49 protein-coding genes and 1 tRNA gene are annotated in these 56,932 nt (G+C 62.2%); 22 read left to right on the top strand and 28 right to left on the bottom strand.

Translation table 11 applies throughout. From position 1 onward, the window contains the following. The 3 genes from ACIQ2A_RS09760 to ACIQ2A_RS09750 all read right to left on the bottom strand — a co-directional run. A partial coding sequence (locus ACIQ2A_RS09760) for an FAD-dependent monooxygenase (RefSeq protein WP_398478348.1) occupies positions 1-684 on the bottom strand: 684 nt, incomplete at its 3' end. Positions 685-713: 29 nt separating this feature from the next. Then, the gene (locus ACIQ2A_RS09755) at positions 714-1,667 is read right to left on the bottom strand and encodes a PDR/VanB family oxidoreductase (RefSeq protein ID WP_398478346.1); all 954 of its coding nucleotides are present in this window, start codon (positions 1,665-1,667) and stop codon (positions 714-716) included. Next, positions 1,654-2,712 carry a Rieske 2Fe-2S domain-containing protein gene (locus tag ACIQ2A_RS09750; protein ID WP_398478344.1) on the bottom strand — a complete coding sequence of 353 codons (1,059 nt, stop codon included), beginning with the start codon at positions 2,710-2,712 and terminating at the stop codon, positions 1,654-1,656. Before ACIQ2A_RS09750 ends, ACIQ2A_RS09755 begins: the two co-directional genes overlap by 14 nt. Before the next feature lie 246 nt (positions 2,713-2,958). Here ACIQ2A_RS09750 and ACIQ2A_RS09745 point away from each other — a divergent pair, with 246 nt between their 5' ends. After that, positions 2,959-3,705, top strand: a complete 747-nt coding sequence (locus ACIQ2A_RS09745) for a TetR/AcrR family transcriptional regulator (RefSeq protein WP_398478342.1) — start codon at positions 2,959-2,961, stop codon at positions 3,703-3,705. A gap of 116 nt (positions 3,706-3,821) precedes the next feature. Here ACIQ2A_RS09745 and ACIQ2A_RS09740 read toward each other — a convergent pair whose 3' ends face one another. From ACIQ2A_RS09740 to ACIQ2A_RS09710, 7 genes are all read right to left on the bottom strand, one after another. After that, positions 3,822-5,138, bottom strand: coding sequence for an MFS transporter (locus ACIQ2A_RS09740; RefSeq protein WP_398478340.1), 1,317 nt, complete (start codon positions 5,136-5,138; stop codon positions 3,822-3,824). 166 nt (positions 5,139-5,304) lie between these two features. After that, entirely contained in the window at positions 5,305-6,333 is a 1,029-nt protein-coding gene (locus ACIQ2A_RS09735; RefSeq protein WP_398478338.1) for a leucyl aminopeptidase, read from the bottom strand. A gap of 44 nt (positions 6,334-6,377) precedes the next feature. After that, on the bottom strand, positions 6,378-7,016 hold the full coding sequence (locus ACIQ2A_RS09730; protein ID WP_398478336.1) for an N-carbamoylsarcosine amidohydrolase: 639 nt from the start codon (positions 7,014-7,016) through the stop codon (positions 6,378-6,380). A gap of 7 nt (positions 7,017-7,023) precedes the next feature. Next, complete coding sequence (locus ACIQ2A_RS09725; protein ID WP_398478358.1) at positions 7,024-7,725, bottom strand: Asp/Glu racemase; 702 nt, start codon at positions 7,723-7,725, stop codon at positions 7,024-7,026. Between the two features lie 50 nt (positions 7,726-7,775). Further along, the gene (locus tag ACIQ2A_RS09720; protein ID WP_398478356.1) at positions 7,776-8,588 is read right to left on the bottom strand and encodes an alpha/beta fold hydrolase; all 813 of its coding nucleotides are present in this window, start codon (positions 8,586-8,588) and stop codon (positions 7,776-7,778) included. Between the two features lie 5 nt (positions 8,589-8,593). Next, positions 8,594-9,742: an FAD-dependent monooxygenase gene (locus tag ACIQ2A_RS09715; protein ID WP_398478334.1), complete on the bottom strand. Its 1,149-nt coding sequence runs from the start codon at positions 9,740-9,742 to the stop codon at positions 8,594-8,596. A 102-nt stretch (positions 9,743-9,844) separates the two neighbouring features. Then, the gene (locus ACIQ2A_RS09710) at positions 9,845-10,039 is read right to left on the bottom strand and encodes a hypothetical protein (RefSeq protein WP_398478332.1); all 195 of its coding nucleotides are present in this window, start codon (positions 10,037-10,039) and stop codon (positions 9,845-9,847) included. A gap of 123 nt (positions 10,040-10,162) precedes the next feature. Here ACIQ2A_RS09710 and ACIQ2A_RS09705 point away from each other — a divergent pair, with 123 nt between their 5' ends. From ACIQ2A_RS09705 to hspQ, 5 genes are all read left to right on the top strand, one after another. Then, a complete protein-coding gene (locus tag ACIQ2A_RS09705) occupies positions 10,163-10,624 on the top strand; it encodes a MarR family winged helix-turn-helix transcriptional regulator (RefSeq protein WP_398478330.1) in 462 nt (153 codons plus the stop codon). A gap of 52 nt (positions 10,625-10,676) precedes the next feature. After that, positions 10,677-11,183 carry a (2Fe-2S)-binding protein gene (locus tag ACIQ2A_RS09700; protein WP_398478354.1) on the top strand — a complete coding sequence of 169 codons (507 nt, stop codon included), beginning with the start codon at positions 10,677-10,679 and terminating at the stop codon, positions 11,181-11,183. Then, positions 11,180-14,737 (top strand): molybdopterin cofactor-binding domain-containing protein, encoded by a 3,558-nt coding sequence (locus ACIQ2A_RS09695; protein WP_398478328.1) that lies wholly within the window; start codon positions 11,180-11,182, stop codon positions 14,735-14,737. Before ACIQ2A_RS09700 ends, ACIQ2A_RS09695 begins: the two co-directional genes overlap by 4 nt. A gap of 678 nt (positions 14,738-15,415) precedes the next feature. Continuing rightward, positions 15,416-16,393, top strand: coding sequence for a tripartite tricarboxylate transporter substrate binding protein (locus tag ACIQ2A_RS09690; RefSeq protein ID WP_398478326.1), 978 nt, complete (start codon positions 15,416-15,418; stop codon positions 16,391-16,393). Positions 16,394-16,608: 215 nt separating this feature from the next. Further along, entirely contained in the window at positions 16,609-16,941 is a 333-nt protein-coding gene (gene hspQ, locus ACIQ2A_RS09685) for a heat shock protein HspQ (protein ID WP_398478324.1), read from the top strand. Positions 16,942-17,155: 214 nt separating this feature from the next. Here the strand turns inward: hspQ and ACIQ2A_RS09680 are convergent, their stop codons facing one another. Continuing rightward, a complete protein-coding gene (locus tag ACIQ2A_RS09680) occupies positions 17,156-17,962 on the bottom strand; it encodes an invasion associated locus B family protein (RefSeq protein WP_398478321.1) in 807 nt (268 codons plus the stop codon). A 285-nt stretch (positions 17,963-18,247) separates the two neighbouring features. On the opposite strand from ACIQ2A_RS09680, the gene ACIQ2A_RS09675 reads away from it, so the two are divergent. The 4 genes from ACIQ2A_RS09675 (at position 18,248) to ACIQ2A_RS09660 (ending at position 23,395) form a co-directional block, all read left to right on the top strand. Beyond that, positions 18,248-20,050 (top strand): extracellular solute-binding protein, encoded by a 1,803-nt coding sequence (locus ACIQ2A_RS09675; protein ID WP_398478319.1) that lies wholly within the window; start codon positions 18,248-18,250, stop codon positions 20,048-20,050. A 4-nt stretch (positions 20,051-20,054) separates the two neighbouring features. Next, complete coding sequence (locus ACIQ2A_RS09670) at positions 20,055-21,557, top strand: AMP-binding protein (RefSeq protein WP_398478317.1); 1,503 nt, start codon at positions 20,055-20,057, stop codon at positions 21,555-21,557. Between the two features lie 123 nt (positions 21,558-21,680). Then, positions 21,681-22,919 (top strand): GGDEF domain-containing protein, encoded by a 1,239-nt coding sequence (locus ACIQ2A_RS09665; protein WP_398478315.1) that lies wholly within the window; start codon positions 21,681-21,683, stop codon positions 22,917-22,919. Between the two features lie 71 nt (positions 22,920-22,990). Continuing rightward, entirely contained in the window at positions 22,991-23,395 is a 405-nt protein-coding gene (locus ACIQ2A_RS09660; protein ID WP_398478313.1) for a PRC-barrel domain-containing protein, read from the top strand. 164 nt (positions 23,396-23,559) lie between these two features. Here the strand turns inward: ACIQ2A_RS09660 and mfd are convergent, their stop codons facing one another. Together mfd and ACIQ2A_RS09650 are read right to left on the bottom strand one after the other, a co-directional pair. After that, entirely contained in the window at positions 23,560-27,081 is a 3,522-nt protein-coding gene (mfd, locus tag ACIQ2A_RS09655; protein ID WP_398478311.1) for a transcription-repair coupling factor, read from the bottom strand. Further along, on the bottom strand, positions 27,078-27,368 hold the full coding sequence (locus ACIQ2A_RS09650; protein ID WP_398478309.1) for a succinate dehydrogenase assembly factor 2: 291 nt from the start codon (positions 27,366-27,368) through the stop codon (positions 27,078-27,080). Before ACIQ2A_RS09650 ends, mfd begins: the two co-directional genes overlap by 4 nt. 191 nt (positions 27,369-27,559) lie before the next feature. Here ACIQ2A_RS09650 and recG point away from each other — a divergent pair, with 191 nt between their 5' ends. After that, positions 27,560-29,665, top strand: coding sequence for an ATP-dependent DNA helicase RecG (gene recG, locus ACIQ2A_RS09645; RefSeq protein ID WP_398478307.1), 2,106 nt, complete (start codon positions 27,560-27,562; stop codon positions 29,663-29,665). Between the two features lie 2 nt (positions 29,666-29,667). Here recG and ACIQ2A_RS09640 read toward each other — a convergent pair whose 3' ends face one another. From ACIQ2A_RS09640 to glmU, 5 genes are all read right to left on the bottom strand, one after another. Then, a complete protein-coding gene (locus ACIQ2A_RS09640) occupies positions 29,668-29,970 on the bottom strand; it encodes a hypothetical protein (RefSeq protein WP_398478305.1) in 303 nt (100 codons plus the stop codon). A 9-nt stretch (positions 29,971-29,979) separates the two neighbouring features. Next, positions 29,980-30,768, bottom strand: a complete 789-nt coding sequence (locus tag ACIQ2A_RS09635) for a DUF502 domain-containing protein (RefSeq protein WP_398478303.1) — start codon at positions 30,766-30,768, stop codon at positions 29,980-29,982. Between the two features lie 172 nt (positions 30,769-30,940). Beyond that, positions 30,941-32,767, bottom strand: a complete 1,827-nt coding sequence (gene glmS, locus ACIQ2A_RS09630) for a glutamine--fructose-6-phosphate transaminase (isomerizing) (RefSeq protein ID WP_398478352.1) — start codon at positions 32,765-32,767, stop codon at positions 30,941-30,943. 95 nt (positions 32,768-32,862) lie between these two features. Continuing rightward, on the bottom strand, positions 32,863-33,222 hold the full coding sequence (locus ACIQ2A_RS09625; protein ID WP_398478301.1) for a hypothetical protein: 360 nt from the start codon (positions 33,220-33,222) through the stop codon (positions 32,863-32,865). Beyond that, positions 33,219-34,571, bottom strand: a complete 1,353-nt coding sequence (glmU, locus tag ACIQ2A_RS09620; RefSeq protein WP_398478299.1) for a bifunctional UDP-N-acetylglucosamine diphosphorylase/glucosamine-1-phosphate N-acetyltransferase GlmU — start codon at positions 34,569-34,571, stop codon at positions 33,219-33,221. The genes ACIQ2A_RS09625 and glmU overlap by 4 nt, the downstream gene beginning before the upstream one ends. Before the next feature lie 159 nt (positions 34,572-34,730). Between glmU and ACIQ2A_RS09615 the strand changes: the two genes are divergently transcribed. Both ACIQ2A_RS09615 and ACIQ2A_RS09610 read left to right on the top strand, forming a co-directional pair. Continuing rightward, entirely contained in the window at positions 34,731-35,987 is a 1,257-nt protein-coding gene (locus tag ACIQ2A_RS09615; protein ID WP_398478297.1) for a hypothetical protein, read from the top strand. 118 nt (positions 35,988-36,105) lie between these two features. Next, complete coding sequence (locus ACIQ2A_RS09610) at positions 36,106-36,486, top strand: hypothetical protein (protein ID WP_398478295.1); 381 nt, start codon at positions 36,106-36,108, stop codon at positions 36,484-36,486. On the opposite strand, the gene ACIQ2A_RS09605 is transcribed toward ACIQ2A_RS09610, so the two are convergent. After that, positions 36,446-38,008, bottom strand: coding sequence for a beta-(1-6) glucans synthase (locus tag ACIQ2A_RS09605; protein ID WP_398478293.1), 1,563 nt, complete (start codon positions 38,006-38,008; stop codon positions 36,446-36,448). The two genes, ACIQ2A_RS09610 and ACIQ2A_RS09605, sit on opposite strands and share 41 nt — an antisense overlap. A 306-nt stretch (positions 38,009-38,314) precedes the next feature. On the opposite strand from ACIQ2A_RS09605, the gene ACIQ2A_RS09600 reads away from it, so the two are divergent. The 3 genes from ACIQ2A_RS09600 (at position 38,315) to ACIQ2A_RS09590 (ending at position 42,019) form a co-directional block, all read left to right on the top strand. Further along, the gene (locus ACIQ2A_RS09600; RefSeq protein WP_398478291.1) at positions 38,315-38,890 is read left to right on the top strand and encodes a beta-1-3, beta-1-6-glucan biosynthesis protein; all 576 of its coding nucleotides are present in this window, start codon (positions 38,315-38,317) and stop codon (positions 38,888-38,890) included. A gap of 195 nt (positions 38,891-39,085) precedes the next feature. Beyond that, on the top strand, positions 39,086-41,755 hold the full coding sequence (locus tag ACIQ2A_RS09595) for a glycosyltransferase (protein WP_398478289.1): 2,670 nt from the start codon (positions 39,086-39,088) through the stop codon (positions 41,753-41,755). Between the two features lie 189 nt (positions 41,756-41,944). Then, positions 41,945-42,019, top strand: a tRNA-Lys gene (locus ACIQ2A_RS09590). 38 nt (positions 42,020-42,057) lie between these two features. On the opposite strand, the gene ACIQ2A_RS09585 is transcribed toward ACIQ2A_RS09590, so the two are convergent. From ACIQ2A_RS09585 to ACIQ2A_RS09565, 5 genes are all read right to left on the bottom strand, one after another. Beyond that, the gene (locus ACIQ2A_RS09585) at positions 42,058-42,354 is read right to left on the bottom strand and encodes a DUF3325 domain-containing protein (RefSeq protein WP_398478287.1); all 297 of its coding nucleotides are present in this window, start codon (positions 42,352-42,354) and stop codon (positions 42,058-42,060) included. Further along, positions 42,351-43,979, bottom strand: coding sequence for a PepSY-associated TM helix domain-containing protein (locus ACIQ2A_RS09580; protein WP_398478285.1), 1,629 nt, complete (start codon positions 43,977-43,979; stop codon positions 42,351-42,353). Before ACIQ2A_RS09580 ends, ACIQ2A_RS09585 begins: the two co-directional genes overlap by 4 nt. A gap of 13 nt (positions 43,980-43,992) precedes the next feature. Beyond that, on the bottom strand, positions 43,993-44,274 hold the full coding sequence (locus tag ACIQ2A_RS09575) for a DUF3649 domain-containing protein (protein WP_398478283.1): 282 nt from the start codon (positions 44,272-44,274) through the stop codon (positions 43,993-43,995). Continuing rightward, the gene (locus tag ACIQ2A_RS09570; RefSeq protein ID WP_398478281.1) at positions 44,271-45,005 is read right to left on the bottom strand and encodes a cobalt ABC transporter substrate-binding protein; all 735 of its coding nucleotides are present in this window, start codon (positions 45,003-45,005) and stop codon (positions 44,271-44,273) included. Before ACIQ2A_RS09570 ends, ACIQ2A_RS09575 begins: the two co-directional genes overlap by 4 nt. A gap of 106 nt (positions 45,006-45,111) precedes the next feature. Further along, on the bottom strand, positions 45,112-47,421 hold the full coding sequence (locus ACIQ2A_RS09565; protein WP_398478279.1) for a TonB-dependent receptor: 2,310 nt from the start codon (positions 47,419-47,421) through the stop codon (positions 45,112-45,114). Positions 47,422-47,783: 362 nt separating this feature from the next. On the opposite strand from ACIQ2A_RS09565, the gene ACIQ2A_RS09560 reads away from it, so the two are divergent. From ACIQ2A_RS09560 to ACIQ2A_RS09550, 3 genes are all read left to right on the top strand, one after another. Continuing rightward, positions 47,784-48,371, top strand: coding sequence for a formyltransferase family protein (locus ACIQ2A_RS09560; RefSeq protein WP_398478350.1), 588 nt, complete (start codon positions 47,784-47,786; stop codon positions 48,369-48,371). A 161-nt stretch (positions 48,372-48,532) separates the two neighbouring features. After that, complete coding sequence (locus ACIQ2A_RS09555; RefSeq protein ID WP_398478277.1) at positions 48,533-48,892, top strand: hypothetical protein; 360 nt, start codon at positions 48,533-48,535, stop codon at positions 48,890-48,892. Positions 48,893-48,914: 22 nt separating this feature from the next. Then, positions 48,915-49,412: a hypothetical protein gene (locus tag ACIQ2A_RS09550; protein ID WP_398478275.1), complete on the top strand. Its 498-nt coding sequence runs from the start codon at positions 48,915-48,917 to the stop codon at positions 49,410-49,412. 5 nt (positions 49,413-49,417) lie between these two features. On the opposite strand, the gene ACIQ2A_RS09545 is transcribed toward ACIQ2A_RS09550, so the two are convergent. Then, positions 49,418-49,627: a hypothetical protein gene (locus ACIQ2A_RS09545; RefSeq protein WP_398478273.1), complete on the bottom strand. Its 210-nt coding sequence runs from the start codon at positions 49,625-49,627 to the stop codon at positions 49,418-49,420. Here ACIQ2A_RS09545 and ACIQ2A_RS09540 point away from each other — a divergent pair. Both ACIQ2A_RS09540 and ACIQ2A_RS09535 read left to right on the top strand, forming a co-directional pair. Then, positions 49,626-50,507, top strand: coding sequence for a DMT family transporter (locus ACIQ2A_RS09540; protein ID WP_398478271.1), 882 nt, complete (start codon positions 49,626-49,628; stop codon positions 50,505-50,507). The two genes, ACIQ2A_RS09545 and ACIQ2A_RS09540, sit on opposite strands and share 2 nt — an antisense overlap. 118 nt (positions 50,508-50,625) lie before the next feature. After that, a complete protein-coding gene (locus ACIQ2A_RS09535; protein ID WP_398478269.1) occupies positions 50,626-52,053 on the top strand; it encodes a caspase family protein in 1,428 nt (475 codons plus the stop codon). Between the two features lie 18 nt (positions 52,054-52,071). Here ACIQ2A_RS09535 and ACIQ2A_RS09530 read toward each other — a convergent pair whose 3' ends face one another. After that, complete coding sequence (locus ACIQ2A_RS09530) at positions 52,072-52,302, bottom strand: BrnA antitoxin family protein (protein ID WP_398478267.1); 231 nt, start codon at positions 52,300-52,302, stop codon at positions 52,072-52,074. A gap of 354 nt (positions 52,303-52,656) precedes the next feature. Here ACIQ2A_RS09530 and ACIQ2A_RS09525 point away from each other — a divergent pair, with 354 nt between their 5' ends. After that, positions 52,657-52,884 (top strand): hypothetical protein, encoded by a 228-nt coding sequence (locus ACIQ2A_RS09525; protein WP_398478265.1) that lies wholly within the window; start codon positions 52,657-52,659, stop codon positions 52,882-52,884. 28 nt (positions 52,885-52,912) lie between these two features. Here ACIQ2A_RS09525 and ACIQ2A_RS09520 read toward each other — a convergent pair whose 3' ends face one another. Both ACIQ2A_RS09520 and ACIQ2A_RS09515 read right to left on the bottom strand, forming a co-directional pair. Beyond that, the gene (locus ACIQ2A_RS09520) at positions 52,913-54,196 is read right to left on the bottom strand and encodes a CaiB/BaiF CoA transferase family protein (protein WP_398478263.1); all 1,284 of its coding nucleotides are present in this window, start codon (positions 54,194-54,196) and stop codon (positions 52,913-52,915) included. Between the two features lie 45 nt (positions 54,197-54,241). Next, a partial coding sequence (locus tag ACIQ2A_RS09515; protein WP_398478260.1) for a translocation/assembly module TamB domain-containing protein occupies positions 54,242-56,932 on the bottom strand: 2,691 nt, incomplete at its 5' end.

The following is a 56,932-nucleotide window of genomic DNA, read 5'->3' as shown; positions in this document are numbered from 1 at the left end:
GTTGACCGCGACGATGTTCACCATGTCGCCGCCCTTGACGTAATAGGTCACCACATGACCCTTCGGCCCCATCCAGAATGAGGATGTCGGCGTCACAAAAGGCAGCGGGAATTTCTCGACCGGCACCAGCGCGCGCCAGCACATATGGCCGGTATAGCTCGCTGGCTCCTGGCCCCACAGAGCCGCGCGAATGGGCGAGCGAACGCCATCAGCGCCGACGACCAGATCAGCGGTGTATTCGCTGCCATCCTCAAAGGTGACGACCGTGCGCCCGGCCTTCTGCTGCAACCCTGTGCAAGTGGCGCCAAATGTAACGCGTTCCGGCGCGATATCCTTTGCCAGCATCGCGTGCAGATCGGCGCGGTGGACGTGATAAAACTCGGCGCCGAACACGCGCGGGCAGACCTCGCGCAGCGGCGTGCGGAACAGCTCCTCGCCGCTCTGCCAATTCCAGCCCATCATGGCTTCCGGCAGAAAGCCCGCAGCCGCGAGATCGGGCGCAAGACCGAGTGCCTCCAACACCTTGACGGCATTGGGCGTCATCTGCACGCCGGCACCGACTTCGCCGAAGGCGGCGGAGCGCTCGAACACATGATAGTCGATGCCGAGCCGATCCAGGCTGCGGGCCAAAGCCACGCCGCCAATTCCGCCACCGATGATGGCTACATGGAAATCCTTTTGCATCGCGTTTCCTTTGTGGGACTGCATGTGGCTCAGATATCGAGATCAAGTGTGGTCAGCCCGCGCGAACAGCAGGCCATCATGACGGTCGATGTTGCGCGCGCGGCGGGTGCAATCACCTGATCGCGATGATCGACGCTGCCCGACAGCACGCGGACCTCGCAGGCACCGCAGATGCCTTCTTCGCAGGAATAATCGAGGTCGATTCCAGCAGCGAGACAGGCGCTGAGCACGGTCTCGTCAGCGCCGACCTCGAGTGTGCGACCCGAGCGCGCGAGATGAATGGAGAAGCTGCCAGCAGGTCCGGCCTCGACCGGAGCCGCTGCAAAGCGCTCGCGATGCACGAGATGGAGCGGACGCTGGGCGGTCAGGTCATCGAAGGCATCGATCATGCGCGTCGGCCCGCAACAATAAAGCGGTGCGTCGTTCGGAATATCGGCAAGGACATCGGCCAGGCGCGGCGCCGGCCCGCTGGTGTGATGCAGCCGCACGCTGCCATCGCTGACCGCCGCAAGCTCGTCATGAAAGAGCGCCGCCTCGGCACTGCGCGTCCAGTAATGCAGCTGAACGGGCCGCCCTTCCGCGACCAGCTTGCGATACATCGAAATGATCGGCGTGATGCCGATGCCGCCAGCCAGCAAATAGGATGTCGTCGCCGTCGCTGCATTGAGCGCGAACAGATTGCGCGGCTCCGAGCCCGGATAGATCTCGCCCGTCACCGATTGCCGATGCCAAGCGCGCGAGCCGCCCCTGCCCTCGCTCGCCTCCTGAACCGCGATTTCGTAAGTGTCCAGACGCGGCTGCGGCCACAGCAGCGAATATTGCCGCAGGAATCCGGGCGCCACTTCAAGATCGATATGCGCGCCAGGCTCGATGGCCGGCAGCGGCTGCCCGTCGCATGCGGCGAGCCGGTAGAGATTGATCCCCGGCGCACCGTAGCGCACCTCGACCAGCCGCAGCTTCAGGCCCAGTTCAGATGACGCCATAGGTGATACCCTTGGCGCGCAGCCAGGTCCGGTAGCGCTGGCCCATCAGGTCGGTGCGGTGATGCAATTCGTAGCGCAGCTGGGTCGGAATACGCTCCGGACGCTGGGTCTCGACGATTTCGCGATCTTGATTGAACACCACATCGGCACGATCACGGACCGTTTTCGGATCTGGGTGCGGATTGACATTCATCGCCGCGCAAACACGCGCGATGGTCGTCTTCTCATCGACCGGCTGACAGACGAAGAACGTCGCGAACAGATCGGACTTTTCCGAGATGATATTGCCGGATTTGTCGACGTCCTGTGTGCGCTTGGAGAAGTAAGCCACGAGCGGACGGAACGTGTGATAGGTGTAGAACGCCATCAGCGGCACGCCACGCGCATCGCCATGCGGTTGAAACACCTTCACTTCCGAAGACCGCAGTCCGATCTCATCCTCGAACACATCATAGGGATCGAGCTTGTCAGGATTGTCCATCACGCCATTCAGGCCGGCATGGACGAAGGGGAAGTGGCTCGCATCGATGAAATTCTCGATCGAGCGAAAGCCATTGGCGGCATATTTATAGGGTCCGCTATGGACCTTCATGAAGCTCGGGTCATCCCACTGCGGGAAGACCGGGATGTCATTGGCCGGCTCGCCAAGGCACACCCAGACGAAGCCGTAACGCTCGACCGCCGGATAGGGAAAGGCCCGCGCCTTCTTCATGGGCGTCTCGTCGGGGGCGGCCGGCATCAATGTACAGCGCCCGGTGCCGTCATATTCCCAGCCGTGATACGGGCAGACCACGCGATCGTTCTTGATCCAGCCCTTTGAGAGCCGCGCGCCGCGATGGATGCAGAGATCCTCCCAGACGTGGATCTGGCCGTCGGCCGAGCGCCAGCCGATCAGGTCGCGCTCGAGCAGGCGAACCGGCAGGATCTTGTCGGCGACGAAATCGGTGGAATAGCCGACGACATGCCAGTCGTTGAGCAGGACCGGATCCTGACAACCATCATCTGCGGTGATCGGCTTCTGGGCCGACAAGGTCGCGACGGACATTCGAACTCCTTTGCGTTGGCCTGAGCTGGGCTTTATTTGGTCAGCCATATAATTATTTTGCTGGCCAGTTATATAATTTTGTTTGCAATCCCCGTGCCAGCTTGAGAGAACGCAGGAAATGGCATCAGGATGAGGATGTGCGGGCTCGCCGCCATCGTCACTGCCATTCCGATGCTGCGATTTGCATCAATTCTAAGCGCGGGGATGCTCGAAATGCGACCACGGCCGAGGAGCGACAGCGACGCCATGAACCGCGTGTCCGGCCGCCGCGGCGTGTCGTCCGCGGAGTCCCCCACCAAGCGTCCCGGCCGCCCCGAAGGCGGCAACGGTACGATGCGGACCGGCATCATGGATGCGGCCGAAGTCGTGTTTGCAAATGAAGGCTATGCAGGAACGACCCTGCGCAGCATTTCTGAACTTGCTGGCGTGACGCAGGCGCTCATCACATACTACTTCGGCTCCAAATTCGAGCTGTTCAGCGAGACATTTTTGCGGCGCGCTCAGCCGATCGCGGATGCGCGGATCGCAAGCCTCGAGAAGCTCCAGGCTCAGGGCAAGGCCGACGATGTCGTCGCCATCGTCGAGGCCTTCCTGCAGCCGGTGCTGGACCTGCGCGGAACGGCGCAAGGTCCGGCCTTTCTGCGACTGCATGCCCGCCTGCACACCGAACCGCCAAACCTGTCCTATGAATTGCGCAAGAGGGCCTATGACGAGTCGACGCAGCTCTATATCGGAGCGCTGCACAAGGCACTTCCGCATCTGTCGCGTTACGATGTGCAATGGCGGACCACGCTGATGATCGGCACCTATCTTTATGCGCTGTCGGATACCAACCGGATGGAGGACATGGTGCCCGACGCCTACGATCCCAAGGACGAAGCCAGGCTGATGGCGGAGACGGTCGCATTCATCACTGGCGGCATCTGCCGCGACACACCAGCAAAAAAGAGCTCCGATAAGATCGTCAAGAAAAGCAAGAAACGCAAAAGCTGATCGGCCGCACATCGCAAACATCGCTGTCCCGTCGATGTGGATAGGCCACCTGCCCGCTTGTCGCAGGATGTGAGATGCAGGCCGTTGCCTGTCGGCAACGACCTGCCAAACCGGATTTATTCCAGCGGACGCCCCATGGTCTCGACGTCCATGAGGCTGACGCAAAACGCGGCAGCGGCGAGCAAGCCTGCGATCGTGACCAGTGCGAGCGTAAAATTCGTCGCCATGATCGGTGCCACCACCGACGGTGCAAGCAGACCGCCGGCACGCGCCACGGCACCCGCAGCACCCATGCCACTGCCACGCAGACGCGTCGGATAGACTTCCGGCGTGAAAGCATAGACGCCGGCCCACGTGCCCAGTAGCGCGAAGCTCATCAGCAGCGTGACACCGACGACAACGACGCTCGACGTGCCAAGGCCATAGGCCAGGCTTCCAACAGCGCTGAGCAGAATGAAGCCGATCAAGGTCGGCTTGCGGCCCCAATGCTCAACACCATAGGCAGCGAGCGCGTAACCTGGGATCTGCACCAGCGCGATCAGGATGAGGAAATACTGTCCGCGCATGAAGCCGAAACCTTGCGCCGACAGTTGCACGGGCAGATAGACGAACACGCCGTAATACGAGATCGAGATCGCGAACCATGCCACCAACAGCAGGATCGAACGACGCCGAAGCTGCGGCGAGAACAATGCGAACACCGACTGCTGCTTCTGCTCCTCGGGCTTGAGTGGACCGATCTCGACATTGGTGCCGTTTTCGCGCGCCATCCGCTGCAGGACTTGCCGTGCCTCATCCGATTTTCCGGTTCGGTTGAGATAGAGCGGTGACTCCGGCACATAGAAGCGAACCAGCACGCCGATCAGCGCGGGGACCCCGGTGACGAAGAAAATCGTGCGCCATGCATCGCCGCCCTGCGTTCCCGCAAACAGCGCAAGTATCGCCAGCGCCACGGTGCCGACGGCCCACAGCGACTCCAGCCAGACCAGCCAACGCCCACGACGGTCCGATGGCAGAAACTCGGCCATCATGGCATAGTCCACCGGCAACGTGCCGCCGACACCGATGCCGGTCAGCAGCCGCGCCAGCAGCAGCCATTCGAAGCTCGGAGAGAAAGCCGAAGCGACACCGAAGATCGCATCGATCAGAACGGCGCTGAGAAGAATGGGGCGACGCCCGTAACGATCGGCCAGGCGACCAAACACGAAAGCGCCGATCAGCATGCCGACAAAGAACAGCGTGCCGGTCTGCAGGGCCTGCGGAACGGTGATGCCAAAGCTCTTTGCGATCGATGGCGCACTGAAGCCAATAGCCAGCACCTGCATCGCATCCGCAGCCCAGACGAGGCTGAAGATGACGAACAATTTACGCTGAAAGAATCCGACACCCGCCTGGCGGATGCCCTCTTCGATCGTAATCAATGGTTGGGACACGATAGATACCTCTATGTAAAATAACTGAGTACCCTTAAGGCAATCAGAGATTGTTCCGGCGGGCGGATTTCTCCCCGCAGGTCGGTTGGTTCAGACGATTGCAGCGGTTTCGGCCGCCCTGACCCGCATGCCAGATGACATCTGGCGTGCGGGTCTACGGATCAGGTCAGCGAGCGACCTGCATTTCTTTCACGGCGATATCGCCGTTGAGCACGATCGGCTCGTCATCTAGGAAGAGCGAGCAACCACGCAGCGGAATGTCGAGATGGCAGGCGGTGTCGTTGGGGCCGCCGAGTTCGTTGTTCGGGCCGGTCGAGAACATCACATTGCCGTAGAACGAGCGCGGCTCCATGCCCATGCCACCGGGGAATTCACCCGGCACCATCGCATGCCACTTGGCATTCTGATTGAGACCCCAGCCGACATGGCTCATGCCCATGCCGCGCGGATCGTTGAAGGCAGACATGTAGGACTTCACCAGTTCCGCCTCGAGTCCGCCGCGGATATCGGTGACCCATCCCTTTTCGATCGTGTAGGTGATCGGCTCGCGCACATAGATGTTCTGCGGCAGCAGGATGTCGCCCGGTCCCACCACGAATGTGCCATCGACACCGTCATCGTCACCACCGGTGAAGACGAAGCCCGACGGCCAGTGATCCCAGCGCCCCGGCTTGTCGGTGCAGGCATATTCCGCAATGGTCGGATAGGTGTTGAGCTTGTAGGTCACGTCGGTGCCAAATGGCGAGGTGATGCGCATCACCTTCGCCTTTTCGAGCAGCTCCGCGCCGATCTCGACGCGCTCGCGCAGTTCCTTGGTCGGCATCATGCGCGCCAGCAATTCCGGCGGCTCCACGGCGGTGAGGATGCGCGTGCCGGACGCCTGGATCGCCATCTGCTCAGGGCTGAACAGCAGGAAGATGCAGTCGATCAGCATGTCGGCGGCCTTGAGCGCCTCGACGGCTTCCGGCATCGCCGCGAGTCCGGTCTGGCCGACGGCCCAGGCGCCGATCGGCGGCACCGATGGCAAACGCATGTGATACATCTTGGCGCCGAGGCGCTGGCCTGCCGCCATGAAGGCATCGGCATAGTCCAGGCGATCATTGCCCTGGGTCAGGACGATGAGTTTCTCACCCTCGTGAACACCTGACATCTTGAGCTGCTGCAGGCAGATTTCCGTGAAGCTGAACTGATCCATTCTCATTCCTCACTTGATGGGGCTCGAGGACCCGGAGATTGATGTTAGTTGGCGGCGGCTTCGGTGAGACGCGTCACAGTCTCTGACAGACCGATGACGTCGCCATATTTCGCGTCGATGTCGAACAGATTTGCCTCATGCGGTTCGCTGTGGCGATCCCCGACACAGTCCCGCACCACGATGGTGCGGAAACCGTATTGAACGGCATCCACCGCGGTGGCCCGGATGCATCCGCTGGTCGAACAACCGGCGAGTACAACGGTGTCGATACCCTGCGCGTGCAGTGTCGGTGCAAGACTGGTGCCGAAAAACGCGCTCGCATATTGCTTGGTGATGACGAGTTCACCTGCCTCGGGTGCAACGCCGTCGCAGAACTCGGCGAGCGGATTGCCGCCCACCATCGCAGCCATGACAGGCGATTTCTTGACCCAGATCCCGCCATCTGCGGCATCTTTCGCGAAATACAGGATGTTGGTGTGGATCACCGGCACGCCATTGCGACGCGCCGCGTTCAGAAGCGTCGGCGTCTGAGCGACGGCCTCGACAACGCCCGGCGCGAAGAGTGGCGCGCCCGGCGTGGTATAGGCCTTCATGAAATCGACGACGATGACAGCGGGACGCTTGCCGAAGCCGATGCGATTGCCCCAGACACCTTCGTAGTTCTGCGACGCGGACACGGTCATGATGGCCTCAATAGGCGCCAGAGAGAAGGCAACCGGCACCGGGCACGACCGGTTCCAGATCGAGCGCCTTCAGCATCTGATAGGTGGTGGCGACCGCAGCCGTCAGTGTCGGCTTGCCGGTCATGGCCTCGACCTTGGCGACACTGGCCAGCGACGGCATCTGCACGCAGGCGGACAGCACGATGGCATCGACATTCGATGTATCGAGCTCCGCCACGATGCCCGGCAATTTTGCCGGGTCATGCGCTGCGACCTTCAGATTGTCGGAAATTTCGAGCGCACGATGCGTCACCACAGTGATGCGCTCGGCTTCGATATAGTCGATCACCATCTTCGTGAGCGGCTTCATGTAAGGCGCCACCACGGCGATGCGCTTGGCACCGATCACGCCCAGCGCTTCCACCAGTGCACCGGCACTGGTGACCACCGGCGCAGGCGCACCGTTTTCCGCCGTCACCTTCTGAAGCCGCGCCTGGCTTTCGCGGTGATAGCCATGGCCCATCGACATGATGGCGACCAGGCAGGCATAGCCGAGCACGTCGACGCGGGCATCGGACAGTTCGAGCGCGCAGCGATCGGACTGGCCGTCCATGGCGGCGAGTTCTTCCTTGGTCACGTGCTTCATGCGCATGCGTGCCGAATGGAACGTGAAGCGCTCGGGACGGATGAGCTGGCGCGCGGTCAGCATCGCAGGAATTTCCGTCTCCATCGTGATGTTGGAGCTGGGAACGATCTGGCCGATGCGGAATGTCTTGAACGTCATGACAATGTCTTTCGAAGGGAAGTCCCAAGGATGCTGTCGACAGCGCTGATGAAACCCTGCAAGTCATCCCACGGGATCATGTGGCCGGCATCTGGCACGTGAACGATCTGGAGCTTGTTATTGAGCGACGACAGCTCAGCGATGTCTTCGGACTGGATCACGCCCCCCTTCCCCGCAACCATCAGTGCAGCAGGCAGTTTGAGGCCAGGCACGTCGTCGTGAAACGAGGTCTCGTGAAAGTCGTTGAACGCCTTCACGATTGCCGGTGCGAAGCAGGTATGCAGCCATTCGGCGCGCAGCGCGAGCTGCTCATCGGTCCAGGTCGGACAGAACGCACGCATGGCTTCGGCATCCATTCCGGTCGTCGCCTGCGCGATCGAGTCGGTGTACCATGGCAGCTTCGATGGATAGGCGCGACGCCCCGGCCCCGAGACCGGCGGATCGACAAGGACAAGATGCGCCATGCGGGCCGGCTGCTTGCTCGCCGCACGTGCCGCGATGCGCGCGCCCATGGAATGGCCGAGGACAATGGCGTTCTCCAGCTTCAGCGCGTCCAGCAGCGCCACGAGATCGTCGGCCATCGCATCGACGCCGTAGTCGAGTTCCGGCCCGGCCGATGACAGTCCGCGCCCGCGCACATCGACGACATAGGTGTCGAAGTTCTGCGCCAGCGCCTCAGCCACGAACTCCCAGGTGATCGCCGGACTGGTGATGCCCGGAATGATCACCAGCGGCTGCGCGCTATGCCCATAGCGCAAGACGTGCTGCCGAATGCCATTGGCAGCAACGTTGAAGCCGGATTGACGCATGCGGCTCACGCGGCAGTCCCGTCGCGCAGCGGATGTTCAAAAATGTCATAGCCGAACACCCAGGCCGGATCTTCCTGCGTACGCAGCCAGGTATTGGCGTTGGAGACCGACTGCACCCGCGACGCCCGCTCACGACGATTGGCTTCATACAGCGTGAAGGCGGTGCCGAAATCCGACAGTCCGGTTTCTTCGAGACAGCGCGCCAGCATCGCGCCGTCTTCGATCGCCATGGCGGCGCCCTGCGCCATATGCGGCTTCATCGGATGGCAAGCATCGCCAAGCAGAACGATACGACCCGTGCTCCAGACCGGCAGCGGCTCACGATAGAACAGCGGCCACTTGGTGATGTCTTCGGCGACATCGATCAGCGCCTGGACTTCCGGGTGATAGCCCGCGAAATCCTGCTTCATGTCTTCGCGGCTGCACGGCACGAAAGCGGTGTCGTATTCCCACTTCGGATGTGGCACGCCGCTCACGAAGTAATACTCATCGCGCGCTTCGGTGGTGTAATAGACCATCATGTGACGGTCTGCGGTCCACCATTTCACGCAGGGCTCGAACGGGAACGGATATTTCTTCAATGCGTCGCCGCGAATGAGCGCGCGGTGCCCGATCCAGCCGGTGTCCTTCGGCGCTTCGGCACCGAACATGTGCTCGCGGAGCTTCGAATTGATGCCGTCGGCGCCGATGACAATATCGGCACGGTGACGCGTGCCATCTTCGAACATCAGATCGACACCGTTGCCGTCATCGTGGCACTCGATCAGCTTCTTGTCGTAATGGAGACGCGCATTGCCCAGCGCTGCGATCTGGAACTCGTGCAGGTCGCCGCGATGGATGGTCACGTAAGGTGCGCCATATTCCTTTACTGCGAATTCGCCGAGCTTGATGCGGGACATGTAGTCGCCGGAATTGCCATCACGGCTGAACCAGAAATCGGGCTTCGAGCCCTTGTGAGCCACCGCGTCCTCGATCCCCATCCGACGGAAGATCTTCATCACGTTCGGACCCATATGGATGCCGGCGCCGAGTCGCGAGAAGGCGGGCGCCTGCTCGAACACATCGACCTCGAAACCAGCCTTCTGCAGGAGCACTGCCGCGCAGGCGCCTCCTAGACCAGCTCCGACAATTGCAATGCGAGGGGTGTTGGACATCGGTGGCTTCGCTCCAGTGCTGATCAGTGACACTGACCAATATCAATTTTTGTAGCGTACACACTATTTTTTCCGATGTGCAATAGATCGTCCGCACAGTTTTTATGCTGCATCTGCGTAAAAAACGGCCGTACCGCAACATTTTAACGCAATATTTGAGAAGGCAACGTCGATTGACAATTGTCCGCCGCCGTCAATAAATAGCGCACACGCTACATGTTGCTTGGTCGTGAGATCGGCCAACGACGGGATGATGCGGCGCGATAATCTCGAGCCGGAATTATCGATGGCGGTCATGACATTGTCGGACGGCTCAAACTCCTGGACGCGCCAAAATGAGGCTTGCATCATGTCATGCCAACACCTTAGCCACTCCCTATCCATCCGAAAGTGATGGCGAACATGAGAGGCTGAACACCAATGCAAGAGTCCACGCCGGATCGCAGCACCAGCGAACCGGATTCAGCTTACGTCTTCTCGGACCAGATCGGCTTTCTGCTGCGCCGGGCGTATCAGCGCCATCTCGCAATCTTCCAGGCCAATACGGGCGATTCCGAACTGACCAGCGTTCAGTTTTCAACATTGTGCGCATTACGCGACAAGGGACCGCAATCGCAAGGCGAACTGGTGAAAGCGACGGGCGTCGATCAGGCAACGATCCGCGGCATTATCGAACGACTGAAGGCCCGTCGGCTGGTGTCGTTGGCAAAAGATTCCGTGGATGGCAGAAAGGTCATCGTCGCATTGACGGCAGCGGGTGTGACTATGCTCGATCAGATGATTCCGCGCGCTGCAGAAATCACCGAATTGACCTTTGGCTCGCTGAATCCCGGCGAGCGCATGGCACTAGTCTTCACATTGCGGCAGATGCTGCAGGAATAATTGACGGCCAGTATAAATGTTCTGCGCCGGCCGATGTTTCGAGGTTGGCATGCTGAACGGCACGGTCGAGATTGATCTGACCATCAACGGCGCAGAGACGCGGATCGCGGCGGAGCCGGAAACGCCGCTGCTCTACATCCTCCGCAATGATCTCTGCCTCAACAGCCCCAAATATGGCTGCGGCCTCGGCGAATGCGGCGCCTGTGCAGTCCTGATTGATGATCACGCGGCGCGCTCCTGCACCGTTCCCGTCGGCGCGCTTTCGGGAAAATCGGTCACCACGCTTGAAGGCCTCGGTACCACCACCTCGCCTCACCCCGTACAGACAGCGTTCATCGAGAACCAGGCAGCTCAATGCGGCTATTGCCTGAACGGCATGATCATCACGATCGTTGCGCTGCTCAAACGCACGTCTTCGCCAAGTGAGGACGACATCCGCAACGCGCTCCGTCACAACCTGTGCCGTTGCGGCACGCATATGGAGATTCTGGCCGCTGCGCGCTCGGCTGCCGAGATGTGCCGGAACGAAGCGAACGACGGCCGAGAGGAGCTCCAGTGACCGCGCCTCAGGATATGCCGGCTTCCGAATACTGGTCCAATGGTGATGTACTTCTCGTCTACCGCGAGACGCCCGAGGTCAACGAACTCTATATCGCCGTCTATCCCGATGGCTCAGTCACGGCTTTCAACGGCCATGTCGATCTCGGCACCGGCATTCGCACGTCGCTGGCGCAGATCGTTGCCGAAGAACTGCATGTTCCGTTCGGCAATGTCACCATGGTGCTGGGCTCCACCACCGCGGCCCCCAATCAGGGTGCGACCATTGCCAGCGAAACCATCCAGATCACCGCTGTCCCGCTCCGTCTCGCCGCGGCCACTGCGCGCGAATACCTGTTTGCGCAGGCCGCCGAGCGTCTCGGCACGCAGCCCGACAAGCTGCGCCTCACCGAAGACGGCACCTTTCGCCTCGACCCGGCCAAGGATCCGGCTGCGGACAGCGCGAACCTGTTCGTCGCCCTTGCCGATCTCATCAAGGGCCGCGCGCTGCGCCTCCCCCTCGATCCCGATGCCAAGCTGAAGCCGACCGCGGACTACACCATCGTCGGCCAGAGACAGGCCCGCACCGACATTCCGCAAAAAGCTACCGGCGACTTCCATTACGTGCATGACGTCCGCGTACCCGGCATGGCCCACGGCCGCGTGGTGCGCCCGCCCTATGCCGGCTTCGATGCCGGCCCTCACATTGGTCACAGTCTGATCAGTGTCGACGAATCGTCCGTGGCCGGAATTCCGGGCCTGATCGGCGTCGTCGTGCTCGGCGATTTCGTCGGCGTTGTGGGCGAGCGCGAGGAACATGCGATCCGCGCCATGAAGGCGCTCAAGGTGACATGGCGCGCGCCGCCGATCATTCCGGATCTCAATGCGCCGGAAATGCCCCTGCGCAACAACCGCTCCACCCTGCGCGTGCTGACGGACAAGGGCGATGTCGAGACGACGCTGAAAGGATCCACGTCGTCATTCGAGCGCTCCTATGTCTGGCCTTATCAGATGCATGGTTCGATCGGCCCGTCCTGCGCGGTTGCCGACTGGCAGGACGATCATCTTGTCGTCTGGTCCGGCACGCAAAACCCGTTTCCGGTCCGTGCCGATCTCGCCAGACTGATGGACATACCCGAGGACAGCATCGTCGTCGAGCGACAGGAAGCGGCCGGCTGCTATGGCCGCAATTGCGCCGACGACGTCACGCTCGATGCGGCCCTGCTGTCGCGCGCGGTCAGGCGGCCGGTGCGCGTCCAGCTGACGCGCGAGCAGGAACACGCGTGGGAGCCGAAAGGTGCAGCGCAGGTCATCGATGTGCGCGGCGCCCTCGATGACGAAGGCGGCCCGGCCGCCTATGATTTCGAGACGCGCTATCCCTCGAACCTCGCGCCGAGCCTGCCGCTGATCCTCACCGGCAAGGTACCGCCGATTGCGGATGTTGCGGAGATGGGCGATCGCACCGCGATCCCGCCCTACATGATTTCCAACATGCGCGTCCGGGTCCACGACATGCCACCGATCGCGCGCGCCTCGTGGTTCCGCGGCGTGTCGGCGATGCCGAATTCATTCGCCCATGAATCCTTCATCGACGAGCTCGCAGTCGCTGCTGAAGTCGATCCGATCGAGTACCGGCTGCGATATCTCACCGATCCGCGCGCGATCGATCTGATCAGGGCTGTTGCCGAGCGCGCCGGTTGGCAGCCGCATACAGGACCGTTCTCGCATGGCTCGAGCGGCGACATCCTTTACGGCCGCGGCTTCGCTTACGCCGTCTATATCCACGGCAAGTTTCCCGGCAAGGCCGCTGCATGGGCGGCCTGGGTCGCCGATGTCGCGGTCAACAAAGTCACCGGCGAGATCGCAGTCACCCGCGTGGTGTGTGGCCAGGACACCGGCCAGGTCATCAATCCCGACGGCGTGAAGCATCAGATCCACGGCAACATCATCCAATCCACCAGCCGTGTGCTGAAGGAAGAGGTTCAGTTCTCGCAGACCGGCGTCGCCAGTCTCGAATGGGGCGCATATCCGATCCTGAAATTTCCTGATGTCCCCGACATCGACGTGCTGCTCGTGCCGCGTCAGGACGAGGAGCCGCTCGGTGCCGGCGAGTCCGCATCGGTGCCGAGCGCCGCCGCCATCACCAATGCGATCTTCGATGCCACGGGTGTCCGCTTCCGCGAATTGCCGCTGACGCCAGAGAAAGTGCGCGCTGCGCTCAATCCGCTGCCGCCGCCTGAACTTGCTGAACCTCCTGTCGCATCGGCAAAGCGACGCTGGATGTGGCCGCTTGCCGGCGCCTTCGCCGGCGCACTGGCAACCGGTGCCGCGATCCTGCCATGGGCCTCGGCCATCTCACCGATCGCGCGACCGTCGGCCGACACCTATTCGCAAGCGACGATCGAACGGGGCCGTCTCGCGGCGGCCATCGGCGCCTGCAATGTCTGCCATATCGGCAATGACGGCATGCCGTTCGGCGGCGGCCGCGCTTTGGAGACGCCGTTCGGAACCGTATATGCCAGCAACATCACGCCGGACAGCACGGCCGGTATCGGCAACTGGAGCTATCCGGCATTCGAACGCGCCATGCGGCAGGGCGTGTCGCGCGAAGGCCACCACCTCTATCCCGCTCATCCCTACACATCCTTCGCCAAGGCCAGCGAGCCGGACCTGCAGGCGCTTTACGCGTTCCTGATGACGCAGACCGCATCCAGCACCGTCGCGCCGCGCACCGAGCTGAAGTTCCCGTTCAACATCCGCTCACTGATGGCCGGCTGGAACGCGTTGTTCCTGTCGGGTTCACCGGCGCCCGCGGATGCGAGCAGGTCGCCGGAATGGAATCGTGGCGCCGAACTGGTTGAAGGGCTCGGCCACTGCTCCGCCTGTCATTCGCCACGCAACGCCGTCGGTGCGGAAGCAAAGCGTGCCGCGCATCTCGCAGGTGGTTTTGCAGATGGCTGGGATGCGCACGCGCTCACCTCCGCGTCACCGTCGCCGATCGGCTGGACCCAGCAGGCACTCTACGACTATCTGCGCACGGGCCGCTCGTACGACCACGGCTCCGCCGCCGGTCCGATGGCGCATGTGATCGAGTCGCTGCAGCCGCTGCCGGATGCCGATATCCACGCAATGGCAACCTATCTCGCCAGCTTCAATGAAACGACCGCTGCTTCCGCCACGCCGGAAGCAGTTATCGCCGCATCCGAAAAGGCAGCGCCGAATGCCGGCCTGCGCGAGCCTGTCGGTGCCCGCATCTTCGACGGCGCCTGTGCCGCCTGCCACGGAAGCGACAGCCGGATCGCATCATTGGCCCTCAACACCAATCTTCACGCCACCACGCCCAACAACGTGATCTCAGCGATCCATCAAGGCATCCCGCTGCCGGTCGGCACACCGGACGAAACCATGGCTATGCCGGCTTTTGCCGGATCACTCGACGGCCAGTCCACCGCCGCGCTCGTCCGCTACCTCCGCGCCCGCTTCGCGCCGGACAAGGCCCCCTGGCAGAATGTCGATACTGCTGTCGCTGCCGGCGAAGCGACATCGGCCAAACAGTCCGCCGTCAAAACGCACTGAATCCCAATTAGCTCTGGGCCAATGCGATCTTTGACCTGGTCGGCGCCAGCCCTTACGTAACTGAGTTCATCTGATTTCGGGTGAAAGCATTCTCGTCAGGACGCGCCAGTTCTGCAGGCTACACGGCACAGCGGTGACGAGATCAAAGACGAATGAACCAGATGCATCTCCCGATACAATTCAAGCAGTCACATGAGCTGATGGAACGTCAGATCGGCTCATGGCTCAGGCTTGTTATGTAACGCAGACCCCTTTTACATCTCGATCTTTTTGCGTTCACGCCGCGAGTTATGTCGGCCTCCAGTCGGGGATGGATGCCGAAGCATTGCTGATTACGCTGGAGCATCGTGCGGGCCGCGCCGATCTGGACGCGCCGCTTTTATGAGCAAATGCTGCCGTCGTCCAAGATTTTGAGCTCATGCACTCCGGAATGCATAACCGTTGTGCGCAAGGAGACGATCACTCGCGATCCGGCAAGCAAACGTTGCAAGACTCATTCATTCGACCGACGCATCCGGGTAGTCACATCGTCGAATGCGACGGGTTTTACCCTTCTCAGACTCCGCCCGAAGCGCTAGGCCGTCGCCATCGGCCGACCCGACCGGATGTGCAGTGATGCGTCCGGTTGAGGTCATGCCTTGCACAACAATAAAGAACCTTGAGAAGGATTCGCTCACAATGGCTCACCTCAGTCGCCGTGCCATCCTGGCCGCCCCGCTTCTGCTGCCGCTCGCTGCTCACGCACAGTCGGCCTATCCGTCCCGCCCCGTGCGCGTCATCGTGCCCTATCCTGCCGGTGGCGGCACCGACACCTGGGCGCGGCTGTCCAATGAAGGCATGCAGCCCGAGCTTGGCGGAACGCTGATCATCGACAATCGCGGTGGCGGTAACGGCATTATCGGCACTGAAGCCGTCGCCAAGGCCGAGCCCGATGGGCATCAACTGCTGTTCACGATCACCACGCATATTCAGGTGCCGGTGGTGATGCGGCGCTTCACCTACGATCCTATCAAAGATTTCGCGCCGATCGGCCGCCTCAGCTACACCGCGCTGGCCTTCTGCGTTGGGCCGAAAGTGCCGGCGGAAATCACAACGCTGAAGCAGTTCGTCGAATGGGCCGGCGGCAAAGATCTGTCGCTCGGCAATTACGCGGCCGGCTCGCATGGGCATGCTTTCGCGATGTTGCTTGCCCGTGAGGCGAAGCTGAAAGCCGTCAATGTCGCCTATCGCGGCGAGACGCCGATGCTGCAGGACCTGCTTGGCGGCACCATCGATGGCGGCTTCCATTCGATGGCGGCGGCAGGCTCCATGGTGCGCGCCGGCAAGCTGCGTGCGCTGGCCGTGGCCGGCACGCGCGAGCGCATCAGCAGCGCGCCGAACGCGCCGACCATGACGGAACTCGGCTATTCCGACCATTTCGGCTTCACCGGTTTTGCCGGCCTGTTCGCACCGGCCAAGACGCCGCAGCCGGTCATCGACAAGCTGGCAGCGGCCTTCCGCGTCGCTGCCAACAAGCCCTTGACCAAGGAACGCTTGATCGAGATGGACACCGTTCCGGCCTATCTGCCGCCGGATGAATTCAAGACCCAGATCGAGCGTTCGCTGAAGCAGTGGACCGAGATCGTCGAAGCGCTCGATCTGCGGATGGACGGCTAGGCTATCCTGGCGCGGCGCCATGCCCTTTGTTGTCGCGTCTAGGCTTAGGTTCCCATATTCCGCAGCACACATCTGCCGTGGCTGAGGTCCCTTGGCCGCGTGTGGACGTCATATGGCCGCCTACCCGAGCCGCTCATTGGTATCTGGCAGCACCTGTCTTAAATCCGTCGTTTTGCCTCTAGCATCGGCCACAATCCTGGTCTATTCGACCGAACATGATCAAAGCGCGGACCGCCAAATTTCAGATCGGACAGATCGTCCGTCACCGGATCTATTCGTTCCGGGGGGTCGTGTTCGACATTGATCCGGTGTTCAACAACACCGAAGAATGGTGGCAGTCTATCCCGGAGGAAGTCCGGCCGCACAAAGACCAGCCGTTCTATCACCTACTGGCCGAGAATTCGGAATCCGAATACATCGCCTATGTCTCCGAGCAGAATCTCGTCCCCGACGAGACCGGCGAGCCGATCCGTCATTCGCAGGTTGCCGAGATTTTCATCCGCGACAAGACCGGCGGCTATCGTCAGCGCAACCAGTCGCTGAACTGACGACTTCACTCTGGTACTCAGTCCCTCATGGTGAGGAGCGCGCTATGGCGCGCGTCTCGAACCATGAGCAGGCCGGACTCCTGAGCCTGTGGCTATCCTTCGAGACGCGGCCGAGAGGCCGCTCCTCAGGATGAGGGCCGAAATTGCAAGAACATCGCCCAAAACCAAAAAAGGCGCCCAACCGGGCGCCTTTCCGTTTGTCTCGTCGAGACGCTTACTTGGCGGCCGGATTGGCCGGAGCTGCGCCGCCGGCAGGCTGCTGGGCTTCGAGCTTGGCGCGAGCTTCCGCGGCGCGCTTCTGCAGCTCTTCCTGCAGCTTCTTCTGGGTTTCTTCGAACACCTTCGGATCGGTCGGCGGGCCGTCATAGGCCTTGGCGAACTCGGCAAGGGGCAGCGGCAGCGTCAGCGGTGCGCCGTTGGAGTTGATCGCCTGCACGACCAGGTTCTGGCCCTTCTTCAGATTGGCCAGCAGTTCCGGCGTGACTTCGTAATCCGACATACAGCCATTCTGGAAGCAGATCACGTAAGGGCTCTGCGCGGGCGCGTTCTGATCGACGATCACGCGGGTGCCGTGCACGAGCTGCATGCCGAGCGGCAGCGTGACGCGCAGGATCTTCTTCGGCTCGCCTTCCGGCTCGATGATCACGGCCGCGATGACGGGCTGGCCCGACTCGATACGGCCGTCCTTGCCGGTGAAGCAGACCTGCTTGGCATTGGCGTCCTGGCCCTTGAGGCAGAACTTGGTCCACGGCGCGTAGATCAGCTGAACCTGCTGCTGCTCGCCCTGCGGCTGCTGCGGGGTAGCCTGCTGGGCTGGCGCGGCCGGAGCCGCCTTGGGAGCGGCCTTCGGGGCGGCCTTGGGAGCCGGAGCGGCCTTCGGAGCCTGCGCGGGCGCGCCGGGCGCTGGAGCCTGAGCGAACGCGTCAGAACCGATCACGCCAGCGGTCAGGGCCGTCGCCGCCAGTAGCGCGAAGCCTCGTCCGCGCGGCAACACCGACGCAGCCAAGAGACGGAAAGTCATTGCGGAAAACCCTTTCTGAACGGAGGCGCTCATATCCCGGAGGCGGCGCTGACATAACCCGTAATTGTCACCCGTTGGCGGGTGTCTCGCTGCCGATTACGGCCGTTACGTGACAGGCTCCGCCGCCCGCGTCAATTGCCCGCTCTCAATACAGCGGAACACGGAAAGATCAATGGCAACAGCGTGATTTGATGCATGGCACGCATGGCCAAACCACAGCCGTGCTAGGTTTCCTCTGTGAACCGGACCGAATCAAATCGCTCTAAACGGCTGCGGGTTAGGCGGATGGGCGGCCTGCTGGCAGCGCTCATTGCGCTTGCCTTCATCACCGATCGCGCAGTCGCCGATTCCGCTCCGCGCTATGCGATTGCCATGCACGGCCAACCCGCTCTGCCAGCCGATTTCCCGCACATGCCTTATGTCAACCCGGATGCCCCCAAGGGAGGCCGGATCGTCTGGGGCGTGCTCGGCACGTTCGATAGTCTCAACCCGTTCATCGTGCGCGGCATCGCCGTGCAGCAGATGCGCGGCTATGTGATGGAGAGCCTGCTCGCCCGCGGCCAGAACGAGCCCTTCACGCTGTACGGCCTGCTCGCCGAAAGCGTCGAGACCGACGATGACCGCACCTACGTGACGTTCCGCGTCAACCCCAACGCGCGGTTCGCGGATGGCAAACCGGTCACCGCCGACGACGTACTGTTCTCCTGGCAACTTTTGAAGGAGCGCGGCCGCCCGCATTTCCGGCAGTATTTTGGCAAGGTCACAAAGGCCGAATTGCAGGACCCGCTCACCATCCGCTTTGATATCAAGGAGGCAAATGACCGGGAATTGCCGCTGATCCTCGGCCTGATGCCGATCCTGCCGAAACATGCGGTCAATCCCGAGACGTTCGAAGATACGAGCATGGCACCGCCGGTCGGCTCGGGCCCATATACGGTCACGCATGTCCGTCCCGGCGCCAGCGTCACCCTCGCCCGCAATCGCGATTATTGGGGCCGCGACCTGCCGATCAATCGCGGAGTGTGGAATTTCGACGAGGTGCGCTTCGACTATTATCGCGAAGCCAACGGCATGTATGAGGCTTTTACCCGCGGGCTCTATGATTTCCGGGTCGAGAACGAGCCGCTGCGCTGGCACGAGGGCTATGATTTTGCCGCGGTGAAATCCGGCGAGGTGATCCGCGACAGCATCACGACGGGATTGCCGAAACCATCCGAGTTCCTTGTCTTTAACACGCGCCGGCCTGTCTTTGCCGATATCCGCGTCCGTCGTGCGCTCACGTTACTATTCGATTTCGAATGGATCAATCGCAACTACTTCTTCGATCTCTATGCCCGCTCGGGCGGGATCTTTGCCGGCTCCGAACTCTCCGCCTATGGCCGCCCGGCCGACGCGGACGAGCGAGAGCTGTTAAATCCCTATGCCGCACAGATCCCCGCCGACATCATGGACGGCAGCTACCGCCTCCCCGCCAGCGACGGCTCTGGCCGTGACCGCCCGGCGCTACGGACAGCGCTCGCGCTGCTGAAGGACGCCGGCTATCAGCTCGACAAAAACGTGCTGCGTAAAACATCGGACAAAACGCCGCTCGGCTTCGAAATCCTGGTCACCACCCGCGACCAGGAACGCATTGCACTGACCTATGCTCGAGATTTGAAGCGCGCCGGCATCATTGCCACGATCCGCGCCGTCGATGGCGTGCAATTCGACCAGCGCCGCATCAACTACGAATTCGACATGCTGCCGAACCGCTGGGACAATTCCTTATCCCCCGGTAACGAGCAGGCTTTCTATTGGGGCTCCGATGCCGCCGATGTCCCAGGCACACGTAATTACATGGGCGCCAAGGACCCGGCCATCGACGCCATGATCGACGCAATGCTCAAGGCTCGTGAACGTCCGGATTTCGTCGCTGCCGTCCATGCTTTGGACCGCGCATGGATGTCTGGAGCTTACGCCATCCCTCTGTACAATGTGCGCGAACAATGGCTCGCGCGATGGAATCGGGTAGAACGACCTTCGACCATTGCGCTTGTCGGCACTTTGCCGGAAACTTGGTGGGCCCGACCGTCGCCCGACCGGAAATGATCTCGTGACCTCACCCAGCACCTCCCCAACCCTTGATGGACTCTTTCGCCGCTCGCTGCTTCGGCACCCGGAGGCGTTGGCCCTTGTCGACCCCGCCGACAAGATGCGCGTCACGCAGACGCCGCCGCAGCGCCTCACCTTTGCCGCAGCGGATCGTGAGATAAATGCACTGACGGCGCATTTTATCGAAATGGGCCTGCCGCCCGGCTCGGTCATCGCCGTACAGCTTCCAAACACCATCGAATTTGTCCTGACGGTGCTTGCTGCGCACCGCGCCGGGCTGGTTGTGGCTCTGCTGCCGCAGCTGTGGCGCCAGCACGATCTCACGACGGCACTCAACCGCACCGGCGCCCGCGCGATCGTCACATCGAGCAAGATCGATGGCGTCAGCCACGCCGATCTCGTCATGAATGCCGCGGCCGAAGCCTTTTCGATCCGCTATGTCGGCGGCTTCGGCGACGATCTGCCGGAAGGCATGATCCCGCTCGACCATATCCTGGCCGGCCCCTTCATCGAACCGCTGCCGCCTGCGCCGGATGCGCGCAGCGCCGCGATCATCAGTTTCGACATCACTGCCGACGGGTTTCGCGCGGTGCTGCGAACGCATCTCAACCTGATCTCCGGCGGACTGGCCGTCTTCCTCGAAAGCGGCATGCCGCAAGGCGCCAGCATGATGTCGGCGCTGGTACCGACATCCTTCGGCCATCTCGCCTCGTCGCTGGTGACGTGGCTGCTATCCGGTGGCGTCTTGTCGCTGCATCATCCGTTCGACAGCGCCGTGCTGGAGCGTGAGATCGTCGATGGCGACTGCGACGTCCTCATCGCGCCCGCTCCTTTTGCGCAAGGCCTTGCTGAAGGCGGCCTGCTCGACCGCGCCCCGATGCTGCAACATGTGATCGGCCTGTGGCGCGCGCCGGAACAGGCGGAAAGTTCTGCCGCGTGGCCGGCGACACAAGCAAGCTTCACCGACGTCTATCTGTTCGGCGAAGCCGGTCTGTTCGGCGCGATCCGCGCGAGCGATGGCCTGCCCACCACCATCATGTCCGGCCCACACGGTGCACCGCGCGCCGCGGCTGGCACGGCGGTTGCCGGTGAGACGCTCCTGACGCCACGCGGCACGCTTGGTCTGCGCGGCCCGATGGTGCCGGTGCTCGCCTATACGGCCCAGACCGATGCCAGCAATGGACTGATCGCTGCCAAGCCGCTCGATTATGTGGATACCGGCTATCAGGCGCGACTGGATCGGGCGACCGGCGCGCTGCATATCACCGCGCCACCATCCGGCGTCATGGCCGTGGGCGGCTACCGCTTCCTGGCACACGACCTCGGCGAATGGGCCAAACGGCTCGGCGACAATGCCATGCTCACGGCGCTTCCCGATCGCCTCAGCGGCTACCGCCTCGCCGGCCGTGCCAGTGACAACGGCCGTGCGCGGGAGGCCCTCACGGAGCTCGGCCTCAATCCGCTGATGGTCGAAGCGTTTCGCGATCGCGCCGCACCGGAGTAGCCCGGGCGGCTGCGCCCAAAACACCAATAATCTCAGGGTGTTTTCGATCCTTGTCATTGACCGCGCATTAACGACATCACGCTAGCGTGACCCTACTTATATCCTTTCAGGGTTTTCGCGCGCATGTCCGATCAGGCGACCATCGTTGCCATCTCCAATCAGCAACCTGCGCCCTTTGCGACAGCCCTGGCCGACAGTTACATCTTTCCGGTGATCGATGCGACGTGGCGCACGGCGCTCGAAGCAATCGCGCAGGTGCAGCCCGCCGCCGTGGTGGCATGCGCGACAGCCGCCGACATGCCCGCTTTCGAGCAACTCGCCGCCAAGCTCGGCGCACGTCAGCCCTATATCCCACTGATCGCCGTCGATCCGGAAGGAGCGCTGGCCGGACACGCCATTCCGATCGTGGGCGCAAACGGGCAGTTCGAGCGCCTTGGTGCGCGGCTGCGGAATGCGCTGCGCGTGCGCGCCTTGCATGCGACGATTTTGCGTCGCCTCACCGCCGACAATCTGCACACATTCACCACCAATGCGCCGGACCCGCTCGATGATGCGACGGTCATGTTGGTCGGTCGCGGCGGCAGCCATGCCGGGCTGTCGGTGGCTCTTGGCGAGCACATCAGCGTGGTCGGTGCCCTGAGCATCGAGGCCGCCGCCAAGCACCTCAATGCCCGCGACCTCGACGGCGTCGTGATCGGCGACGGATTCACGCCGCGTGTGCTCGATGCGTTCCTGACTGTGCTGGCGGAAGATCCGCGCTTCCGCAGCCTTCCGGTGATCGTCACGTCACCGGGGTTTGCGCAAGATTACGATCTGGCAAATCTGGAAGTCGTCATCGGCGATCCCGACCACGTCGCCAAACTGGCGCTGCCGCTGATGCGGCAGCACGCGTTCGAAGCACGGCTAAACCGGACGCTGCGCTCTATCGACTCCGACGGGCTGATCGATGCGACCACCGGGTTGCTGACGCCCGAGGCGTTCGATCGCGACCTGGCGACGGCAGTTTACCACACTCAGACGCGCGGCGGAGGTCTATCGGCCGCACGCTTCACCTTCAAGGACATCTCGCTGCGCGCCCAGCGTGACGCAGCCCGGATTATCAGCCGGCTGATGCGCAAGATCGATTTCGGCACGCTCTGCGCCGATGGCTCTATCGTGGTGGTGTTCGCCGAGACAGATCCGCGCAATGCGCATATGATCGCGCGGCGCCTCTCCGCGGTGATGAAGCACACCATGCATGGGCCGAAGCGCGATGCCCGCAACGAGCCGCGCGTGAAAGTGACTGGCATGACGCCGGACGATTCCGCGAAATCACTGCTGCTGCGTTTGCAGGATGCAACGGCGCAGCGCGCGGCTTCATGACAATTCGGCCATGGACGGAACAATGCCCGTTGCCTCGTATTGTCGGGGTATCCAAAACGGAGACAACGACAATGAAAAAATTCGCAATCATCACCGCTTCGCTTGCCGTGCTCGCCACCCCGGTTCTGGCACAGACCGCGACGGCGCCCGCAGCGACCACGACGGGCGCAGCACCGGCCGAGGCCAAGTATTCCACCGTGTCAAAAGATGAAATGTTCTCGTCCAAGCTCAAGGGCCTGAATATCACCAATCAGGCCAATGAGACTGTCGGCGAGATCACCGACCTCGCGATCAAGAACAATCAGGTGGACGCGCTGATCCTGTCGGTTGGCGGCTTCCTTGGCGTTGGTGAGCGCTACGTGGCCGTGTCGCCCGCATCTGTGAAGGTCGCCCTCAAGGACAACAAGTGGGTGGCGACGATGAACACCACGAAGGATGCGCTGAAGGCCGCCCCGGAATTCAAGTATCCGAAGTAAGACCGGATCAGATCAAGCAAAGGGCCGCCGACAGCAATGTCGGCGGCACTTCGTGTTTTTCTATCGTTATTGCGAGCGTAGCGAAGCAATGCAGCTTTCACATGTTCCTTGTGGATTGTTTCATCGCTAAGTTCCTCGCAATGACGTCGCAACTGTCGCCCAAGCTACGCCGCCTTCTTGCCGCTCTCGGCGAGGCTTGCGAGATCGCGCAAGATGTCCGTCGCACCTTCGAGGCGGTCCTCCGGCGTATCCCATTCCTGCAGGAAAACCACCTTCATATCGGGACGGACCTTGGCGGCGGCGCCGTAGCGGCGGATGAATGCCACCAGTTTCTCCGGCTCTGCAAAGCTGTTGTCGCGGAACACCAGCGACATGCCCTTCGGGCCGGCATCGACCTTCTCGACATTGGCACGGCGGCAATAGGCCTTGATGGCAGCGATCTTGAACAGATAGCGCACCTCGTCCGGCAGCACGCCGAAACGGTCGCGCAGTTCGGCCGCGAAGCTCTCGATATCCTCGTCATTGTCGAGGTCGGCAAGACGGCGATACAGCGACAGCCGTACCGACAGATCAGCCACGAAATCATCTGGGATCATTACCGGCATGCCGAGCGTGATGCTTGGCGACCAGCGATCGGCGATCGGTTCGGAGATGCCCGACTTGAGCGCCAGGATCGCCTCTTCAAGCATTGATTGGTAAAGCTCGAAGCCGACTTCCTTGATGTGGCCGGACTGCTCTTCGCCAAGCAAATTGCCGGCGCCGCGGATGTCGAGGTCGTGCGAGGCGAGCTGGAAGCCCGCGCCGAGGTTTTCCAGCGATTGAAGCACCTTCAGGCGGCGCTCCGCCTGCCCCGTGATCTTCTGCTTTTCCGGTAGCGTGAACAGAGCGTAGGCACGCAGCTTCGATCGACCGACGCGACCACGCAGCTGATAGAGCTGCGCAAGACCGAACATGTCGGCACGATGGATGATCAGCGTATTGGCATTCGGAATATCGAGACCGGATTCCACGATCGTCGTGGAGAGCAGGATGTCGTATTTGCCATCATAGAAGGCCGACATGATGTCCTCGATGACGGTGGGCGCCATCTGGCCATGGGCCACCGCCACCTTCATTTCCGGGACATGCTTGTCGAGGAATGCCTTCACTTCGGCGAGGTCATCGATGCGCGGCACCACATAGAAGGCCTGCCCTCCCCGGTAGCGCTCGCGCAGGAGGGCTTCGCGGATCATCAAGGGATCATGCGGCGCGACGAAGGTGCGCACGGCAAGACGGTCGACCGGCGCCGAGGCGATGATCGAGAGATCGCGCACGCCGGTGAGCGCAAGCTGCAGCGTGCGCGGGATCGGCGTCGCGGACAGCGTGAGGACGTGAACGTTCGCGCGCAGCTGCTTGAGGCGCTCCTTGTGGGTCACGCCAAAGTGCTGCTCCTCGTCGACCACGACGAGGCCGAGATCCTTGAACTTGATGGACTTGCCAAGCAGCGCATGGGTGCCGACGACGATGTCGACGGAGCCGTCCGCAAGGCCCTTCTTGGTTGCCGTCATTTCCTTCGGCGTCACCAGGCGCGAGGCCTGCGCGACATTGACAGGGAAGCCGCGAAAACGCTCGGCAAAGTTCTTGGCGTGCTGACGCGCCAGCAACGTGGTCGGGACGACGACAGCGACCTGCTTGCCCTCCATGGCCACGCCGAAGGTCGCGCGCATCGCAACCTCCGTCTTGCCGAAGCCGACATCGCCGCAGATCAGGCGATCCATCGGCTTGCCGCTTTCGAGATCATGCAGCGCCGCGTCGATGGCGTTCTGCTGATCCTCGGTCTCCTCGTAAGGAAACCGTGCGCAGAATTCGTCATACTGTTCGCGCGGGATCGCGATCTTTTCGGTCTCGCGCAGATGGCGTTCGGCAGCGATCTTGATCAGCTCGCCGGCGATTTCCTGGATGCGGTTCTTGAGCTTGGCCTTACGCGCCTGCCAGCCGGAGCCGCCAAGCTTGTCGAGCTCCACATTGGTCTGGTCGGAGCCATAGCGCGACAGCAGCTCGATGTTTTCGACAGGCAGATAAAGCTTCGTCTCATTGGCATAGCGCAGCTCGAGACAGTCATGCGGCGCGCCGCCGACTTCCAGCGTCTGCAGGCCGACGAAACGGCCGATGCCGTGTTCCACATGGACGACGATATCGCCAGCCGAGAGGCTTGTGACTTCCGAGATGAAGTTGTCGAGCTTGCGGCTCGCCTTGCGCGGACGCACGAGGCGGTCGCCGAGAATGTCCTGTTCGCTGATCACAGCGACATTGTCGGTCTCGAAGCCGGACTCCATGCCGACCACCGCCAGCGAAGCCTCGTTGCGTGGCACGGCATTCACGGCGCGCCAGGAATTCACCATCTGCAGATTGAGCAGCTTGTGGTCCTTCAGCATGCTCGCCATGCGGTCGCGCGAGCCTTCGCTCCACAATGCGACGACCACTTTCTTGCGTACCGACTGCAGCGACTGGATATGCGCAACGACACGCTCGAACACATTGACCGATGTATCGGCGCGCTCCGGCGCGAAATCACGGCCTTGCCGCGCCCCCGCATCGACAGTGCCCGCAGTCCCCTCAGGTACTGCAAAGGGCGACAGACGCGCCACAGCCGTCCCATGCAGCCGCTGCTTCCATTCGTCTTCGGTCAGATAGAGTCTGTCTGGCGGCAGCGGCTTGTAGATGGCGCCGCCACCCGCCATGCCCATGACGTCCTTGCGGGCCTCATAATAATCCTGGATCTGCCTGAAGCGCTCGCTTGCGGCATCTTCCGCCAGCGGCTGCATCACGATCGTTGTGCGCTCGAGATAGTCGAACAGCGTGTCCATCTTTTCATGGCACAGGGGCAGCCAGTGCTCCATGCCGGGATAGCGTCGGCCTTCGCTCACGGCTTCATAGAGCTGGTCGTCACGCTCGGGCGCGCCGAATTCGGCGACATAGCCCATACGGAAACGGCGGATGGTCTCGGTCACCAGCTGGAATTCGGAGACCGGAACGAGATCGAGACCGCGCATGGTCAGTTCGGTGCGCTGGGTCTCTGCGTCAAACGTGCGGATGGATTCCAGGCTGTCGCCGAAGAAGTCGAACCGCACGGGCATTTCCAGGCCGGCAGGAAACAGATCGAGAATGCCGCCGCGCACGGCATATTCGCCGGGCTCGCGCACGGTCGAGGAGCGGTTGTAGCCGTTATGCTCGAGCCAGGCGACGATATTGTCCATCGGCACTACATTGCCCGGCGCCACCGACAGCGCCTGCGCAGCAACGATGTCGCGCGTCGGCACCCGCTGCACGATGGCATTCACGGTCGTCAGCACGATCATCGGCTTGTCGCTGCCGGTCAGGCGCGACAACTGTGCCAGCGCGGTCATGCGCTGTGCGAGAACACCGGCAAACGGCGAGACACGGTCATAAGGCTGGCAGTCCCAAGCCGGGAACTGGAGCACCGGCAGGTCCGGCGCGAAGAATTCCAGCGCGCGTGCCAGCTGCTGCATCCGCGGGCCATCGCGGCACACCACGGTAAGGCTCACCGCCGGCGGCTTCGGTTTGGCGGCAACGGCACGGGCGAGGTCGGCGACGATCAGGCCTTCGGCACCTTCGCTCACATTGGCAAAAGTCAGCGCCTTGCCTGGAAGGAGCTGCGAGGCCGGCGAGGCCACGGGAGACTTCATACGGGCTTGTCCAGATTGCGGAACTCTTTGATCCGCGCAAATAGCGGCGTGTGGTATTCCGGCGCCAGCTGCGTGTCACCGACAAAGGCTGGATAAAGCTCGGGATCTTCGAGCGCGATCAGGGCTTCAAGCTGCGTCAATTCAAGGTCGGCAAGAATCCCGATCTCTGCGTCGGCGAAGCGGCCGAGGATGAGGTCCATCTCGCGCGTGCCGCGATGCCAGCAGCGATACAACAGCCGCTTGCGGCGATCATCCAAGCCGTTGCTTGATCGTGTCGTTCCCGTCATCCGTCCGTTCCCTAACGCGTGAAGTCAAACGCCAAAAGCCCGGACAGGCCGGGCTGGGTGCATATAGCGACCACGCGTTGCGTTGTCAGCACCTCACGCACGCAATGGGGGCCTGCGCGGATTGCTTTCGCTCCAAAATGCCTTCAAGTCTGGCGGTATCCGGCGAATTCTGCCGTTCCATGAGTCGTCCGATGCGCCCTGAAGTGCTCAATTCGCTGTTCGCGCCGATCACAGCCATGACCGGGATCGGCCCGAAACAGGAAAAACTGTTCCGCTTCCTGCTCGGCCGCGACGAGACCCCGCGCATCGTCGATCTGCTTTTGCATCTGCCCGCCAGCTTAATCGACCGCCGCCAGCGGCCGAAAATCAACGAGGCCGAGATCGGCGCCATGGTGACGCTGGAGGTCATCGTCGAACGCCATCGCCCGCCGCCACCCGGCCGTTCGCGCGCACCGCATCTCGTCTATTGCGTCGACGATACCGGCACGGTGATCCTGACCTATTTCCGCACCTATCCCGGCCAGATCGAAAAACTGCTGCCCGAGGGCGAGAAGCGCTACGTCTCCGGCACCACGCAATTATTCGACGGCATGCTGCAGATGACCCATCCTGACCGCGTGGTGGATGAGGAAGGTTTTGCAAAGCTCACCGGCATTGATGCGGTCTATCCACTCACACAGGGCCTCGCGATCACGGCGCTGCGCAAGGCGATCGCGCAGGCACTGACAAAACTGCCGGATTTGCCGGAATGGATCGGCGCCGATGTCATTCGCCGCTGCAAGTTTCCGTCCTTTGCCGATGCGCTTCAGCGTGTGCATGTCCCGCAGGAATTGACGGACATCCTGCCGGACGGCCCGTTCTGGTCACGCCTTGCCTATGACGAGTTGCTCGCCGGCCAACTCGCCCTGGCGCTGGTGCGCGCGCAACTCCGGCGGCCGGCCGGCGATCGCAATGCCGGCGACGGCGCCCTGCGCCGGAAGATTATCGACGCCCTGCCCTATGCACTGACGCCATCGCAACAGCAGGCATCCGCCGCGATTGCCGACGATCTCACGCAACCAGTCCGCATGCTTCGCCTGCTGCAAGGCGATGTCGGCTCGGGTAAGACGGTGGTGGCTTTACTGGCCGCTGCGGCGGTGGCCGAGGTCGGCAAGCAGACCGCGCTGATGGCGCCCACTGAAATTCTCGCGCGCCAGCACGTCAAGACCATCGCGCCCCTCGCCGAACGCGCCGGCCTCACCGTCGCCATCCTCACGGGCCGAGAAAAGGGCCGTGAACGCAAGGATATTCTGGCGCGACTGGAGGCTGGCGAGATCGACTTCCTCGTCGGCACCCACGCGCTGATCCAGGACGACGTGATCTTCAAATCCCTCGCGCTTGCCGTCGTCGATGAACAGCATCGCTTCGGCGTCCGTGAGCGCTTGGCGCTCACCAACAAGGGATCCGCAGTGGATGTACTCGTGCTGTCGGCGACACCGATCCCGCGCACGCTGGTGCTGACCTATTTCGGCGATATGGACATCTCGGAGCTGCGCGAAAAGCCGGCGGGCCGCCAGCCGATCGAGACACGCACCTTTTCGGCAAGCCGGATTCGCGAGATCATCGACGGTGTCGGCCGCGCGGTTGATCAAGGCAAGCTGATTTACTGGATCGTGCCGCTGGTTGAAGAATCCGAAATGGATGGCCCCAAGCTCACCAATGCGGAAGAGCGTTTCGAAAGCCTGCAACAACGTTTCGGCGACAGGGTCGGCCTCGTCCATGGCCGCATGCGTGGGCCGGAGAAAGACGCCGCAATGGCGCGCTTCGCCGCCGGCGAGACACAGATCCTCGTGGCGACCACGGTGGTCGAGGTCGGCGTCGATGTCCCCGCAGCCACCATCATGGTGATCGAGAATGCCGAGCGTTTTGGCCTCGCGCAATTGCATCAGCTACGGGGCCGCATCGGTCGCGGCTCGGAGGCCTCGACCTGCCTGTTGCTGTATCGCGAACCGCTTGGCGAGATCGCCAAGAAGCGCCTTACCGTGATCAAGGATTCGACCGACGGCTTTCGGATTGCCGAGGAGGATCTGAAGTTGCGCGGGGAAGGCGACGTGCTGGGAACACGGCAAAGTGGCCTGCCCGGCTATCGCATCGCGCGCCACGAGGTTCATGCGCAGCTGATCACGCAGGCGCGCGACGAAGCGCAGCGGATCCTGCAAGATAATCCAAAATTGACAGGCAAACGCGGCGAGGCGCTGCGTTGCCTCCTTTATCTGTATGAGCGTGATGAAGCGATTTCGCTGCTCGGCGCGGGGTAGCTCTAGGCCGTGATCCGCGCAAACAACGCACGTCCAAATGTCCAGCATGCGCTAGGAATCGTCGGAGATCCGATATACGTCATAGCGAGCACACTCGCCGCAGCATTTGCGATCCACCACGGCCGCTCCGGAGTCGAGAATCCCAACCCAGAACACGCGATGCTCACGAAGAACGCAGCATAGGCAATCCAGACCGAAAGCCACGGATGGCCATGGCCGGCGATGCGCAGTTCGGTGATAGCCGTCACCAGAACGCTGACGACAAAGATCGCCCAGACCAGCGTCGATGTCTTGAAACCGCGCATACCGAGCGTCTAATCGACCTTCGCCGGTTGCTTCGTCACATTGGCCACGCGGGACTTTTTCGCCATCTCCGCCAATGCCGCGATCTTTTTCTGCGGATCGGAGCCAGGCTGCACCACGCCTGCCGACATGATCAGTGTGGCCGCGGCCTCCGCCGACATGTCGATCTCGATCAACTTGCTCTTCGGGACATAGAAGAAGAAGCCGGTGGTCGGGTTCGGCGCGCAAGGCAGGAACACGGAGATATGCTCCTCCTCGCCCGGCAGCTTGTCGGCCACCTCGACGCTTGGCGGCTGCGAGATCAGTACCAGTGACCACATGCCGGGCGACGGAAACTCCACCATCCCGACTTTGCGGAAGCTCGAACCATTGCCCGAGAACAGCGTCTCGAACACCTGCTTGAGACCACGATAGATCGCCCGCACCACCGGCATGCGGCCAAGCAGGTTTTCGCCGAGATCGACGAGGGAGCGACCGATGAGATTGGCGGTGAGAAATCCGAGCAAGGTCAGCGCCACGAAGGCGACGACCAGGCCGGAGCCGGGAATGCCGTAAGGCAGCCACTGCTCGGGCCGATAGGCTTCCGGCACCAACGGCCGCACCAGACCATCGACCCAGGTGACGAACCACCAGGTCAGATAGAAGGTGATCGCAATCGGTCCGGCCACGATCAGGCCGGTCAGGAAATAATTGCGAATGCGCGCCATGAAGCCCCGTGGGGCGTCGGGCGGCAGTTCGCCCAAAGGCGGCGTGGGCGGCAGTTCGGTGGGCTGCATCAAAATCTCGGCGTCAGAAGTCATGGGCGACGCGCGACTGCGCCGGCATCCCTTGGATGGGTATCCTAGCAGGATTTTGCCAGTACGGGGAAAGACACCTTTTGGACGATCCCGTCAGGATCGCCCCAAAGTGGAACACAAGCCTTTGAAATCATCGCGGTCCGAGCCTGCGGCGCAAGACCTGCGACAATCCGGCCTACTCCACCGTAACCGATTTCGCCAAGTTGCGCGGCTGGTCCACATCCGTCCCCATGACCACGGCCGTGTGATAAGCGAGCAGTTGCACCGGCACCGCATAGACCAGCGGCGTGAAGGCCGCAGCCATGTCAGGCATCACGATGGTGACCATGGAGTCCACGGTGGCCTCCTCGGCGCCCTTGGCGTCGGTCATCAGGATGATGCGGCCGCCGCGCGCCGCCACTTCCTGCATGTTGGACACGGTCTTGTCGAACACCCGGTCATAGGGCGCAATCACGACGACTGGCATCTTTTCGTCGATCAATGCGATCGGGCCATGCTTGAGTTCACCGGCGGCGTAGCCTTCAGCGTGGATGTAGGAGATTTCCTTCAGCTTCAGCGCACCTTCCATCGCCAGCGGATAGCTGGTGCCGCGGCCGAGATAGAGGACGTCTTTCGACTTGGCGATGTCGCGCGCGAGCTTTTCAATCTCGTGCTCATGCGTCAGCGCTTCGCTCATCAGCCGCGGGATCTCGACCAGCCCATGAACCAGTTTGGCCTCATCCACGTCGGATAGCTCGCCGCGTGCCTTGCCGGCAGCGACGGCAAGCGCGGCCAGCGTCATCAACTGGCAAGTGAACGCCTTGGTGGAGGCGACACCGATTTCCGGGCCAGCCAGCGTCGGCATCACGGTCTCGCTCTCGCGCGCAATCGTCGAGGTCGGCACGTTGACGACCGCGAGCGTATGCATGCCCTCGGCCTTGGCATAGCGCAGTGCCGCCAGCGTATCGGCGGTTTCGCCGGACTGCGAAATGAAGATCGCCAGATCGCCCTTGCGGACCGGTGCTTCGCGATATCGGAATTCGGACGCCACATCGACCTCGACGGGCAGCCGTGCAAATCGCTCGAACCAGTATTTTGCGACATAGCCGGCAAGGCTTGCGGTGCCGCAGGCAGCAATGGAGATGCGCTGGACGTCCTTGAAGTCGAACGGCAATTCAGTCGGCAGCGAAATACGCTCGCTCGCCATATCGACATAGCGCGCCAGCGTGTGGCCGACGACTTCCGGCTGCTCGTGAATCTCCTTGGCCATGAAATGGCGGTAGTTCGCCTTGTCGACCATGAAAGCGGACGCACCGGACTTGAGCACCTCGCGCTTGGCGGGCTTGTTGCTCTCGTCAAAAATCTCACAGCCCTTGTGGTTCAGCACCACCCAGTCGCCATCTTCGAGATAACAGACGTCGTCGGTAAGCGGCGCCAGTGCGATGGCATCGGAACCGAGATACATCTCGCCGTCGCCAAATCCCACTGCCAGCGGCGAGCCCTTGCGGGCGCCGATCATGAGGTCGTCGTGATCCTTGAACACGAAAGCAAGCGCAAAGGCGCCTTTCAGCCGCGGGAGCGTCTGCTTCACGGCCTCAACCGGCTTGATGCCCTTCTTGACGAAGGAATTGACGAGGTGAGCGACGACTTCGGTGTCGGTCTCGCTGGTGAACACCGCACCCTGCTTTTCGAGCTCGATGCGCAGCTCGCGAAAATTCTCGATGATGCCGTTATGCACGACCGCGACACCGTCAGCGGCATGCGGATGCGCATTGGCCTCGGTTGGCTTGCCGTGAGTGGCCCAACGCGTGTGGCCGATGCCGATATGACCAGCCAGCGGCTCCTTGCCGAGTTTGGCCTCGAGATTCTTCAGCTTGCCCTCGGCGCGACGACGCGTGACGTCGCCCTTCTCCAGCGTCGCAACGCCGGCAGAATCGTAGCCGCGATATTCGAGCCGCTTGAGCGAATCCACGATCTGTTCAGCGACCGGGCCGCGCCCGAGAATTCCGACAATGCCGCACATGCGTGAGGTGATCCCCAATAAAAATCATAATGCGGTTCCAGCAGCCGAAACCGAGCTTGGACCCCTCTTAACGAGAATCGCGAATGTCTTGGTACTCAAGAATTATTGCCGATTGAGACAAGTTGACGTGTCTGCGCGACGATTTTGTCCGTCGCGTTTAACAAAGCCTCAACAGGTTTCCTGAAGACTTTCGATCGGAATGGAGTCGACGTCATGTGGGAGCCGCGAAATCCGAGGGAGCCGCGATCCATCGCAGGGACCAGACTGCGCCAGATCGAGATGCACAACAGTCGCCTCGCCCATTGGCCGCCGCCGATGCGCGATACGGTGACACCGCCATCCCACGAGCCTCCGCCAAACGCCATTCCCGACGAGCCGATCAAAGCACCGCCACGACGTAACTGGTTCTTCAAAGGCAAACCAGGCGGCTGACCGCAGCCGCCCGCCATCGTCACTTCGATTTCTTCAGTCCGGCATGCTTGTCGCGAAAGCGTTTGCCCCAGCCATCCTTCGTCGCAACCTCGTTACGCTCCACTGCGAGCGCATCGTCCGGCACGTCGCGGGTGATCACCGAACCTGATCCGATATAAGCACCACTGCCGATTTTCACTGGCGCCACCAGGGATGAATTCGAACCGACGAACGCGCCAGCGCCGATGATCGTCTTGGCCTTGTTGAAGCCGTCATAATTGCAGGTGATCGTTCCCGCACCGATATTGGCGCCGGCGCCGATCTCGGTGTCTCCGATATAAGTGAGGTGGTTGACCTTGACGCCTGCAGCCAGCTTCGCCGCCTTCGTTTCCACGAAATTGCCGATCCGTGCGCCCTCGCCCAGCGACGTGCCCGGCCGCAAGCGCGCATAGGGACCGACCGAGACCTTCTTGCCGATCTCCGCCTGCACGATATGGGAGAAAGCATGGATGACAGCGCCATCCGCAATGCTGACGCCTGGTCCGATCACCACATATTGCTCGATCATGACGTCGGCACCGAAAGTCGTGTCGGCGGAGAGATGTACCGTCTCCGGCGCAACGATGGTAACACCGGCATCGAGCGCCGCCTTGCGCAGGCGCTGCTGCATGATCGCTTCGGCCTCCGCGAGCTGCGCCTTGGTGTTGATGCCGCGGACCTCGTCTTCGTCGGTTTCGATGACGGTCGCCTTGAGGCCGAGGCTGCGAACGATCTCGACGGCGTCCGTCAGATAATATTCGCCCTTGCTGTTGGCCTTGCCGATCTTTTCGATCACGTCGAGCGCCGTTTTGCCTGCAAACGCCATCACACCGGCATTGCACAGATCGACCTTGCGTTCCGCTTCGCTTGCATCGGCCTGCTCGCGAATGGCGACCAGTTGCCCGTCCTCGACCAGCAACCGGCCATAGCCCGTGGGATCCTGCGCGCGAAAACCAAGCACCGCCAGCGTCGCACCATCCCTGAGCGGGGCACGCAGGCGCTCGAACGTGGCGGCCGAAATCAACGGTGTGTCGCCGAACGCAATCAGCAGATCATCAGCGCCCTTGGCAATGGCATCTTTCGCAGCCAGCACCGCATGAGCCGTGCCGAGACGTTCTCGCTGGACAAATGTCAAAGCATCCGTGCGCGCGCGCGTCGCTTCGGCGGCAACATCTTCACGATCCGGCCCGACGACCACTGCGAGCGCAGAGCCTGCCCCTTGGGGCGCCGCCGCCAGAACATGCGCAAGCAGCGACTGGTTCGCCACCTGATGCAGCACTTTCGGCAATGACGACCGCATTCGGGTGCCCTCGCCGGCCGCGAGTACAATCGTAAGACTGGTTCTGCCGGTCATCGCAAAATCCTCATTCGTGCTTTGCCGACGTCATAGCGGCTTTTCGCCGCCGCCGGAAATCGCTTTCCTTCACGCCGTGGCTTCGCGACGTCAGGTTCGCGACGGTTTCCTGATAATGTCGGATCGTGATTCGGGGCGACGGGACGACGCAGACGTCGGATGGCTGACAAGCGCGACCAGTGGGCGGAGTCCTTCTCAGCAGAGCCGCAAGGCGGCTGGCTGACGGGATTTCTAGCTGAAGAGAGAAAGGGAAGCCGGCGCCTGATGTGGCGACTGGGGTCTTGGGGCGTGGCTGCCGTCGGCGCGGTCTCCCTTTCCGTGCTCGCCAGCCAGTATGAGATCCAGCTGCGCCGCGATCAGTTCACGGCTACCGATACGCTGAACCGTCAAGAGCAACAGCTTGAGCGCCTGACCAAAGAGGCGCAGGCGGAGAACCGCCGCCTGTCCCAGGCCATCGATACGCTCAACCGAGATCGCGACCGGCTGTTCACGCGCGTGACGTCGATGGAGAAGAGCCTGGAATCGGCCACAGGCTCGATCCTCACACGGCAGACTTCGCCAGCCCTTGCTCCACGCGAACCCGCCCCGCAGATCGCAGCACCCGCGACCCAGCCAGCACCGTCCCCCTCGACAACAACCGAGTCGAAGTCCGCCGTCACGGCGCCTGATCTGCCGACGATGCCGACAAAGCCACTCGCCAGCGCCGCCGCCGACACGGCAGCAAAAGCATCTCCCGAATCCTCGGCCTTGACGCGCGCGGCCGATCCCGCAGCGCCAACGTTGGAAGAGAAGACGGACCCGGAACCAACCGCATCGGTGGTGGAATCTCAGACTGCCGCAAAGAAAGCGCCCGAGCCTGTTCCTCTCCAGATGGCCGCTACCATCCCGGCCCCGGTTGAAGTGGCGACCCTCGTGGCGCGGACCGAATTTGGGATTGATATCGGCACGGCCAATTCCATCGACGGCCTGCGCGCGCTTTGGCGTGGCCTGTCCAAGACACCTGCCTTGAATGGCCTGCGCCCCATTATCGTGGTGCGGGAACGCAGCAATGGTCTCGGCATGCAGCTTCGCCTGGTGGCGGGCCCGCTGACCGACGCCGCTGCCGCCGCCCGCCTTTGCGCCACTCTGGCAGAGAGCAAGCGCAGTTGCGAGACCTCAGTGTTCGACGGCCAGCGCCTGGCTCTCAAGGATGAGGTCGCGCCGGCACATCGACCGACCGCAGCTGTGCAACCAGCCCCGAAGCCACCGCGCCCGCCGCAACAACGCCGCACCGCGCCGAAGCCGGAGCCGGCTCCCGTACCGAAGCCTGAAGAGCGATCGGAGCTGCCACCGCCCAAGCCGGTCGAGGAAGCGCAGGCCCAAGCGCCCAAGCCGGCGCCCTCGCTGTCTAACCTCCTGGGTTTCAGTCGGGAATAGAAATCTTTCTTCGCAAGAACCGCTTAGGACCAATAGCTCAAGTAATTTCTAGCTGAACATCGTAGTGCGAAGGCTTACCGGCTTGTCCCCAAGCCCGAACCGCAGCATAGTCAGGACCATGAAAAAAGATCCGTTCCGCCTCAGCCCTTACGAAGTCCAATGGTTGCTTGTCGTCGGTTTCGCGGCCGTCGGCTATGCCGTCTACCTGCGCTACATGGCCGTCGAAATGTCCGCGGTCGCACTCGCCTGCGACGCGGGCTCCCAGACCATGCTGTGCAAGAGCCGGCTGGTGGCGACCTATCTGTTCAAGAATTCGGTCTTCGGCATCGCAGCGATCGTGATCGCGCTGCTCAACCTGCTGCGCCCCTCGATCGTGCTGATCACCGGCGCCGTCATCGCCGCCGGTCTTGGCATCGTGCTTTACAACATTGCCCTGTCGGGCATCGCGATCGGCCTGCTTATCCTTGGATTTGCGCGGCCCGCGCCCGCCACAGCGTGATCGCGAACAGTAGATAGATCGCGCAGGTCCACAGCGACTGCCAGTTATCCGGCCCCTCGTTGAAGCCGATATAGACCAGTGAGGCCACCAGCAGACCAGCAAAGGTGGCTTCGGCGATCGGCCGAGTTCCCTCGGCGCGCCGGTTCACCGTCATTAGGCCGGCGAACGGCACCACCGCCATGGTCAGGGCCGCGAACGGGAAGTCCCGATAACGGGGATCGAAAACGAAGCCGAGCGCAGTTTGCGCCGCGATTAGCGCCGTCACGATCAAAATCAGCCCGAGCAAAACCGTGGTGAAGCTGCGGTTCTGATACGGACGCGGCCCTAGCAGCTCCAGGAAGGTCGGCAAGGAGCGGCCCGACATGGTCGCATAGGCGCAAAGTAGCGGCGACAGCACGGCGGCAGCGAGCAAAGCGCCCCACTGGATCCAGCGGCCGGTGCCATAACTTTCATAGAGCAGCTTGTCGACGGCGACGCCGAGCAAGGCACCGGCAACGGTCGCCGAGACCGCCACCGTCAGCCAGGCCGAAAAGCGCGGCGTCCACGGCTTGCGGCGTAAGGTCAGCATGCCGGTCAGGAACACCAGCACGCTGAGGCCGAGACCGAGACCCATATGCAGCTTCCAGGCCGGGTAATTGCTGATCGGCACGCCGGCCGGATATTTCAGCGCGCGCGCATCGGCATCGTACAGGCCCCAATAGCCGCCTACGGTGCCTTCCAGATCACGCTTCCATGGCTGGTCATAGGCTTCGATCAGATTGACGCGGAAACCTTCACGCTTGGCGAGATCGAGAATTTCCGACACCACCCGGGCCTGGTTGTCACGGGACGGCAGTGCGCCATCGCGCATGCGGCCAGCGCTCGGCCAACCGGTCTCACCGATCAGGATCTCCTTGCCGGGGAACGCCACGGCGACACGCTTGCGGATCGAATCGACATGTGACGCCGCATGTTTGGCTCGGATCGGGATGTCCTCCCAATACGGGAGAATGTGGATCGTCACGAAATCCACGGCGTCATAGAGTTCGCGATTCTTCAGCCAGAACTCCCAGACATCGGCATAGGTCACCGGCATCCGACCGACCTGCGCCTTCACCGAGCGAATATTGCCGACCAGATCGGCCGCAGTCATTTCGCCGCGCAGCAGCACCTCGTTGCCGACCACCACGCCAGTGATGACATTCGGATAGCGCTTGGTCAGATCGACCACGCCGGCGATCTGGGCCAGGTTCTTCAAACGGTTGCTGCCCAGCCAGACGCCCTGCAGCACCTTGAGCCCGACTTTGCCCGCCAGTTCCGGCACCTGGTCCAGACCGTTATCGATGGAATAGGTGCGGACGCATTTCGAGATCTGGGCGAGCTGCGCCATGTCGGCAGCGATCTGCTCGGCCGGGATGATCGCGGTCGAATTCAGCGGCGTCTGCTCGCCGCGGAACGGCGCGTAGGACACGCATTCCAGCTTGTCGGCAGGATCGATCGGGGCACGCACGAGGGCGATCGGCGTGGCAAGCCACCACCACACCGCTGCGATCGTACCGAGTGAGATTAGGAGAAGCGCCAGCGGCGTGCGGTAGGAAATTGGTTCCGTCCTCCAAAAGACGTCCGTCGATTAGCTTGTCGCCGCCGATCTGCCAAGTGCGGGACAATAGCGATCCGGTGACTGTCCTCCCCTCACGCCATGGAAATGAGACGAACTTCGGACGTTCTGGACAAAATTGAAAATACCCGTCATGGGATTCACTTGAGGTCTTCGCCGCAATGGGGACCCATTTGCACGTCATCTGGCAACGATGTCAGAGGGCTGACTGCCAACTTTATCGGGGACTTTATGGGTCGACTGGTGTTCGGGTTCCAATCTGTGGTTCTGCGTCGTCTGGCCACGCCGGCCTTCGCTTTCCTGCTCGGTGCGAGCGCTGTCATTGCACCGGTCAGCACCGTTCTCGCCCAGGAGCAGAAGGCTGCGACCAGTGGCCCCACCCCCGCCGAGGTGGCCCGTGAGGGCCAGAAGCGCGCCGACGAATTCGTTGAGGCGACTCAGGCGATCAATGGCCCCGCTGGTAATCCCGAATGTGTCTGGCTCGGCCGCCGCGTCGTCGTGCTGATGTGGCGCGACGATCTCGACACCGCCTTCCGCCATCTCGACCTCTATGACCGTTTCGGCTGCCCAGGCGGCCATGTGCAGGCGACGTTCCGCTGCCTGGTGAAGTTCGGCCCGGCCATCGATCCGAAGGTCGCCGACAGCCTGAACCGCCACGTCCATGCCTGCTGGATCAATCCGAACGCGACGCCGCAGCCGGCCGCGCTGACCCAGCCTCCGACGCCCGCGCCTGCAGCTCCCGCTGCACCGGCCGCGCCGCAGCCCGAGGCGAAGCCGGACGCCAAGCCGGCCGAAGCGCCGAAGTAACAATCGCGCTTCGCGCGCACTGCCGCCACGGTAGTGCGCGTGTTCGCGTTTACACGACCTGCCGCCCTCAAAACGCCATGGCGGCAGTTGAGTTGTTGATTTCCGCGGCAGATTTTACTGCCCGTCGCCATTGGCCGGACCTCGGGGACAGGTCCGCTGCCCGGCCTAGCTTCGCCCCGTTATGGTTTGGACGCGATGCGCGCTGTCGTCGCCGTTATTCTTCTTGTGACTGCCGTTCATGCCGGTCTTTGGGCGCTTCTCCGCGAGAAGCAGGATGCGCCCGACTTCAAGGGCATGATTCCCAGCCTGTCCTACGCCCCGTTCGAAGGCACAGCGCATCCGGACGTCGATAATATCCCGACCGTCGACAAGGTCCGCGCCGATCTCAAGAAGCTCGCCACGATAACGCGGGCTATCCGTCTCTATTCGTCTACCGGCGGCGTCGAAATCGTGCCGGCGATCGCCAACGAATTCGGCCTCAAGGTCACGCTCGGCGTCTGGATCGACAAGAATGCCGACCGCAACGAGCGCGAGATCGTCTCCGCCGTCGATCTCGCCAAGAAAAACTCGAATGTCATCGGCGTCGTCGTCGGCAACGAAACGCTGTATCGCGATGAACTCAAGATCGACGACCTCATCGAATATATCCGCAAGGTGAAACGTCAGGTCAGCGTGCCTGTCACGACGGGTGAAATCTGGAACATCTGGCGCGACAATCCGCAGCTCGCGTCCTCGGTCGATTTTATCGCCGCGCACATCCTGCCCTATTGGGAAAACTTCGAGGACACCCAGGCGGTCGATCAGGCCGTCTACATCTACGGACTGCTGCGCGACACCTTCCCCGGCAAGCGCATCGTGGTCGCCGAATTCGGCTGGCCGAGCCAGGGCTACAATCTGCGCCGCGCCGAGCCCGGTCCGTTCAAGCAGGCTGTGGTGATCCGGAACTTCGTCACCCGCGCTGAAGCCATCGGCATGGACTACAATATCGTCGAAGCCATCGATCAGCCCTGGAAATTCTTCGAAGGCGGCGTCGGTCCTTATTGGGGCATGCTTGATGCCAATCGCGAGCCGAAATTTGCCTGGACCGGCCCGATCGTGAACCCGGCCTATTGGAAGAATGCCGGCCTCGCATTGCTGGTCGGCATCCTGCTGTCGCTGCCGATCCTGCAGATCGTGGCGCCGACGATGATGCAGGCCTTCGTGCTGTCGGTTGCGGCCAACGCTGTCGGCGCATGGGCGGCGCACATCTTCGCCTATCAGCAGACGCATTATTTTGTCTGGGGCTCGGCTTTCGCCCTCACCCTCGGCTGCATCCTGCTGATCCCGCTGATCCTCATCGCGCTGGCGCGCATCGAGGAGATCGCAGCCATCGCCTTCGGCCAGAAGCCGCTGCGCCTGCTGACGCCCGAGCGCAGCGCCGCATTGCTCGCTGCGGCCGAGGCCGAACAGAAATATCCCAAAGTATCGATCCACATCCCGGCCTATCGCGAACAGCCGGAGATGCTGAAGCTGACGCTGGATGCAGTGGCGGCGCTCGACTACCCGAATTTCGAATGCGTGGTGATCATCAACAACACCCCGGATCCCGCCTATTGGCAGCCGATCCAGGATCACTGCCGCACACTCGGCGAGCGCTTCATTTTCATCAATGCCGAGAAGGTGCAGGGTTTCAAGGCCGGTGCGCTGCGCATCGCCATGGACCGCACCGCAGCGGACGCCGAGGTGATCGGCATCATCGACGCCGACTATGTGGTGACGCCGAACTGGCTCAAGGCGCTGGTCCCCGCCTTCAACGATCCCCGCGTCGGCCTTGTCCAGGCCCCGCAGGATCACCGCGACGAAGACACGTCGCTGATGCACTACATCATGAACGGTGAATATGCCGGCTTCTTCGACATCGGCATGGTCCAACGCAACGAGGCCAATGCCATCATCGTCCATGGCACCATGTGCCTCATCCGCCGCGAGGCAATGGACATGGCGGGCGGCTGGGCCGGCGACACCATCTGCGAGGATTCCGATCTCGGCCTCGCCATCATGCAGCATGGCTGGCTGACGCATTACACCCGCGAGCGCTATGGCTATGGCGTGCTGCCGGACACCTATGAAGCGTTCCGCAAACAGCGCCATCGCTGGGCCTATGGCGGCTTCCAGATCATCAAGAAGCACTGGCGCCGCTTCCTGCCGGGCGCCAGCCGCATGTCGCAGGACCAGAAGCGCGAATTCGGCATCGGCTGGCTGAACTGGTTAGGGGCCGAAAGTCTCGGCGTCGTGGTGGCGATCCTGAACATCATCTGGGTGCCGATCATCGCCTTCGCCGACATCTCGATTCCCGACACGATCCTGACGCTGCCGATTATCGCATCCTTCGTGATCTCGCTCGCGCATTTCCTGATTCTCTACCGCCTGCGCGTGAAGATCGGCCTGTGGCAGATGCTGGGCGCCATGATTGCCGCCATGTCGGTGCAATGGACCGTATCGCGCGCGGTGGCGGACGGCCTCATCAAGGACCACCTGCCCTTCACCGTGACGTCGAAGGGTGGCAAGTCGCGCAGTTCGATCGAATTCCAGGCGTTCTGGGAGGCGGTGATCGGCGTGCTGCTCTGGATCAGCGCTGGCGTACTGGTGTTTGCCAATAACGACAAGCAGGTCACCGAAATCTACATCTTCGCCGGGGTGCTGATCCTGCAGAGCCTGCCGTTCCTGTCGGCGGTCGCCATCGCGATTCTGGAGAATTCCCGCGCCAACCAGTTCAAATGGTGGACCGACACCACGATCCGTACCGCAGAGCTGATCGGTTTCCGCCCGGTGCAGATGCCCCAGCTCGACATGGCCCGGCCGGAAGCCCAGCGTGAGGCGCGCTGACCCGGTTCGCCGCGCCAGTTCATGTCCACAATCCGCAGGCTCGCCCTTGACCCCGGCGGGCCCGCCTTTTACACAGCCGGTCAACGCGATACGCTGCATTGCAGCCACCATCGCGGCCGTGGCCGACCGGCTCTCCGCGCCCTTTTGGGGCCGGTATCTCCGGCAAGCCTCACTGAAACGGCATCTTTCGGGCGGGTAGCTCAGCGGTAGAGCATTCGACTTTTAATCGACTGGTCATGGGTTCGATCCCCATCCCGCCCACCATCAACTCTTTGAATAGCTGAACGGATTGACCGGTCCGCCTACTGGTGCCGCAGCTTCGGACCTTGCATCCGCGCATAGCCGATCAGCCCACACACGACGACACCAGCAGCCAGGCTCGTATGGCCGCTGAACATGACGAGGCCGAGGCCCCAGCCATGTTGAGCTGCGAGCACGCCTAGTGCGCCCAGCAACGCGACAGAGCCGACAAGACGCAGCATGCGCGTTCTGGCAGGTCCCAGAACCCTACCGAACAGATCGCGCTGCTGGCGGTGTGTGGCGCTGGCCAGTGCGGCGAAGCCGGCAAGGCTGAGCACGAAAGCGAACAGATGGCTCATTCGGCTGCCTCGCCAGACGCGACAACCATCGCGGACGGACGCGCCGCCTTGCGCTTGGCTGGTGCCTTCACCCGATGTCGCGCGGTGCGCAGCGCGAGAGCCACATGCAGCGCGGCCAGCACCCAGCACATCAGATCGATGCCGGCGAAGATCCAGTCGCCCTGCGCAAGGCTATGCCAGAGCGGACGCTGCGTGGTCACGGCATTCAAAACCGGCAGCAAGGCCAGCAGCGCCGCCGCTGCCCATAGCTGCTCGACCCAGGCCGCCTTGGCCGGCCGCAGCACCGCATGCAGCAGCGTCGCCGCCCATACGATGAAGAACAGATCGACTTCCCAATTGGAGCGGCCGGCCAGCGTGGTCGGCAGCAGGCGGTTGCCCCACATGAATGCCGTCATGGCGATGGACAGGCCGGCGATGCTCGCAATGTTCAGCCGCTCGACGAGGCGAAAACCGAAATACGGACGCTGCGGATCGGGCAGCTTCTGGCGCCGCTTCACCGTCCACATCACGAGGCCGGTGCCGACCATCGCCGTGCCCGTGAAACTCACGAGGAAATACAGCCAGCGCGTGACGGTGTCGCTGAAGCGTCCGAGATGCAGCGCATAGAGCACGCCGCGAGTCTCGGCCGCGCCGCCGACCTGATCACGAACCGACAGCAGCTTTCCGGTGGTGCCTTCGAATTCCAGATATTGCGGGCTCATGGAGACGCGGCCGGGATCACCGCGCGTCACCACCACGCGCGCTGCGGCGTCGCCGGGAAGCGAGACATTGACGCGACCGACATTGTCGTGACCCCAGCGCTCCTGCGCCTGTCGCACCATGTTTTCGACGGAGGCAAGCGGCACCCTCTGGCCCGTGGGCTTGCCCAGCTGGGTGAACGCGCTGAGCTCCGCCTGCAACTGCTGGCGCTCGGCCGGCGACTTGATCGCCACCTGCCCGCCCCACGGCATGTACAGCGCCATCAGCGTGACCAGGCCGGTGTAAGTGATCATGGCGTGGAACGGCAGGCCGAACACCGACAGCGCGTTATGGGCGTCCAGCCACGAACGCTGGCCCTTGCCCCAACGGAACGTGAAGAAATCGACGAAGATCTTCTTGTGGGTGATCACGCCGCTGATGATGGCGACGAGCATGAACATCGCCGCGATGCCGGCCAGCCACCTGCCCCACAGCACCGGCATGTAATGGAACTGGAAATGGAAGCGGTAGAAGAATTCGCCGCCTAGCGTATCGCGTGACGCCACGCGTTCGCCCGTCGCGGGATCGAAATGGCCGTCGGCGAAACCGCGCTGGCCTGGTTCACGTGGCGCCGTGCGCCAGAATGCATAGGCGCTGTTGTTGCGGTCGTCGGGTAGACGAACACTCCATTGCGACGTGCCCGGTGCAATCTTGTCGAACGAACCCGCGACGCGTTGCGCCACCAGGGCTGGATCGGGACGTTCGGCGAGCCGCGACAGCTCAGGCCGCGCCCATTGCGACAGCTCGTCCTTGAAATAGGACACCGTGCCAGTCAGGAACATTGCATAGAGCACCCAGCCGAGCAGCAGGCCCACCCAGGTATGCAAGTCCGACATGCTTTGCCGGATGCCGCGGCCAGCACTGTCCTGATCGCTTTCGGTTGTCATGAACCAGACCTCGTCAGGTCACGGACCACGCCGCCAGCCCCAAGGGCACCGCGGCAATGATCAGACCCGTCCACGCCTTCAGCGCGCTGCGCACGGCAAATACCCAGATCACCGCACCGGCATAAACGAGGAAGCTTCCGAGCTGGCCCGCGATCACGGCCTGGACCTTGTTCATCGGCAAAGCGAGCACGGCGACGCTGCTCAGCGCTGCCAGCGCATAGCCACCGGCCAATGCGGCGGCGATGCGCGAGACGAGCGGGCCGGTCGCCAGGAGCCGATGAACGTAGACGCTCATTTTGCCGGCGAAGGCGTCGCCGCCGGGCCCGCTGGAAGCGGTGACAGGCCGTTGGCATTCACATAGGTCACGGTGGTGGCGTAGCTGACGCCATCATATTTCTCGACGCCATTCGCGCCCGCGCGCTCCCCAACGGCGCGATCATTGAAGCTGACTTCGGCTACATAGGTGCCCTTCCAGGGCAGGTCGAACGTCACGATGCCCTGCTCGTCGGTGTTGGCTTCCTTGGACCAGCCGGATTGCGTGACCAGCGTGACCTTGGTCTTGGCCTTGGGCTGATCCTTGAAGAAGAGCTTGAATTCGCCGTCCTGCCCGGTTGGCACGAGGTCGAGCACCAGCTTCGGCTTCTGTGCGGCAAAACCGGTGATCAAGCGCGCCGCGGGGTAGTACCAGCCGGTGATCTGCTTATCCTGCTGCTTGGTCTGAAAGAGAGGATAGCTCGCATCTTCGGCCACGATGCTGTCGCCCGCTGCAGCCTTAAACGGCAGTGTGAAACCGTTCGCCGTCTTGGTCGCGTCCGATTTCTGCTCGCCCTTGGATGCGATGAGCGTGCTGGTCACCTTGGCAAATTTGTCCAGCAATCCCGGCGACGCCTCACGAAGATTTTCGCCAAACTCGCCAAAGCGCACCACGGCATTCTCGCCATCCGCCTGTTCGATCCAGATCTGGTGCGCGTGGGCAGAGGTGACTTCGCCGAGCATGGCGATGATAGCGAGAGAAAGCTTCTTCATGACGAACCTCGATTGCATCCTATGTCCAAGCAATTCGGCGCGAGTGACATCGATTTACGACATCACACGCGCCGGATGATATTGGTTCCTGTGCAGCTATGCTCGATCAGAAATCGAACGCGGCCGAAAGGATGTAGGTCCGCGGCGAACCGACTGTCACGAAGGTGCCCGTCGTGAGCCAGTAGTTTGCGCCGCCAACATTCTCGATATTTGCGCGGAATGTGACAGGTTTTCCGGTAAGCGCTGTGGTCGTGTAACGCGCGCCGATATCAACACGGGTCCAGTCCGGATACTTGAGCAGATTAGCGGTGGTGAGATAAGAGCCCGCCGTGTAGATCACGCGGCCATTGAGCGCAAAGCCTTGCACGCCAGGCACATCCCAGTCGAGACCGGCCGAGAATGTCTTGTCAGGCACGCCGGCTGCATCGTTACCACGCTGCGTCGGATCAGTCGGATTGGTCAGCTCAGGCTTCAGGAATGTAGCACTCGCCATGCCGCGCAGGCCAGGCAAGATCAGGCCGTAAGCGTTCAACTCCACACCGCGGTTACGCTGTTCGCCATCGTAAGCAAGTGCACCGGTCGCCGTGGTGACCGCGCTCGGACGCGTGATCTGGAATACGGCAGCCGTCGTGGTGATTGTGCCCCAATCGACCTTCACGCCAGCTTCCTGCTGCTTCGACTTGTAAGGCGCAAGAACCGCACCGACGTTGGTGTAGGTCGGCCCGACGACCTGTCCCTGCGACAATCCTTCAGCATAATTCGCATACAGCGAGACATTCTGAAGCGGCTTGATCACGATGCCGGCGAGCGGCGTGGTCGCAGCGGCGTCGTAACTACCACTGAGCGCGCCGGACGTCAGACTGAAGCTGTCCTGCTTCACCATCTGGTGACGCGCGCCGACGGTGAACAATACCCTGTCATTCAGGAACGACAACGTGTCCGAAATTGCGACGCTGGTCAGCGTGGTGTCAGAGCTCTTGCCCATCGCGGGACGTCCCGCCGGAAGTGTCGGCAACGGTGACGGGTTGTAGATGTTCGACGCCACAAAGCCCGTGCTGGCGAGCGACGACACGTAGCCGTAGCCCATCTCCTGATTGTAGCCCGTAAAAGCGACGTTCACCGAATGGTTGACGAAGCCGGTGTCGAACTTCGCCCGCAGGCCGACATTGCCGCTGACCGTCTTGGTGTAAGCGTCATAATAGGCATTGAAGGCATTGAAATTACCGAACTGATCGGCACCAGCCAGACCACCTGCACGGGAGTCGGCGAGGTTTTGCTCATGATTGCCTTCACGATAACCGACGCCGGCATAAGCGGTGAGCCAGTTGGTCACATCATATTCGAGAGCCGATGCAATCGTGTTGTCGCGCTGCTTCAGCATTGTGCCCGGATACCAGTTACTGGTGGCGCTGGGTGGTGCCGGAATAAAGGGCACCGTGCCCTGAATGGTCAGCTGCGGGCGGAAATTCTTGGTGTCATCGTTCTGCGAGATGGCATCCATCGTCCAGCGCAGACGCTCGCCCCGATAATCGAGCGAAAGCGCGCCTGTGCCAGTGCGCCAGTTGCCTCCGTCGATCGAGGCCTCACCATTGCGCGCGATGCCGTTGAAGCGGACGCCCCACTCCTTATTGTCGCCATAGCGCCGGCTGGCTTCCAACTTCAGACCGTAATTGGCACCGCTCATGAAGAACGGTGTCAGACGCGCGAATGGCTCCTCGGTGGCGCGCTTGCTGACGATGTTGATGGCGCCGCCGACAGTGCCGCCCGGCGCGATGCCGTTGATCAGCGCGCCCGGCCCCTTCAGCAGTTCGATCCGCTCGATGATCTCCGCTGGAACATGATAGGCCGAAATCAGGCCATAGAGCCCGTTGAAGCCGACGTCCTGCCCCTGCACCTGGAAGCCACGGATCATGAACGTATCGTCATAACCGTTGGCGCCAGTGGTCATGCGAACCGACGCATCATTGATCAGAGTATCCGCGGCGGTACGAGCCTGCTGGTTCTCGATGAGCTGCGACGTATAGTTGGTGGTGCTGAACGGCGTATTCATCACACTGGTGCTGCCGAGCAGACCGAGCGTTCCGCCGGTAGCGACCTGGCCGCCCGCATAGGCTGGCGCCGGGGTGCCGATGGTACGGGTCGAGCCCATCGTAGTGGTTGGCGCTGTCGGTGCCGGCTGTTCGTTCACCTGTCGGGGCGCAACGCGTGTCGCACGCTGAGACGTCGTGCGCGTACGCACGGTGCGAGTTGCCCGGGTGCGCTGCTGAGGCGCGTCCACCGACACGGGCGGCAGCACATTCGTCTGCGCGCTCTGCGCATTCACCGGCGAAGTCCCCGCTCCGCTCAGGCACAGCGCAAAAACGCTTGTGGCAGCACCGACGAACAGACGGTTCTTGTATTTCTGATTGATGGTCACGACGCCCCCCAATTATAGGATTGGAGGCCTGACTAGGTAATTGATGCGGCGTAAGCAACGAGACCGAATTAGAATAGATTTAGGAACGGGAATAACCTCTTTTTCCGCCGCCTAGCATTCATGGACGTGAATTCGGCGAGAACACAAGAGCAACTTCGCACTGGCGAAAACACAACAGAAGGCGCCCTCCGCGAAACGCGGCCTTCTAATGGAGCCGCGAATCACAGTTTCGCTGTCAGCCATGGCCAAAGCAGCATCTGAGGCCCCGCTTTAGATGGCCCAGATATTGATCTTGCGTTGATGCCGGAAAGCCTGCCAAGACCGTGGCAAACAATCCCGCCTCTGATTACCGGACCTTATCCATGCGCATCACCCTCGTCGGCTCCCGCCACTTCGGCGTCACCACGCTCGACATGCTGAAAACCCACAAGGTCGAGATCATCAGCGTCGTCGTTGCCGATGCGGAAGATCGCCTGGCCGCGGCGGCAAAGGCGGCCGGCATCCCGGTCACCGTGCAAGCCAATCCGAAGCTCGTGGTGGCTGCCGAGATCGCTGACGGCACCGATCTGATCATTACCGCTCATAGCCATGCCCGCATCGGCCAGGACGCGCTGGACAAGGCCAAGCTCGGAGGCATCGGCTATCACCCGTCATTGCTGCCCCGTCATCGGGGAATCGCCGCGGTGGAATGGACCATCAAAGAAGGCGACCCGATCGCCGGCGGCACCATTTACCATCTGGCCGACGTCATGGATGGCGGCGCCATCGCAGCCCAGGAATTTTGTTTTGTGAAAAAGGGCGAGACTGCCCGCGAGCTGTGGGAACGCGCCCTCGCCCCGCTTGGCTACAAGCTGCTCGGCGAAGTCGTCGATTATGCCATTGCAAACAAGAGCTTGCCGGCCACTTACCAGGACGAGCAGTTCGCGACCAAAGCGCCCAAGCTCAGCTAATCGCGCAAGGTCTCGCAAAAATATCGCACGTTCCCCGGGAACGATCCTGGGGAGTGTGCGTTGCAGCGCATAGGTGTTATGGGCTCACTGCGCACCGCACAAACTTTGGACACATTAAGATCCAATAACGCAGCCCATCACAACATCGAGGATTTGATTCAATGCGTTTCGACCGCATGCGCGTGTTCCTGTCCGTCTCCTTGCTGGCCGGTGCCACGCTTGCCACCACTGCCCCTGCGTTCGCCCAGCATCCCTATGATGGTCTTTGGAACGTCACCATTTTCACGCAATCTGGCAGCTGTGACCGCACGGCGAGCTATCCGTTGACGGTGACCGAAGGCCGCGTCTCTGCACCCGGCGCTGACGTCTCCGGCAAGATTGCGACATCGGGCGTCGTCCGCGTTGCCATCGGGCCGGCCTTCGCCAACGGTCAGCTCACTGGAAATGCCGGCTCCGGCAAATGGAATGGCGCCTCGAACGGCGTCCCCTGCAGCGGGCGCTGGGAAGCTTCTCGTCAATAAACCGCAGTCAGGAAATGCTCGAATGAACGTCGTCTCGATCTCGCCACGCGCTCTCGCTCGGACCGCTGTTGTCGCCGCCGCCCTTGCGGTGCCGTCAATCGCGGCCTTCGCCCAGTCCGCGCCTTTTGAAGGGATGGCGGGTGTGTGGTCCGGCAGCGGCAATATCTCACTCGACGACGGCTCCAAGGAGCGCATCCGCTGCAAGGCGACTTACGCCGTATCGGGTGATGGTAGTGGTCTGAACCAGGCTCTTCTGTGCGCCAGCGACAGCTACAAGTTCGAACTGAAGAGCAATGTGCAGGCCAAGGGCAACGCGCTGTCGGGCCAATGGTCGGAGACCACCCGCAATGTCAGCGGCGAGTTGTCTGGCACGTCCAGCGCCGGCAAATTCAATGTGAATGTCTCGGCACCGGGATTCGATGCCAAGCTGACGCTGACGACCACGGGCAACAAGCAGGCCGTGTCGATATCGTCCGACGGCCAATTCAAGGGCGTCAACATCACCCTGAGCCGCAGCTAAACTCGTCAGCTCATCTGATTTTTAAAACCCCGGTCGCCCACGCGGCCGGGGTTTTCGTTTGCAGTGCAATGCGCTCGCTCAGTCACCTCGTTGTTTCGCATCGCTGCCGCTGCAAATCCGTCCATTGCCAAGCGAAGATCCCGCCGATACAGCCTGCGGGAAAGGCCATCGCTGACCAAAACGGCGACGCCGTGCAGGAAAACGCCCGCGTCCATGACCGCTTATCCTCCGTCGAAACTGCGTGCCGCAATATGGATGTCCGGCTGGCTGTTGCTCATGCTGTTCGTCGCCATCGGCGGGCGCGAGACGCTGCGCGATCTCAACGTCTTTCAGGTCATGGAAATCCGCTCGCTGTTCGGCTTCGTTTTCCTGACGCCGATCATCCTGCTGAATGGCGGCTTCGGCACCATGGGGACTGCACGGCCGATTGCGCATCTATCGCGCAACCTCGTGCATTATGCGTCGCAAATCGGCTGGTTCTATGCGCTGACCCTGATCCCGCTCAGCCAGCTCGTCTCGATCGAATTCACGATGCCGATCTGGATCGCGATCATGGCCGCGCTTTTTCTCGGCGAGCGCATGACCGTCTGGAAGATCACCGCCATCGTGCTCGGCCTGATCGGCGTCGTCGTCATCGTTCGACCGACCACGGGCGAGATCAATTATGGCCAGCTGATTTCGCTCGCTTCAGCCTTCGGATTTGGTATCTCGATCACGCTCATCAAGTCGCTGACAAGGACTGATAGCGCGCTGAAAATCATCTTCTGGATGATCGTCGTGCAATCGGTCGCGGGCGTCATTCCTGCGATCACCGTGTGGCAATGGCCGTCGGCCTATGTGTGGTTCTGGCTGGTCGTCGTCGGCTTCTGCGGCACCTTCTCGCACTTCTGCATGGCCCGCGCGATGCTCTATGCCGATGCGACGGTGGTAGTTCCAATGGACTTCCTCCGCGTTCCGCTCAGTGCCGCGATCGGATGGTTACTATACTCTGAACAGCTCGACATGTTTACGCTGCTGGGCGCCGCACTCATCCTGGCTGGCAATACGCTTAACCTGCGTAGCCCTGCACCTGTACCTGCGCGCATGAGCACCTGAGTTCCCTTTTCGATTTTATTCCCGCAGTGCGCGTCCCGACATTTTGGCCTGCGTATTGAATTGCTATTTTCCTCGCCGTCAGTCGGTCGCCGAACCGGATTCGATGGGGAGATTTGCCGTGCGCCAGCTCGTATTCGCTTTATCAGCGCTGTCCGTCATGTTCAGCGCCACTGCAGCGCTCGCCGATAAGCGCGTTGCATTCGTCGTCGGCAACGGCGCCTACAAGAATGTCGATCCGCTGCCGAACCCGCCCATCGATGCCAAGGCGATGGCCAGCACGCTGCGCAATGTGGGCTTCGAGGTGATCGAGGGGTCCAATCTCACACGCGACGGCATGACCGAGCGCTTGCTTGAATTCGGGCGCAAGGCACAGGGCGCTGATGTCGCGCTGTTCTTCTATGCCGGTCACGGCATCTCAGTGAACAACATCAATTACCTTCTGCCGGTCGATGCCAATCTGAAATCGGAGATGGACGTGAAGCTCGGCGCTGCCATCAATGTCGAAATGACGCTTGAGCAGACCATGGGCGATGCCAAGGTCAAGCTGGTGTTCCTCGACGCCTGCCGCGACAATCCATTCGCAGCCAAAATCCGCTCCAGCGGTTCCGCGACCCGCAGCGTTGCAGTGTCGTCCGGTCTTGCCGAGATGAAATCCGGCGAAGGCACACTGATCGCCTTTGCGACGAGCCCTGGTCAGACCGCGCTCGACGGCAAGAGCGGCGGCAATAGCCCGTTCACGCGTGCGCTGCTGACCAACATCACGGCGCCGGGTGCTGAGATCCAGCAGGCCATGACCAAGGTCCGCGCGCAGGTGCAGGACGAGACCAACAGGGGCCAGCTGCCCTGGGGCCACACCAACCTCATCGGTGCGGTCTATCTGAATCCCGACGTCCAGACCCAGGTGCAAGTCGCGGCTGCGAGCCCGACCGCCACCATGCCGGCGACGGCTGTGGCAGGCTCGGATGTCGAACTTGAGTTCTGGCGTTCGATCAAGGACACCAATCGTCCTGAGGAGCTCAACGCCTATATCACCATGTATCCGAACGGGCAGTTCAAGCCGCTCGCCCTCGCCCGCATCGCGGCGCTTCAGGAAGCCGCGACCGCGCCGCGCACGGCGGGGCCGGGTGCTGACAAGGCTGTCTACACCGAACCTGCCAGTCAGCTCACCGAGGACAAGGTCGGCCTCAATCCGGCCAAGCGTCGCGACGTGCAGCGCCGTCTCAATGGCCTCGGTTTCGATACCAAGGCGACCGGCACATTCGACGCCGGAACCCGCAGTGTGATCACCCGCTGGCAGGCAGCGCGCGGCTACCCGACGTCAGGCTATCTCAACAAGGCGCAGCACACGGCGCTGCTGGCCGAGCCCGTCACCCTGGCCGAAGAACCGGCACCTGCGCCGAAGCCGGTGCGCCGCCAGGTGCAGCAAACCTATGATGAAGCACCGCCCCCGGTCGCCAGACGCCAGGGAGCGCCTGCGCCGGCCGTGGACCCTGCTTTGCCTGGCCGGTTCATTGGCGGCGTTGTCGGCGGCTTCCTGAACCGATAAGCGCGAACGGCCGCGGAATTACTTGCCCGCGGCCTTCCGCAGCGCATCATTGATGCGGTCTTGCCAACCGGGGCCGCCGTCCTGAAAATGTTCCAGTACGTCCTGATCGATCCGCAGCGACACCAGCTCGCGAACGCCGGGGACGGCTGCCTTCTTCGCCGGCGCCTCGACCACGGGGGCGGTCGCCTTCTTGAATGCCGCCTCCGCCTCGCTACGGGCGTCTTTGGGGCGGCGCGGTGGCTGGGCCATGACTGCGAATCCTTACAAAGCGTGATGCTGCTCAACAGCTAGGACAAGGTCCGCGCAATTGCCAGCCGGTAAGACGATCACGGCCGTATCCTGAGTGCTGCCATGGACGCATCGTCGCGCCCGGTCAGGCGGGTAACACAACGTGCAGATTCCAGTGCTAGATCATACAAGCGTGGCACTGCGTCACAGCACCCCGCAATGCACAACTTCGTTCGCCGCTGCATCGCAAAAGCGCGATCGGAATATCACCAGATCAACGCATTTGTGTTGCGATGGGGTCAAACAAATCAGTTGTGGTCCATCAAATCAGGATAGTCTAACCGCAGGTCAAATCAGATGGTGAAGGAGGTCACGATGGCAGCTGCTGCTGAAATCCGCACGACCAAGACGTCCCATCAGAATGCGCCGGGCACAGCGCCTCGCGCGGATCTCCCGACCTGCCCTGTCTGCGCCGACAGCATGATCGCCGCAGAGTCCTCAGCCTTCCTCGCCGACAACGTCGTGAGCTACCTCTGGACCTGTGACACATGCGGCTATGGCTTCGTCACTAATCACACGATGAAGAAGATCACATGCAGTTGACACGGCCATAATAGCCGGGCGCCCGGATTTAGGTGACCGACGCCCCCCTATCCTTAAGAACATGCGCGTTATGCTCACCTAAACGCGGAGCTGGACGTTCCGGCGCTGGCTGCGATTTCGACCAGCGACCTGTCGATCTCATCGCCCTGATGGGTCCTTCGCTCGGATGTTCAATCTCGTCGAAGAAGCCGACAGCCTTCAAATGCGGATCGTCGATCAGGCTATCGATCGTCGCCAGCGGCACGGCTGGAATATCGACGCGCTCCAATTCCTGCATCCACCAGTCGGTGGTTCGTGTCGCAACAAGTTCGGCAACGATCTGATAAAGCGCCGTCGTATTGTGCGTGCGTCCGGACACGGTGGAGAAGCGTTCATCCTCTAGCACATTACTACGATCGACGAGCCCGAAAAATGCTTTCCATTGTTTGTCGGTCACGAGCAGCAGACAGACCACGCCGTCCGATGTCGTGAACGGTCGCCGCACCGATGCGTACCGCTCGAACACCGTCGGGCCGAGCTGAGGTTCATACGTACGCCCGCCCATGTGGTCGGACAGCACCATGAAGGCCATGGTCTCGAACATCGCGATTTCCACATGCTGTCCCTCACCAGTCCTGAGGCGGTGATACAGCGCGCCGAGCGCGGCATTGGCCGCATTCATGCCTGTGACGCGATCCGCGACAGCAATCGGCGCATATCGTGCGCCGCCCTCTTGCGACGCGCCGAGAGACGGTATTCCGACCGCGGCCTGAATCAGATCGTCATAGGCGGGCCTATCGGAGTAAGGCCCGCCGCTGCCATAGCCGACGATGCTCACATAGATCAGCGATGAATTGACCTCACACAGGTCCTGGTAAGCGAGACGCAGCCGCTGCATGGCCTTGGTCCTGACATTGCAGATCAGGACATCGGCATCCCTGATCAAGGCCAGAAACGCATTGCGTCCGTCCTCGCTCTTCAGATCGAGCGCGACGCTGCGCTTGCCGCGATTGGCGTGGAGATGCATCGGCCCCATCCCGCCGCTGCGCGACTGACCGATATTGCGCAGATTGTCGCCTTCGGGTGTTTCGACCTTGGTGACGTCGGCGCCCATTTCCGCCAGGGTTTGCGCAGCACAGGGACCGGACAACATCGTGGTGAGATCGACAACCCGAACACCATGTAGCGGACCTGACATTGGAAACTCCCTGCGATCATTGAAGACGGCACGCTCTGCGGCGCTTTGATTTTCTGTGACGCGAACTATTTGCTCGAAGGCTCGATCGAGCCGAGAGCGAACATGCCAAACACAACAGCAGATGGCTATCAGCAATCAAGCGAGGATGAGAAGGGCGCGATAGACATGGCGGCCCCTCGCCTAGTATTCGATCTCGGTCCCGATCCCGATCGACGTAGCACCGGCACCCGATGCTTCGCCCTGCAAGCGCAGGCGGCGGGTAAGATCGATATCGAACGTGACGGCAGAGTCCTTCGCCGCTGCCGCGCCTTTCACGCCGACGCTGACTCGGCTGTTGATAGCCCGCGCGGCGCCGACGCTGGGGCCACTGGCACCGCCCGCAGAAATATCCAGCGCATCGACGCCAAGCGAACGACGCAGCCGCTCCATCGTGTCCGGCCCGCCGTCGCCGGAGAACTGCGCCACCATCTGCGCGAGCTGCACCGCCTGGAATGGCGACAAACCGCCCGATGCCTTCGAGAACATGATGCGGGACAGCACCTCGTCCTGCGGCAGATCGGGCGACGAGCTGAACGTAAATGTCGGTGCCGAGGCGATGCCGCTGACCGCGATCTGCGCGGTGACGTCACCCGCCTGGGTCTGCGCAACGAAATCGAGTTCCGGCGTGACCTCGCCGCTGAACGTCGCACGGCCGCGGCTGAAATCGAGGCGGGTGCCCGCTACTTGCAATTTTCCGCGCCGCATCTCGAAGGCGCCGATGGTGACCGGCGATGCCAGCCGCCCGGTCAGCCGCATGTCGCCGCCGAGTTCGGCGTCAATACCACGGCCACGGACAAAGATCCGGTTCGGCGCAGCAATGGTGAGATCGAGTGCCGCATCGAAGGGCGGCGCGCGCTTGGTCCGTTTGCGCGCCTTCTCTTCTTTCTCGATCGCCTGACGTACATGTTCGGGCGCATCGATGTGGCGCGTGCCGGCCAACGGCTTCAGCGTGGACGGCAGCCGTTCCGGGACATTGATGTCGAGACCATCGATATCGATGCGTCCGGTGACCCGCGGATCGCGCATCAACGGACCGGCAATGCGCAGGTTCGGACTGGCGCGCATCTTCATGATCGCGTTCGATGCCAGCAGCATGTCGCGGCCGGTGATCTGGATCGAGCCAGGCAATCCCGCATCCGGATCGATGCGGATATTGCCGCTGGCATTGAGGCTGCCGCCATTGGCGCTGGTCGCGGTAAAACGTTCGATCACCATATCATCATTGCGCGCTGCGATCCGCGCAGCGACGCCGGTGAGCTTGGTCCCGAGTTCGACATCGTCGAAAGTGCCGCCAGACAGCGTGACTGCACCATTGAGCTTCGGCTTCTCGAACGCGCCGGTGACGCGCAGGTCGATGTCCGACCGCCCCGCCAAGCGCCGGCCCTGAGGAGCGAGATGGCCGTTGGCTGCGGCAAGATCGAGCGCGCCTTTTACGGAAAGATCGAGACTGCCGCGCTGCAGCGGGACTTTGCCGACAGCGTGCAACTGGCCAAGACGCGGTGCGCTCACCTGCGCATCCAGCGTGGTCAGCCCATCGCTCAGCCGACCACTGGCTCGAATGCCCATCGGTGCCAGCGCGAATTCGCGTGTCTGCGCCGCCGCGAGGCCATTGATGGCGACGCGCCAGTCGCCACTCGGCGCTTGCGCCGTACCGGTCACACGCGCCTGCGCATCGAGCGTACCCGCGAGACCGAGCTGCGGCGCCACGGCATTGGCGATCGCGAGCGGCACGGCCCTCGCCGAAAGCGCGAGATCGAGGGTCTCGCCGGCCGAGCCGTTCACACTCAGCACACCGCGATCCAGCGCCAGCGCAAAATCCCTGATATCGACGGTCGAGCCACGCAGCGTGAATGACGCCGGCCGCGCCAGCGCAATTCGGCTGCTTTCATAACGCGCCGTGAGCGCCGAGAGATCAAGGCGGATGTCGCCGGCCGGCACCAGCATGGCACGTAGATCGGCGCCGATGCGACGGCCATTCACTTTCAGCGTGATGTCACTGCCAGATGTGGTCGTACGCGACGCCACACGCATGCTCGGAAACACCTCGCCTGCGATGGCGGCGCTGTCGACGGCGATGTCGCCCTGCACGAGCGGACGCTGCCAGATGTCGCGCAATGCCGCCTGCACATCGATCTTGCCGATGGCATCGTTCGCATGTTTGAGGCCCTGACCACGCAATGCAATCCGGGCATGCTGCGCGCCGGCCTCGGTGCTGAAATTCAGATTGGCATCGAAGGCACCAGCCAGCTTGGCCATAAATAGCGGTGACAGGTCGTCGAGATTGCCGGCCGCTGCAGTCAATTGTCCCGACACCAGATGCGCTGCATCCAGCGCGACAGCGCCGCGGGCGGCAACCGAACCTATGCGCAGATCGAGATCATCGAGCCGCCATCCGCCATCCGCCTGTTTGGCAACATGAAGACGTCCATTGGCATTGTTGCGATCGATGGTACCGGCCAGCGTCGCCTTGGCGTCGAGTAAGCCGGTGAGGTCGGTGGCGGCGAGGTCAAGCGCGAGACGCGGCATCGGTCGCCCCGATGCTTGTACATTGTTTGCAAGCACGGACACATTAGCATTGAGCCGGTCAAGCGAACCTGTGAGTTGCCCATGCGCCTCCGCCTGCCCGCTCAATGTCTTGTCCGCATGCGACAGCTGCGGGATCTGCACCGCAGCGATGACAGCGGCACTCTCCCTGCTGGCATCGCCAATCACGCGTGCGCTAATGTGGCGGCCAGCAATACGCAGGTCGTCAAAGCCGAAGCCGCCATTGGGCAGCGTGCGCAGGAGGCCGGTTATATCGACCGTGCCCCCTGTGAGACCATCCACGTGACT

The organism is Tardiphaga sp. (assembly GCF_044336785.1).
In the GTDB taxonomy this organism is placed as follows: domain Bacteria; phylum Pseudomonadota; class Alphaproteobacteria; order Rhizobiales; family Xanthobacteraceae; genus Tardiphaga.
This window is presented reverse-complemented; position numbering and strand designations above follow the sequence as displayed.

Bases quoted from the DNA above. Each gene is read 5' to 3' on its own strand.
- ACIQ2A_RS09755 (WP_398478346.1), bottom strand. From the start codon at position 1,667: ATGGCGTCATCTGAACTGGGCCTGAAGCTGCGGCTGGTCGAGGTGCGC.
- ACIQ2A_RS09750 (WP_398478344.1), bottom strand. From the start codon at position 2,712: ATGTCCGTCGCGACCTTGTCGGCCCAGAAGCCGATCACCGCAGATGAT.
- ACIQ2A_RS09745 (WP_398478342.1), top strand. From the start codon at position 2,959: ATGAACCGCGTGTCCGGCCGCCGCGGCGTGTCGTCCGCGGAGTCCCCC.
- ACIQ2A_RS09735 (WP_398478338.1), bottom strand. From the start codon at position 6,333: ATGGATCAGTTCAGCTTCACGGAAATCTGCCTGCAGCAGCTCAAGATG.
- ACIQ2A_RS09730 (WP_398478336.1), bottom strand. From the start codon at position 7,016: ATGACCGTGTCCGCGTCGCAGAACTACGAAGGTGTCTGGGGCAATCGC.
- ACIQ2A_RS09725 (WP_398478358.1), bottom strand. From the start codon at position 7,725: ATGGAGACGGAAATTCCTGCGATGCTGACCGCGCGCCAGCTCATCCGT.
- ACIQ2A_RS09720 (WP_398478356.1), bottom strand. From the start codon at position 8,588: ATGCGTCAATCCGGCTTCAACGTTGCTGCCAATGGCATTCGGCAGCAC.
- ACIQ2A_RS09715 (WP_398478334.1), bottom strand. From the start codon at position 9,742: ATGTCCAACACCCCTCGCATTGCAATTGTCGGAGCTGGTCTAGGAGGC.
- ACIQ2A_RS09710 (WP_398478332.1), bottom strand. From the start codon at position 10,039: ATGACCGCCATCGATAATTCCGGCTCGAGATTATCGCGCCGCATCATC.
- ACIQ2A_RS09705 (WP_398478330.1), top strand. From the start codon at position 10,163: ATGCAAGAGTCCACGCCGGATCGCAGCACCAGCGAACCGGATTCAGCT.
- ACIQ2A_RS09690 (WP_398478326.1), top strand. From the start codon at position 15,416: ATGGCTCACCTCAGTCGCCGTGCCATCCTGGCCGCCCCGCTTCTGCTG.
- hspQ (WP_398478324.1), top strand. From the start codon at position 16,609: ATGATCAAAGCGCGGACCGCCAAATTTCAGATCGGACAGATCGTCCGT.
- ACIQ2A_RS09680 (WP_398478321.1), bottom strand. From the start codon at position 17,962: ATGACTTTCCGTCTCTTGGCTGCGTCGGTGTTGCCGCGCGGACGAGGC.
- ACIQ2A_RS09675 (WP_398478319.1), top strand. From the start codon at position 18,248: ATGGGCGGCCTGCTGGCAGCGCTCATTGCGCTTGCCTTCATCACCGAT.
- ACIQ2A_RS09665 (WP_398478315.1), top strand. From the start codon at position 21,681: ATGTCCGATCAGGCGACCATCGTTGCCATCTCCAATCAGCAACCTGCG.
- ACIQ2A_RS09660 (WP_398478313.1), top strand. From the start codon at position 22,991: ATGAAAAAATTCGCAATCATCACCGCTTCGCTTGCCGTGCTCGCCACC.
- mfd (WP_398478311.1), bottom strand. From the start codon at position 27,081: ATGAAGTCTCCCGTGGCCTCGCCGGCCTCGCAGCTCCTTCCAGGCAAG.
- ACIQ2A_RS09650 (WP_398478309.1), bottom strand. From the start codon at position 27,368: ATGACGGGAACGACACGATCAAGCAACGGCTTGGATGATCGCCGCAAG.
- recG (WP_398478307.1), top strand. From the start codon at position 27,560: ATGCGCCCTGAAGTGCTCAATTCGCTGTTCGCGCCGATCACAGCCATG.
- ACIQ2A_RS09640 (WP_398478305.1), bottom strand. From the start codon at position 29,970: ATGCGCGGTTTCAAGACATCGACGCTGGTCTGGGCGATCTTTGTCGTC.
- ACIQ2A_RS09635 (WP_398478303.1), bottom strand. From the start codon at position 30,768: ATGACTTCTGACGCCGAGATTTTGATGCAGCCCACCGAACTGCCGCCC.
- glmS (WP_398478352.1), bottom strand. From the start codon at position 32,767: ATGTGCGGCATTGTCGGAATTCTCGGGCGCGGCCCGGTCGCTGAACAG.
- glmU (WP_398478299.1), bottom strand. From the start codon at position 34,571: ATGACCGGCAGAACCAGTCTTACGATTGTACTCGCGGCCGGCGAGGGC.
- ACIQ2A_RS09615 (WP_398478297.1), top strand. From the start codon at position 34,731: ATGGCTGACAAGCGCGACCAGTGGGCGGAGTCCTTCTCAGCAGAGCCG.
- ACIQ2A_RS09610 (WP_398478295.1), top strand. From the start codon at position 36,106: ATGAAAAAAGATCCGTTCCGCCTCAGCCCTTACGAAGTCCAATGGTTG.
- ACIQ2A_RS09600 (WP_398478291.1), top strand. From the start codon at position 38,315: ATGGGTCGACTGGTGTTCGGGTTCCAATCTGTGGTTCTGCGTCGTCTG.
- ACIQ2A_RS09595 (WP_398478289.1), top strand. From the start codon at position 39,086: ATGCGCGCTGTCGTCGCCGTTATTCTTCTTGTGACTGCCGTTCATGCC.
- ACIQ2A_RS09585 (WP_398478287.1), bottom strand. From the start codon at position 42,354: ATGAGCCATCTGTTCGCTTTCGTGCTCAGCCTTGCCGGCTTCGCCGCA.
- ACIQ2A_RS09580 (WP_398478285.1), bottom strand. From the start codon at position 43,979: ATGACAACCGAAAGCGATCAGGACAGTGCTGGCCGCGGCATCCGGCAA.
- ACIQ2A_RS09575 (WP_398478283.1), bottom strand. From the start codon at position 44,274: ATGAGCGTCTACGTTCATCGGCTCCTGGCGACCGGCCCGCTCGTCTCG.
- ACIQ2A_RS09570 (WP_398478281.1), bottom strand. From the start codon at position 45,005: ATGAAGAAGCTTTCTCTCGCTATCATCGCCATGCTCGGCGAAGTCACC.
- ACIQ2A_RS09560 (WP_398478350.1), top strand. From the start codon at position 47,784: ATGCGCATCACCCTCGTCGGCTCCCGCCACTTCGGCGTCACCACGCTC.
- ACIQ2A_RS09555 (WP_398478277.1), top strand. From the start codon at position 48,533: ATGCGTTTCGACCGCATGCGCGTGTTCCTGTCCGTCTCCTTGCTGGCC.
- ACIQ2A_RS09550 (WP_398478275.1), top strand. From the start codon at position 48,915: ATGAACGTCGTCTCGATCTCGCCACGCGCTCTCGCTCGGACCGCTGTT.
- ACIQ2A_RS09540 (WP_398478271.1), top strand. From the start codon at position 49,626: ATGACCGCTTATCCTCCGTCGAAACTGCGTGCCGCAATATGGATGTCC.
- ACIQ2A_RS09545 (WP_398478273.1), bottom strand. From the start codon at position 49,627: ATGGACGCGGGCGTTTTCCTGCACGGCGTCGCCGTTTTGGTCAGCGAT.
- ACIQ2A_RS09530 (WP_398478267.1), bottom strand. From the start codon at position 52,302: ATGGCCCAGCCACCGCGCCGCCCCAAAGACGCCCGTAGCGAGGCGGAG.
- ACIQ2A_RS09525 (WP_398478265.1), top strand. From the start codon at position 52,657: ATGGCAGCTGCTGCTGAAATCCGCACGACCAAGACGTCCCATCAGAAT.